The organism is Microvirga sp. GN3 (assembly GCF_055792825.1).
The window spans coordinates 56135-112346 of sequence record NZ_JBVVAK010000007.1; the positions used below are offsets into that span (position 1 = coordinate 56135).

The 56212-nt window shown below is 63.7% G+C and carries 52 protein-coding genes and 1 tRNA gene (2 of these 53 cut by a window edge); 20 read left to right on the forward strand and 33 right to left on the reverse strand.

What is annotated here, in order from left to right; all coding sequences use genetic code 11:
- Positions 1 to 125 carry the final stretch of a gamma-glutamyl-gamma-aminobutyrate hydrolase family protein gene (locus ACS5Q1_RS05705; protein ID WP_473097275.1) on the forward strand. Its footprint begins 577 nt before the window's first position, so the window shows 125 of its 702 coding nt (coding positions 578-702); its start codon lies beyond the left edge, outside the window; its stop codon occupies positions 123 to 125.
- Here ACS5Q1_RS05705 and ACS5Q1_RS05710 read toward each other — a convergent pair whose 3' ends face one another.
- Positions 126 to 1640 carry a response regulator gene (locus ACS5Q1_RS05710; RefSeq protein WP_473097276.1) on the reverse strand — a complete coding sequence of 505 codons (1515 nt, stop codon included), beginning with the start codon at positions 1638 to 1640 and terminating at the stop codon, positions 126 to 128.
- A 133-nt stretch (positions 1641 to 1773) separates the two neighbouring features.
- Here ACS5Q1_RS05710 and ACS5Q1_RS05715 point away from each other — a divergent pair, with 133 nt between their 5' ends.
- From ACS5Q1_RS05715 to ACS5Q1_RS05730, 4 genes are all read left to right on the forward strand, one after another.
- Positions 1774 to 4029, forward strand: a complete 2256-nt coding sequence (locus ACS5Q1_RS05715; RefSeq protein ID WP_473097277.1) for a glycoside hydrolase family 3 N-terminal domain-containing protein — start codon at positions 1774 to 1776, stop codon at positions 4027 to 4029.
- Positions 4030 to 4239: 210 nt separating this feature from the next.
- Positions 4240 to 5031 (forward strand): YoaK family protein, encoded by a 792-nt coding sequence (locus tag ACS5Q1_RS05720; RefSeq protein WP_473097278.1) that lies wholly within the window; start codon positions 4240 to 4242, stop codon positions 5029 to 5031.
- Positions 5032 to 5072: 41 nt separating this feature from the next.
- Complete coding sequence (locus ACS5Q1_RS05725) at positions 5073 to 6170, forward strand: AI-2E family transporter (protein WP_473097279.1); 1098 nt, start codon at positions 5073 to 5075, stop codon at positions 6168 to 6170.
- Positions 6171 to 6233: 63 nt separating this feature from the next.
- Positions 6234 to 7073, forward strand: coding sequence for a DUF1206 domain-containing protein (locus ACS5Q1_RS05730; protein WP_473097280.1), 840 nt, complete (start codon positions 6234 to 6236; stop codon positions 7071 to 7073).
- Between the two features lie 22 nt (positions 7074 to 7095).
- On the opposite strand, the gene ACS5Q1_RS05735 is transcribed toward ACS5Q1_RS05730, so the two are convergent.
- Positions 7096 to 7172 (reverse strand) — tRNA-Arg (locus tag ACS5Q1_RS05735).
- A 153-nt stretch (positions 7173 to 7325) separates the two neighbouring features.
- Here ACS5Q1_RS05735 and ACS5Q1_RS05740 point away from each other — a divergent pair.
- From ACS5Q1_RS05740 to ACS5Q1_RS05755, 4 genes are all read left to right on the forward strand, one after another.
- Positions 7326 to 7538, forward strand: a complete 213-nt coding sequence (locus ACS5Q1_RS05740; RefSeq protein ID WP_473097281.1) for a sugar phosphorylase — start codon at positions 7326 to 7328, stop codon at positions 7536 to 7538.
- A 158-nt stretch (positions 7539 to 7696) separates the two neighbouring features.
- Positions 7697 to 7861, forward strand: coding sequence for a hypothetical protein (locus ACS5Q1_RS05745; RefSeq protein WP_473097282.1), 165 nt, complete (start codon positions 7697 to 7699; stop codon positions 7859 to 7861).
- Positions 7862 to 7917: 56 nt separating this feature from the next.
- Complete coding sequence (locus ACS5Q1_RS05750) at positions 7918 to 8730, forward strand: thermonuclease family protein (RefSeq protein ID WP_473097283.1); 813 nt, start codon at positions 7918 to 7920, stop codon at positions 8728 to 8730.
- Between the two features lie 102 nt (positions 8731 to 8832).
- A complete protein-coding gene (locus tag ACS5Q1_RS05755; protein ID WP_473097284.1) occupies positions 8833 to 10275 on the forward strand; it encodes a M48 family metalloprotease in 1443 nt (480 codons plus the stop codon).
- 87 nt (positions 10276 to 10362) lie between these two features.
- On the opposite strand, the gene ACS5Q1_RS05760 is transcribed toward ACS5Q1_RS05755, so the two are convergent.
- The 6 genes from ACS5Q1_RS05760 to ACS5Q1_RS05785 form a co-directional block, all read right to left on the reverse strand.
- Positions 10363 to 11235 (reverse strand): RNA polymerase factor sigma-32, encoded by an 873-nt coding sequence (locus ACS5Q1_RS05760; RefSeq protein WP_203442112.1) that lies wholly within the window; start codon positions 11233 to 11235, stop codon positions 10363 to 10365.
- A 166-nt stretch (positions 11236 to 11401) separates the two neighbouring features.
- Positions 11402 to 11986 carry a CarD family transcriptional regulator gene (locus tag ACS5Q1_RS05765; RefSeq protein ID WP_203442111.1) on the reverse strand — a complete coding sequence of 195 codons (585 nt, stop codon included), beginning with the start codon at positions 11984 to 11986 and terminating at the stop codon, positions 11402 to 11404.
- A 381-nt stretch (positions 11987 to 12367) separates the two neighbouring features.
- On the reverse strand, positions 12368 to 12706 hold the full coding sequence (fdxA, locus tag ACS5Q1_RS05770) for a ferredoxin FdxA (protein ID WP_203442110.1): 339 nt from the start codon (positions 12704 to 12706) through the stop codon (positions 12368 to 12370).
- A gap of 50 nt (positions 12707 to 12756) precedes the next feature.
- Positions 12757 to 13059, reverse strand: coding sequence for an RNA-binding S4 domain-containing protein (locus ACS5Q1_RS05775; protein ID WP_473097285.1), 303 nt, complete (start codon positions 13057 to 13059; stop codon positions 12757 to 12759).
- A gap of 12 nt (positions 13060 to 13071) precedes the next feature.
- Positions 13072 to 16212: a helicase-related protein gene (locus tag ACS5Q1_RS05780; RefSeq protein ID WP_473097286.1), complete on the reverse strand. Its 3141-nt coding sequence runs from the start codon at positions 16210 to 16212 to the stop codon at positions 13072 to 13074.
- Positions 16213 to 16405: 193 nt separating this feature from the next.
- Positions 16406 to 17281 (reverse strand): DUF3108 domain-containing protein, encoded by an 876-nt coding sequence (locus tag ACS5Q1_RS05785; protein WP_473097287.1) that lies wholly within the window; start codon positions 17279 to 17281, stop codon positions 16406 to 16408.
- A 236-nt stretch (positions 17282 to 17517) separates the two neighbouring features.
- Here ACS5Q1_RS05785 and rpmB point away from each other — a divergent pair, with 236 nt between their 5' ends.
- Together rpmB and ACS5Q1_RS05795 are read left to right on the forward strand one after the other, a co-directional pair.
- On the forward strand, positions 17518 to 17808 hold the full coding sequence (gene rpmB, locus ACS5Q1_RS05790) for a 50S ribosomal protein L28 (protein WP_009493402.1): 291 nt from the start codon (positions 17518 to 17520) through the stop codon (positions 17806 to 17808).
- A gap of 95 nt (positions 17809 to 17903) precedes the next feature.
- Positions 17904 to 18527 carry a queuosine precursor transporter gene (locus ACS5Q1_RS05795; protein WP_473097288.1) on the forward strand — a complete coding sequence of 208 codons (624 nt, stop codon included), beginning with the start codon at positions 17904 to 17906 and terminating at the stop codon, positions 18525 to 18527.
- A gap of 25 nt (positions 18528 to 18552) precedes the next feature.
- Here the strand turns inward: ACS5Q1_RS05795 and ACS5Q1_RS05800 are convergent, their stop codons facing one another.
- The 8 genes from ACS5Q1_RS05800 to ACS5Q1_RS05835 form a co-directional block, all read right to left on the reverse strand.
- Positions 18553 to 19302, reverse strand: coding sequence for a proteasome-type protease (locus tag ACS5Q1_RS05800; protein ID WP_473097289.1), 750 nt, complete (start codon positions 19300 to 19302; stop codon positions 18553 to 18555).
- A 53-nt stretch (positions 19303 to 19355) separates the two neighbouring features.
- Complete coding sequence (locus tag ACS5Q1_RS05805) at positions 19356 to 20174, reverse strand: transglutaminase family protein (RefSeq protein WP_473097290.1); 819 nt, start codon at positions 20172 to 20174, stop codon at positions 19356 to 19358.
- 3 nt (positions 20175 to 20177) lie between these two features.
- Positions 20178 to 21122, reverse strand: coding sequence for an alpha-E domain-containing protein (locus ACS5Q1_RS05810; protein WP_473097291.1), 945 nt, complete (start codon positions 21120 to 21122; stop codon positions 20178 to 20180).
- A 15-nt stretch (positions 21123 to 21137) separates the two neighbouring features.
- Positions 21138 to 22535: a circularly permuted type 2 ATP-grasp protein gene (locus tag ACS5Q1_RS05815; RefSeq protein ID WP_473097333.1), complete on the reverse strand. Its 1398-nt coding sequence runs from the start codon at positions 22533 to 22535 to the stop codon at positions 21138 to 21140.
- A gap of 194 nt (positions 22536 to 22729) precedes the next feature.
- Positions 22730 to 23734, reverse strand: a complete 1005-nt coding sequence (locus ACS5Q1_RS05820) for an esterase-like activity of phytase family protein (RefSeq protein WP_473097292.1) — start codon at positions 23732 to 23734, stop codon at positions 22730 to 22732.
- Positions 23731 to 25629 carry a cobaltochelatase subunit CobT gene (gene cobT / locus ACS5Q1_RS05825; protein WP_473097293.1) on the reverse strand — a complete coding sequence of 633 codons (1899 nt, stop codon included), beginning with the start codon at positions 25627 to 25629 and terminating at the stop codon, positions 23731 to 23733. Before cobT ends, ACS5Q1_RS05820 begins: the two co-directional genes overlap by 4 nt.
- 235 nt (positions 25630 to 25864) lie before the next feature.
- Positions 25865 to 26854 (reverse strand): cobaltochelatase subunit CobS, encoded by a 990-nt coding sequence (gene cobS / locus ACS5Q1_RS05830; RefSeq protein WP_203442100.1) that lies wholly within the window; start codon positions 26852 to 26854, stop codon positions 25865 to 25867.
- Between the two features lie 116 nt (positions 26855 to 26970).
- The gene (locus ACS5Q1_RS05835; protein ID WP_473097294.1) at positions 26971 to 27600 is read right to left on the reverse strand and encodes a J domain-containing protein; all 630 of its coding nucleotides are present in this window, start codon (positions 27598 to 27600) and stop codon (positions 26971 to 26973) included.
- 90 nt (positions 27601 to 27690) lie between these two features.
- Between ACS5Q1_RS05835 and ACS5Q1_RS05840 the strand changes: the two genes are divergently transcribed.
- Positions 27691 to 27957, forward strand: coding sequence for a BolA family protein (locus ACS5Q1_RS05840; RefSeq protein ID WP_473097295.1), 267 nt, complete (start codon positions 27691 to 27693; stop codon positions 27955 to 27957).
- Positions 27958 to 28143: 186 nt separating this feature from the next.
- On the opposite strand, the gene ACS5Q1_RS05845 is transcribed toward ACS5Q1_RS05840, so the two are convergent.
- Complete coding sequence (locus ACS5Q1_RS05845) at positions 28144 to 29310, reverse strand: acetyl-CoA acetyltransferase (protein WP_203442094.1); 1167 nt, start codon at positions 29308 to 29310, stop codon at positions 28144 to 28146.
- 158 nt (positions 29311 to 29468) lie between these two features.
- Here ACS5Q1_RS05845 and ACS5Q1_RS05850 point away from each other — a divergent pair, with 158 nt between their 5' ends.
- Positions 29469 to 30047: an LOG family protein gene (locus tag ACS5Q1_RS05850; protein ID WP_473097296.1), complete on the forward strand. Its 579-nt coding sequence runs from the start codon at positions 29469 to 29471 to the stop codon at positions 30045 to 30047.
- Positions 30023 to 30439, forward strand: coding sequence for an NUDIX hydrolase (locus tag ACS5Q1_RS05855; protein ID WP_473097297.1), 417 nt, complete (start codon positions 30023 to 30025; stop codon positions 30437 to 30439). Before ACS5Q1_RS05850 ends, ACS5Q1_RS05855 begins: the two co-directional genes overlap by 25 nt.
- Before the next feature lie 2 nt (positions 30440 to 30441).
- Here ACS5Q1_RS05855 and ACS5Q1_RS05860 read toward each other — a convergent pair whose 3' ends face one another.
- On the reverse strand, positions 30442 to 31596 hold the full coding sequence (locus ACS5Q1_RS05860) for a 2OG-Fe(II) oxygenase (RefSeq protein ID WP_473097298.1): 1155 nt from the start codon (positions 31594 to 31596) through the stop codon (positions 30442 to 30444).
- A gap of 70 nt (positions 31597 to 31666) precedes the next feature.
- Entirely contained in the window at positions 31667 to 32569 is a 903-nt protein-coding gene (locus tag ACS5Q1_RS05865) for an EamA family transporter (protein ID WP_473097299.1), read from the reverse strand.
- Between the two features lie 192 nt (positions 32570 to 32761).
- Between ACS5Q1_RS05865 and ACS5Q1_RS05870 the strand changes: the two genes are divergently transcribed.
- The 3 genes from ACS5Q1_RS05870 (at position 32762) to ACS5Q1_RS05880 (ending at position 36321) form a co-directional block, all read left to right on the forward strand.
- Positions 32762 to 34153 carry a D-alanyl-D-alanine carboxypeptidase family protein gene (locus tag ACS5Q1_RS05870; protein ID WP_473097300.1) on the forward strand — a complete coding sequence of 464 codons (1392 nt, stop codon included), beginning with the start codon at positions 32762 to 32764 and terminating at the stop codon, positions 34151 to 34153.
- A gap of 115 nt (positions 34154 to 34268) precedes the next feature.
- Positions 34269 to 35177 carry a DMT family transporter gene (locus ACS5Q1_RS05875; RefSeq protein WP_473097301.1) on the forward strand — a complete coding sequence of 303 codons (909 nt, stop codon included), beginning with the start codon at positions 34269 to 34271 and terminating at the stop codon, positions 35175 to 35177.
- Between the two features lie 4 nt (positions 35178 to 35181).
- Positions 35182 to 36321, forward strand: coding sequence for a CobW family GTP-binding protein (locus ACS5Q1_RS05880; RefSeq protein ID WP_473097302.1), 1140 nt, complete (start codon positions 35182 to 35184; stop codon positions 36319 to 36321).
- Here the strand turns inward: ACS5Q1_RS05880 and ACS5Q1_RS05885 are convergent.
- From ACS5Q1_RS05885 to ACS5Q1_RS05895, 3 genes are read right to left on the reverse strand one after another with little or no spacing between them, the layout of a single operon-like run.
- Positions 36318 to 37085 (reverse strand): ABC transporter permease, encoded by a 768-nt coding sequence (locus tag ACS5Q1_RS05885; protein WP_473097303.1) that lies wholly within the window; start codon positions 37083 to 37085, stop codon positions 36318 to 36320. The two genes, ACS5Q1_RS05880 and ACS5Q1_RS05885, sit on opposite strands and share 4 nt — an antisense overlap.
- Before the next feature lie 7 nt (positions 37086 to 37092).
- Complete coding sequence (locus ACS5Q1_RS05890; RefSeq protein WP_473097304.1) at positions 37093 to 37884, reverse strand: ABC transporter ATP-binding protein; 792 nt, start codon at positions 37882 to 37884, stop codon at positions 37093 to 37095.
- A 60-nt stretch (positions 37885 to 37944) separates the two neighbouring features.
- The gene (locus ACS5Q1_RS05895; protein ID WP_473097305.1) at positions 37945 to 38982 is read right to left on the reverse strand and encodes an ABC transporter substrate-binding protein; all 1038 of its coding nucleotides are present in this window, start codon (positions 38980 to 38982) and stop codon (positions 37945 to 37947) included.
- A 301-nt stretch (positions 38983 to 39283) separates the two neighbouring features.
- On the opposite strand from ACS5Q1_RS05895, the gene ACS5Q1_RS05900 reads away from it, so the two are divergent.
- Positions 39284 to 40291: a TerC family protein gene (locus ACS5Q1_RS05900; RefSeq protein WP_203442082.1), complete on the forward strand. Its 1008-nt coding sequence runs from the start codon at positions 39284 to 39286 to the stop codon at positions 40289 to 40291.
- 110 nt (positions 40292 to 40401) lie between these two features.
- Here ACS5Q1_RS05900 and ACS5Q1_RS05905 read toward each other — a convergent pair whose 3' ends face one another.
- Positions 40402 to 40863, reverse strand: a complete 462-nt coding sequence (locus tag ACS5Q1_RS05905; protein ID WP_201839525.1) for an Lrp/AsnC ligand binding domain-containing protein — start codon at positions 40861 to 40863, stop codon at positions 40402 to 40404.
- 114 nt (positions 40864 to 40977) lie between these two features.
- Between ACS5Q1_RS05905 and putA the strand changes: the two genes are divergently transcribed.
- Complete coding sequence (gene putA, locus ACS5Q1_RS05910; RefSeq protein WP_473097306.1) at positions 40978 to 44076, forward strand: bifunctional proline dehydrogenase/L-glutamate gamma-semialdehyde dehydrogenase PutA; 3099 nt, start codon at positions 40978 to 40980, stop codon at positions 44074 to 44076.
- A 128-nt stretch (positions 44077 to 44204) separates the two neighbouring features.
- Here the strand turns inward: putA and ACS5Q1_RS05915 are convergent, their stop codons facing one another.
- The 8 genes from ACS5Q1_RS05915 to ACS5Q1_RS05950 all read right to left on the reverse strand — a co-directional run bounded on the left by ACS5Q1_RS05915 (position 44205) and on the right by ACS5Q1_RS05950 (position 52771).
- The gene (locus ACS5Q1_RS05915; protein WP_203442080.1) at positions 44205 to 44717 is read right to left on the reverse strand and encodes a 2'-5' RNA ligase family protein; all 513 of its coding nucleotides are present in this window, start codon (positions 44715 to 44717) and stop codon (positions 44205 to 44207) included.
- Between the two features lie 38 nt (positions 44718 to 44755).
- Entirely contained in the window at positions 44756 to 45157 is a 402-nt protein-coding gene (locus tag ACS5Q1_RS05920; RefSeq protein WP_203442078.1) for a F0F1 ATP synthase subunit epsilon, read from the reverse strand.
- A 110-nt stretch (positions 45158 to 45267) separates the two neighbouring features.
- Positions 45268 to 46707 (reverse strand): F0F1 ATP synthase subunit beta, encoded by a 1440-nt coding sequence (gene atpD / locus ACS5Q1_RS05925; RefSeq protein ID WP_473097307.1) that lies wholly within the window; start codon positions 46705 to 46707, stop codon positions 45268 to 45270.
- Between the two features lie 21 nt (positions 46708 to 46728).
- Positions 46729 to 47601: a F0F1 ATP synthase subunit gamma gene (locus ACS5Q1_RS05930; RefSeq protein ID WP_473097308.1), complete on the reverse strand. Its 873-nt coding sequence runs from the start codon at positions 47599 to 47601 to the stop codon at positions 46729 to 46731.
- Positions 47602 to 47671: 70 nt separating this feature from the next.
- Positions 47672 to 49201, reverse strand: a complete 1530-nt coding sequence (atpA, locus tag ACS5Q1_RS05935) for a F0F1 ATP synthase subunit alpha (protein ID WP_203442074.1) — start codon at positions 49199 to 49201, stop codon at positions 47672 to 47674.
- Complete coding sequence (locus ACS5Q1_RS05940) at positions 49201 to 49773, reverse strand: F0F1 ATP synthase subunit delta (RefSeq protein ID WP_473097309.1); 573 nt, start codon at positions 49771 to 49773, stop codon at positions 49201 to 49203. The genes atpA and ACS5Q1_RS05940 overlap by 1 nt, the downstream gene beginning before the upstream one ends.
- Before the next feature lie 242 nt (positions 49774 to 50015).
- Positions 50016 to 50576, reverse strand: a complete 561-nt coding sequence (locus ACS5Q1_RS05945; protein WP_473097310.1) for a histidine phosphatase family protein — start codon at positions 50574 to 50576, stop codon at positions 50016 to 50018.
- A 32-nt stretch (positions 50577 to 50608) separates the two neighbouring features.
- Positions 50609 to 52771, reverse strand: coding sequence for a primosomal protein N' (locus tag ACS5Q1_RS05950; RefSeq protein WP_473097311.1), 2163 nt, complete (start codon positions 52769 to 52771; stop codon positions 50609 to 50611).
- A 56-nt stretch (positions 52772 to 52827) separates the two neighbouring features.
- Between ACS5Q1_RS05950 and ACS5Q1_RS05955 the strand changes: the two genes are divergently transcribed.
- Positions 52828 to 53814 carry a tyrosine recombinase XerC gene (locus ACS5Q1_RS05955; RefSeq protein ID WP_473097312.1) on the forward strand — a complete coding sequence of 329 codons (987 nt, stop codon included), beginning with the start codon at positions 52828 to 52830 and terminating at the stop codon, positions 53812 to 53814.
- A gap of 802 nt (positions 53815 to 54616) precedes the next feature.
- Here ACS5Q1_RS05955 and ACS5Q1_RS05960 read toward each other — a convergent pair.
- Together ACS5Q1_RS05960 and lpdA are read right to left on the reverse strand one after the other, a co-directional pair.
- Positions 54617 to 55240, reverse strand: coding sequence for a thymidine kinase (locus ACS5Q1_RS05960; protein ID WP_203442069.1), 624 nt, complete (start codon positions 55238 to 55240; stop codon positions 54617 to 54619).
- 9 nt (positions 55241 to 55249) lie between these two features.
- Positions 55250 to 56212, reverse strand: the 3' portion of a protein-coding gene (gene lpdA, locus ACS5Q1_RS05965; protein ID WP_473097313.1) for a dihydrolipoyl dehydrogenase. 438 nt of this gene lie beyond the right edge of the window; 963 of the gene's 1401 nt are visible here — the last part of the coding sequence; the start codon falls outside the window, past its right edge; it ends in the stop codon at positions 55250 to 55252.

Sequence of the window (56212 nt, forward strand, 5' to 3'; positions counted from 1 at the left end):
TCGGTGTTCAATGGCATCCGGAGCTTCTGGTCTGGAAGAAGCCGCAGCAGCGATTGTTTGCGGCTCTCACCGCTGCGGCGCGAGAGGTTGCAGCCCCTCTCTCCGCAACAGTCCTCACATCGTGATTACCGTGCTCGCCGCGAGGCGCGCGGAAACAATGGGATCACCTTGTTGTCGCTCTGCGCATTGAGGTGGCGCTGGATGGCAACATGCAGGTCGCGGCTGACGATGGGCTTTTGCAGCAGCGGGAACTCGCTGTCCTCGCCGGTGACGACTGGATTGCCCGTAATCAGCAGCACCGGCAGGTTTGGAAGGACCTGCCGCACTTCGCGCGCCAGCATGACACCGTTCATCGTGCCGGGCATGGCGACATCGGCGAGCACGATCGCAGGCCTGCGCGTGTTCAAGGTCTTCACGGCCTGCGCGGCATCGGTGGCGATGCTCGTCACATAACCGAATTCTTCCAGGGTCGATTGTAGCGCGAGCGCGACTTCGAGCTCATCGTCCACCACGAGGACTTCCGTGTGATTCTGCACGCTCTCGTCGGGCGCCTCGTCCTCGCTCAGCGGGCCGGGCGGCAGCAGGGTGGCAGCATCGGCGCGCGGAATGTAGAGAATGATGGAGGTCCCCGTTCCATCCCGGCGCACCTCCGAGGCGCCGCCGAGCCCCTGCAGGAAATGCAGGCTCTGGCGCAGGGACAGCCAGGACGAGAGATCGAGATCCCGCAGGGCGAAGGCCTGTTCCAGTTCGGTCTCCGGTGCCTGGCGTGCCTCCTCGGGACCGGTGCTGCGGATGGTGAGCTGCACGAAATCGCCCTCGCGCGCCAGATCGGGCAGCGAACCCTTTTCGACCTGAACGTTGCGGGCTTCGAGCGTGATGGCGCCTCCTTGAGGCAGGGCATCGCGAACATGGGCACTCAAGGTCACGATGGCTGTCTGGATATCATCGGGATTGGCCTCGATGGACCAGAGATCCTCCGCGAGAGAGAGGCGCAGTTCGACCGTGTCGCGCAGCAGCGAACGGCTCATCAGATCGGCCACCGAACTGACCTGTTCGGCAATGTTCACGTATTGCACCTTCGACTCGCCCTGGCGGGCAAAGGCGGTCGATTGGGCAAGGAGCTTGGCGGCCTGATCGGAGGCCACAAGGGCCGAGAGCAGTTTTCGTTGCAGGATCGGCTGATCCTTCAGCTGGCGCGCCGCCGCATCGATATTGGCGCTGATCACCATGAGCCGGTTGTTGAGGTCGTGGGTGATGCCGTCTCGCAGCCGGTCGACGGCCTGCGCCTTCTGCATGCGGCGCAGCGCATCGTCCTCGTCGGGTGCTGGCATGTCCTCGAAAGCGGAGAAATCAGCGAATGGAGGAAACGACGCGACAGGTGGCTCGAACGGAGCCACGGTCACATCGTCGAACACGGAATACTCGTCGGAGAGATTCTCCTGCTCTCCGGGATCCCACCTGACCTGACGTCCGATCACGAAGGGAAATCCGGCGGCGAGCAGCAGAAAAAGCCCCGCCGACGCAGCAACGAGGGCTGAATTCCTGACATAGGCAGCCGCTGCCAGCGCGAAACCCGACATGATCAGGGCGCAGGACAGGCTTAGCAGAGACAGCTTCAACGACACAGGCAGCAGATGCATAAGGCTTTTCTAAAATATGATTTGACCTGGCAGCCCCCAGACGCCACTTGCACGACTTATCTTATGTAGCACGAGCGGGCGGCAAGCGAGGGAACCTCGCGATAAAGTGTTATTGTTCCAAAAGGAGATAATTGTGCGGCTTTCTGATGTCCCTGGCTTGACGCAACTGACGCTTGCATTGGCTATGATGGTTCCATTCCTCCCGACGGCCAGCGCCCAAGAACCCAAAGAGCAATCCATCGAGCGCCGCGTGAACGAGCTTCTTGGGCAGATGACCCTGGAGGAGAAGGTCGGCCAGCTGAATCTTGTCTCACACGGTCCTCCGCTGCGCTGGGAGGACATCTCCGAGGGCAAGGCCGGCGCCCTCCTGAACTTCAACAGCGCCCAGGATGTGGCACGCGCCCAGGCCCTGGCACGCCAGAGCCGTCTCAAGATCCCGCCGCTCTTCGGCCTCGACGTCCTGCACGGATTCCGCACCCAGTTTCCGCTTCCCTTAGGGGAGGCTGCCGCCTTCAGCCCGCGCATCTCCCGGCTCGCCTCCGAATGGGCCGCGAAGGAGGCATCTTATGTCGGCGTGAACTGGACCTTCGCGCCCATGGCCGACCTGTCGCGCGACAGCCGCTGGGGTCGCATCGTCGAAGGATTTGGCGAGGACCCCACGCTCGGCGCTGCGCTGACCGCCGCTCGCGTCGAAGGCTTTCGCAAGGGCGGCCTTGCCGCAGCCGCCAAGCATTTCGCGGGCTACGGCGCGCCGCAGGGCGGACGCGACTATGACACCACCTATATCCCGCGCGCAGAGATGTACGACACTTACCTGCCGCCGTTCCGGGCGGCTGTGGAGGCGGGCACGGCGAGCTTCATGGCCGCCTTCAATGCCCTGAACGGCGAGCCTTCGACGGCCAACCCATGGCTGCTGACGGATGTGCTGCGCACCCAATGGGGCTTCGACGGCTTCGTCACCTCGGATTGGGTCGGCATCGGCGAACTCATCAACCACGGCATCGCGGCGGATGGCGCTGAGGCGGCCCGCAAGGCGATCCTCGCCGGCGTCGACATGGACATGATGGGCCTGCTCTACATCAAGCACCTGCCCGACGAGGTGCGCGCAGGACGCGTGCCGGAGAGTGTGATCGACGAATCCGTGCGGCGCGTGCTGCGCACCAAGTTCCGCATGGGCCTGTTCGACCGTCCGGATATCGATCCGACCCGTCTGGATTCAGCCTTCCCCTCGCCGGAATCGCGTCAGGTTGCCCGTGAGGTCGCGCGCGAAACCTTCGTACTGCTGCAGAACCGGGACAATGTGCTGCCGGTGCCGCCAAGCGTGCGCTCCATCGCCGTGGTCGGACCGCTCGCCGACGCTCCTCACGACCAGATGGGTCCTCACGCCGCGCGCGGTCACAAGGAGGACAGCGTCACGATTCTCGAAGGCATCCGCCGCCGCGCCCAGACCGCTGGAATATCGGTCAAGCATGCGCCGGCCTGCGACCTGTTCTGCCGTAATACGGACGGAGTACCGGCAGCTCTCGAGGCCGCGAGGCAATCGGATTTCGTGATCGCCGTCTTCGGCGAGCCGCAGGAATTGTCGGGCGAGGCCGCCTCCCGCGCCCATATGGAGCTCAACGGCAAGCAGATCGAAGTACTGGAGGAACTCGCCAAGACCGGCAAGCCGGTCGCTCTCGTCATCATGGGTGGCCGCCCGCAGGTGCTGGGACCGGTGGCGGACCGTATTCCGTCGATCCTGATGGTCTGGTATCCGGGCACGGAGGCGGGTCCCGCCGTGGCCGATGTGCTGTTCGGCGATGTGAGCCCGAGCGGCAAGCTGCCAGTCACGTGGCCACGCGCCACGGGACAGATGCCGCTCTATTACAACCGGCTTCCCACCGGACGCCCCACTCTGCCGAACAACCGTTTCACCCTGCACTACATCGACGAGGCGATCACGCCGCTCTATCCTTTCGGCTGGGGCCTGAGCTACACGCAGTTCGCCTATTCCGGTGCGACGCTACAAAGTAAGCAGCTCGATGAGAGCCAGGTGCTGGAAGTCTCGGTCAACGTGAAGAACACGGGCGCACGAGAAGGCCAGGAGGTCGTGCAGCTTTATACCCGCGACCCGGTGGCAAGCCGCAGCCGTCCCTTGCGCGAACTGAAGGCCTTCGAGAAGATCGCGCTCAAACCCGGTGAGACGAAGCAGGTGACGCTGCGCGTGCCCGTCGAGTCGCTCGGCTTCCACCTCGATGACGGCACCTATCTCGTCGAGGCCGGCACCATCCAGGTCTTTCTCGGCGGTTCTTCGCTGGCGGATCCCGTCGGCGAGGCCGAGATCCTCAGGACCTTCCGCATCCCGCCCATGGATCGGCGCGCCTCGGCTTCAACCACCGTCGCGCAATAAGCAATAAGCAGGAACGCAGAAGCTGCCCGGTCCCGGCGTCCGGGCAGCCTTTCGGTCTATTGGATCTGAGCGTGGATCAGCGCTAGAGCGTCGGGCCCAAAAGTGGACCCACTTTTGGGATCTGATCCGATGCTCCGCTCTTTGAAGAGCGCATCGTTTATTGCGGAAAACCGAATCCACTTTTCCGCACGATGCGCTAGGCTGAAGCTTATGAGCGCTCAGTCGACGAATCCGGAACACCGCGATTTCACGATCCGGTCGGTGAAGACCATCGCCGCTTCCGAACGAACAGGAGTGGCCGATACGCTCCTCGGCATGGCTCTCACCTTCGTCGCAGGCGCCATCAATGCCGGGGGTTTTCTGGCCGTCGGCCAGTATACCTCGCACATGTCGGGCATCATCTCTGCCATGGCCGACAACATGGCCCTTGGCTCTGTCGGCCTCGTGGGGCTCGGCCTTGCGGCTTTCCTGCCCTTCGTCCTCGGCGCGGCCTGTTCGGCCATGCTGATCAACTGGGGGCGACGCCATCACCTGGGCAGTCGCTATGCCATGCCGCTGATGCTCGAAGCCTTCCTTCTTCTGGCGTTCGGACTGTTGGGCTGGCTCGCTCATCCATCTCCTGGCTTTGCCGCAATCGCCGTGCCCCTGCTCTGCTTCATCATGGGCCTTCAGAACGCCACCGTGACGAAGATCTCGGGCGCACGCATGCGCACGACCCATGTGACCGGCATCGTGACGGATATCGGCATCGAACTCGGCAAACTGCTCTACTGGAATCGCAATCCGCATAATCCGGACCGGATCCTCGCGGATCGTGACAAGCTGCGCCTGCTCGTCCTCCTGTTTGCATCCTTTTTCATCGGCGGCGTCATTGGTGCTATCGGGTTCAGCCAGATCGGCTTTCTGTTCTCGCTGCCCCTTGCTCTCCTCCTGCTGCTGCTTGCGGGACCGCCCCTCGCTGAGGATGCTGCGGCCCTGACCCGGCGAATGACGAAGAGCTGACCCGCCATTGGCGGGCATGCCGGGGCTCCTAGATTCCTGGTATGCTAGAGCGAGCACCAGCCTCCTCACAGCGAACCGACTCTGCTCTCGATGCACGCCGGACGGCACGGCTTGTCGGCGCGGCGCTCCTTCTGGTGCTGGCTCTCTGGATGATCCAGTCCTATCTGATCGCGCTCGGCTGGGCCGCGATCATCGCCATCAGCGTCTGGCCGCTCTACCGCCGAATCCAGGCCCGTCTCGGCGGATCGCGCATGGCGGCACCGCTGCTCGTCACGGCAAGTCTCGCTGTGCTTCTCCTGATTCCCGTCGCTCTTGTACTTACTGAAATCGGCCGGGAAGGTCAGTTCGCGATGCGATGGCTGACGGAATTGCAGCAGAACGGCGTGCCCGTGCCGGATTGGGTTCATGGCCTGCCCCTGATCGGTCGGCATCTCGACGCCTGGTGGCAGACCCACTTGGCACGGCCTCACTCCGCCGAGCAGATCCTGAACGACATCGACAGGCAGACCGTGACCGGATGGTCAAGAACGCTCGGCGGCGCGCTGCTGTCGCATCTCTTTCATGCTTGCCTCACCTTCCTGACGCTCTTCATCCTGCTGCGCAGCGGCGACCGGATCGGCGGCCGTGTGCTCGCCATCATCGACCGCTGGTTCGGGGATCCCGGTGAACGTCTGGCGGAGGGCATGGCGGCCGCCGTGAGGGGAACGGTCAACGGAACGATCCTCGTTGCCGTGGGCGAAGGCATCTTGATCGGCATCGGGTACATGATAGCCGGCGTGCCGAACGCCGCGCTGTTCGCGGTTCTCACCACCGCCTTCGCCATGCTGCCCTTCGGGGCATGGTTCGCCTTCAGTGCTGCCGCCATTGTGCTTGTCCTCACAAGTGGCACCATCGTCGCGGCGGCCGCAATCATCGGATGGGGCGCTGTCGTCATGCTGATCGGCGACAACATCATCCAGCCTGCCTTGATCGGCGGCACGGTCCGCCTCCCATTCCTGTGGACCCTGCTCGGCATTCTCGGTGGCCTCGAAACCTTCGGTCTGATCGGCCTTTTTCTCGGCCCCGTTCTGATGGCCGCTCTCCTGACCATCTGGCGCCAGCAGAATGCGCTCATTGCGGACCAGCCGGCCTCATCCTGACGATCATGAGGAACATCCATGAAGGCGAGGCGGTTCACCCCTGACAGAACGGAACCGCCATCCATGCCCACGATCCGCCAGAACCCCGTCGAGACTTTAGCCCGTCTCGGCTATGGCGCGCGGGGCGTGGTGTACGGGCTTGTCGGCGGACTGGCCCTTCTCGCCGCCATTGGATCGGGGCGCGGGACTGGAGGCAGCCGCAGCGCTCTGCAGACTCTCCTCGCTCAGCCTTTCGGCAAAGTCTGGCTTGTTCTCATCGCCCTGGGTCTCTTCGGTTTCTGTGTCTGGCGTATTCTGGAAGCGCTGACCGATGCCGACCATCGCGGCTCGGACATGAAGGGGTGGGGCATCAGGGGCGCCCATCTGGCCAGCGGTATCATCTATGCCGGTCTTGCCATTTCCGCCCTGAATCTCGCCCTCGGCTGGGGCTCCGGCGGCGGTGAGGACCAGGCCGCCCAGGAATGGACGGCCCGGCTGATGAGCCAGCCCTTCGGCCAATGGCTGGTCGGTCTCGTCGGAGCTGCCGTGGCAGGGACAGGCCTCGCCTTCATCTGGAAGGCGTGGCGCGGCGATGTGACGGAACGTCTGTCGCTGCCTGTCGACAAGAGAAATTGGATCGCCGCTCTCGGCCGCATGGGCTTTGGCGCCCGCGGTGTCGTCTTCCTGATGATCGGCGGCTTCCTGATCCTGGCCGCCCTTCACGCTTCGTCTTCGGAAGCCCACGGCCTCGGCGGTGCCCTCCAGGCCCTGCAACAGCAGCCCTATGGCTGGGTGCTGCTGGCCCTCACAGCCCTGGGCCTCTTCGCCTTCGGCCTTTTCGGCCTCGTCCAGGCCCGCTACCGCCACATCGACGCCCCCGATCTCGACGACGCCAAAGCCGCCGTCGCACGGGTGGGACGATAAGGAATGACATTTGCCGAAATATTGGCGATCCCGGGAAGACTCGAACTTCCGACCTTCGGTTTAGGAAACCGCTGCTCTGTCCTGCTGAGCTACGGGACCGCTTGAGACCACGGGATGTAGCATGGTCGGCATGGTCATTCCAGGGGGTTGAAGGCCTGGAAAGCCGCCCCACACGCGACGACGAAGATCCCGCGGAATGTCCGAAGGAACTCCACTTGGCCCGACCGGTTGTGAAGGAACCGGAGGCATATCATGGCGCAGACGCTTCGCGATTTTCTGAAACAGGTCGAAAATCTTCCTCACGACACCCTTCTTTGCGTCGCCGAGGTGGATGAGGCGTTCGCCACCCATGTGGTCGAGATCGAGATCATCGAGGATGCGAAGGCGCAAAATCGTAAAGCAGAAGGCACCGAAGCCGTCGAACTGGGCAATGGCCGCCAGAGGGTCGTTGTGATCCGCTGGTAGGGACCTAAAAAGTCTACACCTCTCCTGCAGAACCCAATCGATCTTGGCCGCAACGTTTGACCCGGTTGGCCATTGATCCCCCGGCAAACGGCGATCCGACCGCATTCTATCGCCGCGCCGTTGCCCGATCGAAACTTTCAACCCGTTAGGACGACACGATGGCCAAGGACATTCCCAGCACCCGGACGAGCCCTGAAGGACCCGCAGGCGGCAAGCAGGGCGGCGCGACCCATCAGGAGAGCCGCGATCACAACAAACACAACAATCCGGGCCAGGGTGGGCACAAGCCGCAGCAGCCCAATCCGGCACAGGAAAAGCATTGATCCGGCGCGACCAAGCGTAGCCGTTTTGTGCGAGACGGGTATGATCCTGTCCCATAATGGGATCGACCCTGCGGATTCTCCTGGGCGCGAGCCTCGGGACCGTTTTGATGGTCTCGCCGGGCTGGGCCCAGCCTGTTTCGCCGCAAGCAAGGACAGTCTGCACCGCCGAGGCACAGCCTGATCGGCTGCAAAGCCTTTCCTCGGAGGGCGATCTCATTCTCGTCTCGGGCGGTCTGGCAAAGCTCGCCGGTCTCCGGCTGTCGGATACGCCGCCCTATCGCGATCAAGCCCTGGCCTGGCTGCGCGCCCGCTTCAATGAACCGGTCCTTGTTCACGCCGTGGCCGGTCCCGACCGCTGGAACCGGAAATCCGTCCGGATCCGATCCCTGGACAGGACCTCGCCGCTCGATTGGAGCCACGGCCTGATCGAAACAGGCTTGGCGATCACCGATGCCGGCCTGGATGAAGTCTTCTGTCAGCCCGAATTGCTCGCCCTCGAGGCCACGGCCCGCGAACGACGCCTTGGTCTTTGGGCCGATGACCGCTATAAGCCGATGGATGTCAATCAACCCGAGCGTCTGCGGGACCGAATCGGCAGCTTCACGCTGGTCGAGGGTCGCGTCAGAAGCATCGGCGAGCGTAGGCAACGCACCTATTTGAACTTCGGGGGGCACTGGGCAGAAGATTTCACGATCATCATCCCGAGGAAAACCTGGAAACAGATGTCGGACCGCGGCATGGGCGCCGAGGCGCTCAAGGGTCAGCGGATCAGGGCCCGAGGCATTTTGCAGTCTTGGCAAGGGACAGCTCTTTCCATTGTTATACCGGAAATGATCGAGCGTCTTGAAGGCGGCCGTCTGCCACGATGAACGAGCATGAGCACAACACGTCAGACAGGTAGCGCATCGTGCGGAAAAGTGGTCCCGGTTTTCCGCTTTAAACGATGCGCTCTTCAAGGGCAGGAGCATCGGATGAATCCCAAAAGTGCGTCCCACTTTTGGGTCCGATGCCCTAGCCTCCGGATCCTCGCCGGTGTCACGCTCGCAGCGCTCCTTGCGGGCTGCACAGGCTTTGGCGGAGACATTTCACTGCCTGCCAATGTGCCGCGGGTGATTGGCCCGGACCGGGACCGGGACCATCTCCGGCTCGTGCGGGCCTTCGGCGGCGAAGGCCGGGCTCCGCAGCTCCAGCAGATGCTCACCGATGTGACGAACCGGCTCGTCATGGCCACCGACAGGCCCGACGAGGCCTTTCAGGTCACGATCCTCAACTCGCCGGTGGTCAACGCCTTCGCCCTGCCCAACGGCCGCCTTTACGTCACGCGCGGGCTCCTGGCGCTCGCCAACGATACCTCCGAGGTGGCGGCCGTACTGTCGCATGAGATCGCCCATGTCACCCTCCGCCACGCTTCCCAGCGCAGCGAGCTGCAGGCCCGTTCGGACCTGATCGAGCGCGTGGCCGAGAATGTGCTGAACGACGCCGAGGAGGCCGCCATGGCGCAGAGCCAGGCCCGCTCGACTCTGGCGAGCTTCTCGCGCACACAGGAACTCGAAGCGGATCAGACCGGGGTCAAGGTTCTGGCCCGGGCCGGCTTCGACCCTTACGGCGCCCCGCGCTTCCTGACCGCTCTGGGACGCTCGGGCACGAGTTCGGACACATCGACGGCAGAGCGAAATGCCTCGCATCCGCGCACCGACGATCGCGTCTCCCGGGCACTCCAGGCCGCGCGGCGTACGGGCATGCAGGGAACCGGCGAAACCGGGCGCCTTGCCTATCTGACGGCCCTCGACAGCCTCGCCTACGGCGACGATCCTGCCGACGGCGTCGTGAAGGGCCGCCGCTTCATCCATTCGAGGCTCGGTGTCGCCTTCGAGGCACCGGACGGCTTCACCCTGGAAAACACCTCTCAGGCCGTACTCGGCTCCTCGGGTGACGGCGAGCGGCGCCTCCTGTTCGACGCGGCCGATACGCCGGAGGGGCAGAGCCTGGAAGATGTGCTGCGCTCGACCTGGACGGATACGGTCGAGCCCGGGACCCTGACGACCGGGATGGTGAACGGCCTGCCCGTGGTGACCGCCCTGTCCAACGGCAAGGAATGGACCTTCCGCCTCTCGGCCATCCGGATCGGCAATACTACCTATCGCCTCATCATGGCGACCCGCGGGAACAGGGGAGACCTGGAAGGGATCTTCCAGCAGACCCTGAACAGCGTCCGTCAGGTGCAGCCCGACGAGGCCCGGCGGATCAGGCCCCTGAAGCTGCAGGTCGTCACCGCTCAGCGGGGCGACACGGCACAGACTTTGGCCGCCCGGATGCCGGTCGACCGGGCGCTTGAGAAATTCCTGCTTCTCAACGGTCTCGATCGGAACGCCGCGCTCAAGGTGGGCGAGCGCTACAAGATCGTCGTGGAATAGCCTTTTCGGCTCCCGAAAAAGATCGGCGAGGCGGATCCCGCCTCGCCCAAAAATTCCGACATCGAGATCCGGGGGAAGCCTGGCGCGCTACACGAAGGCGCCCGAGGCCTGCGGGTACTTTTCCACCAGGGCGCGCTTGAGCTTCTCCAAAGCGCGGTTCTCGATCTGACGCACGCGCTCCTTCGAGATCCCGAGCCTGTCGCCTAGGAACTCCAGGGTCACCTGCTCGTCGGCGAGGCGGCGGGCACGCAGGATCCGCAATTCGCGCTCATTGAGAACTTCCAGCGCCTGCTGCAGCCAGAGCACACGGCGCTCGGTATCGATCACGTCACTGACGCTCTCGTCCGGCAGCGGGCTGTTGTCGACGAGGAACTCGACGCGCTCAGCGGAATTTCCCGGATCGGCGTCCAGGACCGGGGCATTCAGGGACGTATCGGGTGCCGAGAGACGGGCGTCCATCAAGGCCACATCGGCCTTCGATACGCCGATCGCCTCGGCGATCTTCTCATGCACGTCGGAGGAGATGCGCTCCTCTCCGCCACGGGTCAGGCGGGCGCGCAGGCGGCGCAGATTGAAGAAAAGTGCCTTCTGGGCGGAACTCGTTCCACCGCGAACGATTGACCAATTGCGAAGGATGTAATCTTGCACGGAGGCACGGATCCACCAGGTCGCATAGGTTGAGAAGCGGACTTCGCGCTCAGGCTCGAACCGGGCAGCCGCCTCGAGAAGACCGACATGGCCTTCCTGGACGAGGTCGGCCATCGGCAGGCCGTAATGACGGAAGCGGGCTGCCAGCGCGATGACGAGGCGCATATGGGCAGCAGTCAGTTGGTGAAGCGCCGCTTCATCGCCGGCCTCTTTCCAGCGCACGGCAAGAAGATGCTCCTCTTCTCTTTCGAGAAAAGGTGCATTCATGGCTGCGCGGACAAACCGGCGGCGAACCCCTGAGATTTCTCCCATTGTGTGCTCTCCCTTGGCAGAGACACAACGAGCGAGGCCGCAAAAAGTTCACTCCCAACAGCCAAGTTTCGCAAAATAGATTCCTGCCTTTGAAAAACAAGGCTTTGGCCACAAAAAAGCCCGGCATGGTGCCGGGCTTTTTGGGTGATCGAGTTCGACCCTTCGATCAGGCGGCCTCTTCCTGAAGGTCGTCGCCCTCGGCATCAGCCTCCGCCTCGGCACCCTTGGCCCGGCGCGGGGACTTGGCAAGGCTCTGCTCGATGAGCTTCAGAGCTTCCGTATCCGTGATCTTGTTGACGGCCGCAATCTCGCGCACGACGCGATCGAGAGCGGATTCGTAGAGCTGGCGCTCGCTGTAGGACTGCTCGGGCTGAGCCTCGGAGCGATAGAGGTCACGCACGACTTCCGTAACGGCAATCAGATCGCCGGAATTGATCTTGGCCTCGTATTCCTGCGCGCGGCGCGACCACATGGTGCGCTTCACGCGAGCACGACCTGTCAGCACGTCCAGAGCCTTTTGGATCAGAGCCGGTTCGGCAAGCTTGCGCATGCCGACACTGGAGGCTTTACCGGTCGGAACCCGAAGGACCATCTTGTCCTTATCGAAAGAGACCACGTACAGCTCCAGTTTGAACCCCGCGATTTCCTGCTCTTCGATGGCCGTGATGCGGCCGACACCGTGAGCGGGATAAACGATCGCTTCACCGGACTTGAACCCAAGGCGCTGGGCGGACTTCTTGGCGGTTGTCATGCGAGAGAGGCCTCCTTGCATGGTCCTCGCTTGGCAACGAGGAAGCTGTGGTTCCACTGGGCAGAGTCCCAAGGGAACGAGGATAGGATGTGAGCGTCACGGAACTTGACTATTCCGCTCGTCTCCCTGATGTAAGCCAGCGGCTACAAACGCTCATGCCCTTGACCAAGGCAGCAACGCTCCCTTAAGTCAAAGGACGCGAATCTTTGCTTCATTATGTGAACCGCCGGTCTGCAGAGACGGTGCACGGCTTGAGCGCAAGCGACGGCATTTGCGGACCCTATCACAGTCCGGCCGAAAAAGCAAAAATATTTCAAAGCAAAGCGTTAAAGAGAGCCGAGTTTCGCCTAGATTTGGACCTTGGTCTTTCTCGTCCAGACTTTAGTCGCCCTCGCCCGGATTGGCCGTGAAATAGGCCTCGAACTTGCCCGCAACGCCATCGAATTCCTTCGCATCGGCGGGCGGATCCTTCTTGATCGTGATGTTGGGCCAGCTCTTGGCCAAGTCGGCATTGAGTTTCAGCCATTGTTCGAGGCCCGGCTCCGCATCGGGCTTAATGGCTTCCGCGGGGCATTCCGGCTCGCAGACGCCGCAATCGATGCACTCGTCAGGGTGGATGACGAGCATGTTCTCGCCCTCGTAGAAACAGTCGACCGGGCACACCTCCACGCAGTCCATGTATTTGCACTTGATGCAATTTTCAGTGACGACGTAGGTCATGAACGGTCCTTCGAGGGTCTACTCTGGAATACAAGACAATCGTCGCCGCTCTAGCTCTTGTCGCTGTCGCTGACAAGCGCCGCGTTGTCCTGGTTGAGGTCTATGTAGAGCTGCCTTGCTTCCAGTGCAGGACCACGGCGCTCGCCGAGACCTTCGACCCGGACCACAAGAGTGGTCCGAGGCAGTGCGATGGTGACCACGTCACCGATGGCCACCGCCTTGGCGGCATTGTCGGTACGCTGGCCGTTGAGGCGGACGAAGCCGCTGGTGACCAGCTTGGCCGCCAGCGTCCGGGTCTTCGCGAAGCGCGCGAACCACAGCCACTTGTCGAGCCGCTGCCGGTCCTCACGCATGCGCTTAAAACCTCACTTCTTGTTATCCTCGAGCTGGGCCTTGAGAGCCATCAGCTTGGCGAAGGGCGAGTTCGGGTCCGGCTGCTTCTCGCGCCGCTCCTGCCCGCCGTCGCGCCGGTTGTCGGCACGCTTGTCGGGACGCGGTCCCCGACGCTCATCACCGCGGCCGGGACCGCGCGGCGGCCGGTTCTGCGGACGCCCGCCCTCCCCTTGCGCCTCCCGGCGCTCGGGACGCGGACGGCGTTCGCCTCCCTGCTCGCCCTGACCCTCGCCATGGCGCGGGCGACGGTCGCCGCGCTCCTGCCGCTCGCCACGCTCGTGACGGCCGCCGCGCGCATCGCGGCCATGACGGGCTTGGCCGCCCTCGTGGTGACGGCGGCCCTGGCGCCAGACCTCGATCATCTCGGGCTCGGCAGGGATTTCGGCGACAGCGGCCTCGGTGGACGCCTCAGTGGGAGCCAGGAACTGGCCTTCCGGCGAGGCCACGGCCTCGGCAGCGCTGGTCGCGATTTCCTGCTCGGAGACGGCCGCCTCGGGAGCCTCGACGGCGACGGCGCCGATCTCTTCGGTCCCGACAGCCGTCTCGGCGGCCTCGGCCGGAGTTTCCGGCGCCGGAGCGGGGGCTTCTTCCTCTGCGGGAGCGGCCTGGGGCTCGACGGCCTTCGGCGCCTCGACCAACGGCACGGTGATGGCGGGGCCAGGGCGGCGCTCCATCACGTAGCCGAGGGACTTGAGGATCGTGGCAAAGTCCTCGCCGGCACAGCCCACGAGCGAGGTCATGGACACGGTCGGAACGAAGCTCTCGCCATCGGCGGTACCCGCCGGCGGCTCGCCGGGGGTGATTCCAGGGCGGTAGGCGATGGCGGGGCGGATCAGATCGGCCAGACGCTCCAGGATATCGACGCGCACGGCACGGCCGCCCAGCACACGGAAGCCCGCGGCGCGATAAAGCCCATGGGCGATCTCCTGGTCGACCGGGATCGAGGTGCGGCCCGACTGAGCAAGATGGGCGATCTCATCGATGCCCTTCTGCTCGAGGCCACCGTTCTGCAGCGCCCATAGCTGGGTCGCCAGAACACGGGGGGCCGGCTTCAGGAGAGCCGGCAGATAAAGGTGATAGGCGCCGAACCGGACACCGGCCTTGCGCAAGGCGCCGCGGGCATCCTGGTCGAGGCTGCGCACGTCATTGAGAACCTTCGCGCGCTCCAGTACACCAAGGGCCTCACCGATCTGGAAGCCGATGCCACGGGCGAGGCCCGTCAACTCCGTGCTGTCCTCGAGCTGCAGCAGCGGGCCGAGCAGGCGCACGATATAGGCCTTCAGCCAGGCGCGCAGGCGGTTGTCCACCTTGTCCCGGGCCGGGCCCGTGAGATGCTCGTCCGAGAGGATGCGCACCTTGGGATCGAACAGCTTGTCGCCGGCTTCCAGCTTGGCCACCGGGTCGCCCATCCAGCGGATCGTGCCGTCGTTCGACAGCACGAGCATGGCGTCAGGCGTTTCGGCAAACCGGTCCGCCCGCGCCTCGATCTCGCCAGCCAGCGCCTTGCTGGCAGCATTGCGTAGGGTCTTGGCCTCCGTCGTGTCGGCCTGGGGATCGGGCACGAAATGGAAGCCGTGCAGGTGACCGATGTGCTGACCCTCGACAGTGACGTCGCCGGTGGTCGTAATTTCCGCTTCGAGCATCTTGTTCTCTCTCAAGCGCCGCATGAGAACGCTCGTCCGCCGGTCGATGAACCTTTGGGCCAGACGTTCATGGAGCGCATCCGATAGCTTGTCCTCTACCTGACGCGCAACATCCTGCCAATGCTCTGGATCCTTCAACCAATCGGGACGGTTAGCGACGAAGGACCAGGTCCTGACCTGGGCGATGCGGTTGGAGAGGGTGTCGATATCCCCATCGGTCCGGTCCATGGCGGACAGATGGCGGGCAAACCAGTCGGCCGGGATGGCCCCATCCTTCATGAGGAAACGATAGAGCTGGCCGACGAGATCCGCATGGGTCTGCGGAGACACTTTGCGATAATCCGGCACCTGGCAGATCTGCCAGAGCCGTTCCACGGCATATTGGGAGCGGGCCATGGCCTGGATGTCGTCTTCCCGCGCGAGAACCTCGAGGGCCGTCGCGTCCTCGCCCGTGGGCGCCCGCACGAGACCGTGCTCCCTCGGCTGCTGGCCAAGCGAGTCACGCAGACGGGCAAGCGACGAGAAATCGAGATCCGGGCTGCGCCACTGCAGGATACGGACCGGGTCGAAGACATGGTTTTCGAGCGCCTCGACGGTTTCTGCGTCGAAAGGCGGGCACCGGCCCGTGGACCCGAAGGTGCCGTCGCGCATGTAGCGGCCGGCGCGGCCGGCGATCTGGGCGAGCTCCGGGTTGTTCAGCTTGCGGAACTGGAATCCGTCGAATTTCTTGTCGGACGCAAACGCCACATGGTCCACGTCGAGATTGAGGCCCATGCCGATGGCATCGGTGGCGATCAGGTAATCCACGTCCCCGTTCTGGTAGAGCTCGACCTGGGCGTTGCGGGTCCGGGGCGACAGCGCCCCCAGCACCACCGCAGCACCACCGCTCTGACGGCGGATCAGCTCCGCGATGCCGTAGACCTCTTCCGCCGAGAAGGCCACGATGGCCGAGCGGCGGGGCAGGCGCGACACCTTCTTCTCGCCCGCGAAGGACAGTTTCGACAGGCGCGGCCGGGTGACCACGTGAACGCCCGGGATCAGCGCCTCGATCAGCGGGCGCATGGTGGCCGAGCCGATGAGGAGGGTCTCCTCGCGTCCGCGCTGGTTCAGAAGGCGATCGGTGAAGACGTGGCCCCGATCGAGGTCGCTCGAGAGCTGGATCTCGTCTACGGCCACGAAGGCGAGATCGAGATCGCGCGGCATGGCCTCGACGGTGGAGATCCAGTAGCGCGGCCGGTCCGGCTTGATCTTCTCCTCGCCCGTGATGAGAGCGACGTTGTGGTGCCCCGCCTTCTCCACCACGCGGTTATAGACCTCGCGGGCGAGCAGGCGCAGGGGCAGGCCGATCATGCCGCTGTCGTGGCCGAGCATGCGCTCGATGGCGAGGTGGGTCTTGCCGGTATTGGTGGGGCCGAGCACGGCGGTCACGCCGCGCGACCGCGCCTGCGGGGGAAGGGAACGACGGGCCATGCCTGGATGACGGGTAATGCTTAAAAGATCCCGGATTGTGAGCCGAGAGGCTGCAGGACCGGAGACCGGCACGAGCAGACTTCTCTTCCAAGCAGCCTAAAGCCCATCGGGCGGCTGCGGTTAGCCCCTTATATGGTGCCAGAGGCTTCTTTCGCTACCGAAAACGGCATGAATGCCTAAGGATTTTCGGGACTTACTGAACGGCCTCGGCCTTGATGGTCTCATCGGCCCTCTCCGCCTTGCGGGTCGGCGGCGACTTGCCGTCCTCCTCCAGCGACCAGAGGGAGGCCTGCATTTCGCCCATGCCGATCATGGTGCGCACCGAGACCTTGAGCGGGAAGAGCAAACGCGGCCCCTCGACGGGCGCCAGCCACACGGACATGTCCTTGTTCTCCTGCATGAACTTGGTCGCCGGGCGCTCGCTCCGGTGGCCGGAGATCGGCACGTAGCGGGCATTGCAGACGAGGACGGGCCCGGAATAGCCCGGCACCTCGACCTTCTTCGTCTCCGCATAGGAGAGAACCACGTTCATGCGCGAAGCACCGTCGAAGACGGGAATGGTCCGATCGCAATTGGCCGGATCGGTGAGGTTCTTCGAGGCCACAGCCGGCATGAGCAGCGCGCTCATGGGATCGACCACGCCCTTTTTGTCGGCCGCCTTGACTGGAACCCGGTCGGGCTTGGGCTCAAGCGGCGGGTCGATCTCGACCTTGGCCACCCGGCCGCTCTTGAGCCCCATTTGGACGCTGCGCTGATTATCCGATGTCTTAGAAACAACGGCGAACTTGGTCGAGCGCGGCGGCGCTTCTCCGGCCAGGGTGCCGGACGCGCTGGCCTCCCCCTTGCCGCCGGTCAGGATCATGGCGAGCCCGGTCAGCTTCGCATTTCCCTGCATCTCGTATTTCGACCCGTTGAAGGACGACAACAGGTCCGCCTTGCCCAAGGGCAAGCCGGCCAGCGTGAGGTCGTAGCTCACCTTCAGGGTCTGAGGCTTGGCGGGTTGGGCTTGCGCGAGCGAACCCGATCCGGCGAAAGCCAGGGTCACGAGAGCTGAGGCGATGAGGCGCATAAGGCTTTTCCGTTAGTCTATTCCGTTGCATCGCACGAGATTCAGAATAAATCATGACCACGGTGCTTCAAAAAAACGAGATGCGGCGTCGCACTATTCTTGACGTCCTCCCCTTTTTTGGCCTATAGGCTCGCACCTTCCAAGGACTTCTGGTGTCCGGCCGCGTGGGATCTGCGATCAGGCAAACCCGCGAATTCGAGGTCGCGACCCTTTGATAGACGAATAGGATTGAACCCATGTCGCGCCGTTGCGAACTGACCGGCAAGGCCGTGCTGAGTGGCCACCTGGTGAGCCACTCGAACCGCAAGACGAAGCGGAAGTTCCTGCCGAACCTCTGCAACGTCACGCTCCAGTCTGACACCCTGCAGCGCTCCGTGCGCCTGCGCGTTTCCGCCAATGCGCTCCGCTCGGTCGAGCACCGCGGCGGCCTCGACGCCTTCCTGGCCAAGGCCAAGGCTGGCGAGCTCTCCACCACCGCCCTGGCGGTGAAGCGCGAGATCGAGAAGAAGCTCGCCGCTGCGAGCTAACCTCGAATCGCCGAAAAATTGGCTTTGCGGGCGGCCCTGGTGCCGCCCGTTTTGCATTGTGTTAAGGCTTAAGCATTGCTCAGGAAGACCCAGCCATGACCAAGCTCGACCGCCGCGACTTTCTCATCGCCCTGACGACGATGACCCTGGTCGTCCTCTCGTCGAATATCCTGGTCCAGTATCCCTTCCATCACCTGGGCTTAAGCGACTACCTGACCTGGGGCGCCTTCACCTACCCATTCTCGTTCCTGGTCACCGACCTGTCGAACCGGCGCTTCGGCACGCAGGGCGCGCGCCGGGTGGTCTATGTCGGCTTCGTGCTGGCCGTGGCGCTTTCCATCGTGCTGGCGACACCGCGTATCGCCATTGCCTCGGGCTCGGCCTTCCTCGTGGCCCAGCTCCTCGACATCAGCATCTTCGCCCGCCTGCGCAACCGGGCTTGGTGGATGCCGCCCTTCATCTCCTCGGTGATCTCGTCGGGTCTCGATACGGCGATCTTCTTCTCGTTCGCCTTCTATTGCGGCGTCGTGCCGGGCCTCGGCCTCACGATCAGCGAGATGCTGGGACAGGTGGGCATCGCGGACCAGTGCATCGCCCTCCCCTGGGTCAACCTCGCCGTGGCCGATTACATGGTGAAGCTGGCGCTCGCCGCGATCGCCATCGCTCCTTACGGCGCCATCCTGTCGCTCATGCGCCCGAGGCTGCAGCGGACCGCCTGATCGGGCGGACTCTACCCCACTTTCCTCAGAGAGCATCCTCCGCATAAGGAGGATGCGGAATGGCCTGATGCGCCGCGCGCAAGGCGGCCGACCAGCGCTCGCGCAGGTCGCGGAAATAGGGCTCATCCTCCTGGATCCGGTACGTAATCCCAGCCTTCAGGGCGTCGCGCTTGGCCACGACGATGTCGATGGGCAGACCGACTCCCAGATTGGACTTCAGGGTCGAATCCATAGAGATCAGGCCGAGCTTCAGAGCCTCCACGAGGCTGGTGCCATGGGAGATCGCCCTGTCGAGGATCGGCTTTCCGTATTTGGGCTCGCCGATCTGCAGGAAGGGCGTATCGATAGTGGCCTCAATGGCATTGCCAGCCGCATAGATCTGATAGAGGCGCATCTCGCCCTGACCGATCTGCCCGCCGAGCAGCATGGTGACGTCGAAGGTCATCTGACGCTTTTCCATCTCGACCCCGTCCACTTCGTAGACATGGCGGACGGCGCGGCCGACAAGCTGGGCCGCCTTGAACATGCTGGAGACGCTCAGAAGCGTCTCGACCTCTCCGGTCTCGGGGTTCTCGATGCCATCGGACAACAGCGACATGACCGACTGGCTCGCTGAGAGATTGCCGGCCGTGGCGAGGGTGATCACGCGTTCGCCCGGTTTCTCGAACAGGTGCAGCTTACGGAAGGTTGCGATGTTGTCGACACCGGCATTGGTGCGTGTGTCGGCGATCATGACGAGACCATCCCGCACGAGGATGCCGACACAATACGTCATGGGGGTTCCTCCAGGAGCCTTCTGGTCGAGTTGCTCGGTTATCGAGGCCATTCTCACGCCTGTACTTGACGGGCGCCTTCGATCCTCAAACGAACGTCGAGCGCTTCACGGGTGATTCCGTAATAGCTTCCTCGAACCGGGGCTGCATCAAGATAATCGAGCCCGATGGCTAATCTGACATAGTGTTCCGTTGCGGAAACGGCATTGGCAGGGTCGAAACTAACCCAGCCGAGATCGGGGACATAGGCCTCGGCCCAGGCGTGCCCTGCCTCCTGCTCGGCCTCGCCGGGCTTGTGGAGATAGCCCGAGACGTAGCGAGCCGGGATCTTCAGGGATCGCACTGCGCTCAGGAAGACGTGGGTGAAATCCTGGCAGACCCCGTGTCCCGCCGCGAAGGCATCGGCACCCGTGGTCGTGGCGCTCGTAGCCTCCGTGTCGAAGCGCAGACGCTCAGGGATAGCATTCAGGAGAGCATGAGCCTGATCGAGCGGGCTGGTGAATCGGCCCGCCGTCAGGTCCGCAAATTCGCGGATAGCAGCATCCGGCTGGGTCAGGGCTGTCTCGCGCAGATAGAAGATTTCCGGGAAACGCTCGACCCCTCCCCGGATGATTCCGGCGGTGTCCGTCGTCTCGATCTCGCCGGCCACATGCAGAATGATCTGGCTCACGGGACCCTGCACGGACAAGCTGTGGACAATATTGCCGTACCAGTCCTCCCGGCGCATCAGCCGGCCGTCGCCTTCGAGGTCGATATTCCAGGACAGGACCGTCTGACTGTCGCAGCCGCGCGGCGTCAGCCGCAGGAGCTGGATCGCCGACTTGGCGGGCTCGCTGTAGTGATAGACCGTCTCGTGGGTGATGCGGATGCGCATGGGTCAGCCGAGATATTGATTCGTGATGGCGTGCCCGAGCCGGTTGTTCTCGGCGAGGAAGTCCTGCAGAAACTCATGCAGGCCGTGCTGGAAGATATCCTCGATATTCTGATTCTCCAGGCGGGCGTGAGTTGCCCTCGCCTGTCGCTGCGCGGGACCTGACGTGCCGTAGCGTTGCGAAATGTCGTCGAGATGGCGCGACAGGAATGCGTAGCAGGCGGCGAGCGAGCGCGGCATCTCCTCGCGCAGGATCAGGAGATCAGCCACGAGCCAGGGTCTCAGGTTCTGGTGATAGACCCATTGATAGCTCACCAGCGCCGAGACCGAGCGCAGGATGGCGGCCCATTGGTAATAATCGATGCCGCCGCCCACCGCCGCGTCCTGCGGCAGCAGCACGTGATACTTCACGTCGAGCACCCGCGCGGTGTTATCGGCGCGCTCGATATAGACGCCGAGCCGCGAGAACCAATAGGCATCGTTGCGCAGCATGGTCCGCATGGCGGAGCCGTCGTAGCGGAGCGAGGCCTCCTTCACGAGGTTCAGGAAGCGGGGAAGATCCTCGACCTTAATGCTCTTGGCCTTGTAGCGGCGCAAGTCGAGCCAAGCGGAATTGATTGCCTCCCACATCTCCGATGTGAGCGCAGAACGCACGGAGCGGGCATTCTGCCGGGCCGTGTCGAAGCAGCATCGGATGCTGGACGGGTTCGCCTCGGAGAAGGCGAGGAATTCGATCACGTTCTCCGGCGTGGCATCGCCATAGACGGCGCCGAACTGATCGATGCCGCCGGCGGTGATCAGGGCGGATTCCCACTCATTGGTCTCGACGCCGTTATAGGAGATCGGCATCGATGCCATGCGATAGGCGACATCGAGAATGCGCGCCGTGTTCTCGGCCCGCTCCACATAGCGGGAGAGCCAGTAGAGGCTGTCGGCATCACGACTCAGCACGCGAAACGCTCCCGCTCATTCACTCAACACCCAGGTATCCTTGGTCCCACCACCCTGGCTCGAATTGACCACCAGCGAGCCTTCCGTCAGCGCCACACGGGTCAGCCCGCCCGGCACGAGCCTGACACCGTCGCGGCCGGTCAGAACGAAGGGACGCAGATCGACGTGGCGCGGCGCAAGACCTTTCTCCGTGAAGATCGGACTCGTCGACAGGGCCAGCGTCGGCTGCGCGATGTAATTGTCGGGTGACGCCAAAATCCGGCTCTTGAAATGCGCGCGCGCTTCCGTCGTCGCATGCGGTCCCACCAGCATGCCGTAGCCGCCAGAGCCATTGACCTCCTTCACGACGAGTTCGTGCAGATTGTCGAGCACGTAAGAGAGCGCCTCCTGCTCGCGGCAGCGCCAGGTCGGCACGTTCTTCAGGATCGGCTCCTCGCCCATGTAGAAGCGCACGATATCGGGCACGTAAGAGTACATGGCCTTGTCGTCGGCAACACCCGTTCCCGGCGCATTGGCGATGGCGACATTGCCGGCGCGATAGGCAGCGATCAGGCCCGGCACGCCGAGCGCAGAATCAGGCCGGAAGACCAAAGGATCGAGGAAGTCATCGTCGATGCGGCTATAGATCACATCGACGCGCTTCGGCCCCTCGGTCGTGCGCATATAGACCATGTCGTCGCGCACGAAGAGATCGCGCCCTTCGACCAGTTCCACGCCCATGCGGTCGGCGAGGAAGCTGTGTTCGTAATAGGCCGAGTTGAGAGAGCCGGGGGTGAGGAGAACGACGGTCGGATCCCACGGGCTACTCGACGGCGCGACGGATTTGAGCGTGCCCAGGAGTTCATCGACATAGTTCTCGATCGGCCGGATGCGCTGCATGCCCACGAGCTCGGGGAAGAGGCGCATCATCACCTCCCGGTTCTCCAGCATGTAGGAGACACCGGAGGGCGTGCGCAGATTGTCCTCGAGCACGTAGAAATCCTGGTCGTCAACCCGGACAATGTCGATGCCGGCCACCTGCACGTAGATGTCGCTGTTGAGCGACAACCCGTGCATCTGCGGGCGGTAATAGGGATTGAGATAGACGAGTTCCGGCGGAATGATCCCGGCACGCAGGATTTCCCGCTGCCCGTAGATGTCCTTGAGGAACATATTAAGCGCCTTGACGCGCTGTTCGAGGCCACGCGCGAGGCGGGACCATTCCTGGCCGGACAGAATCCGCGGGATGATGTCGAAGGGAATCAGCCGTTCTTCGGCTTCCGCATTGCCATAGACGGCAAAGGTAATGCCGACCCGGCGGAAGAAGAGTTCCGCCTCCTCGCGGCGGTGTTCCAGCAATTGCGGCGGTGCCGATTTCAGCCAGTCCTGGAGGACGCGGTACGCATCTCTGCTATGGCCGTCATGGCCGCTCATTTCATCGAAGATCGCCTGTGCCGCCACCGGGTCTCCTCAAGCCTCTCGAAACGGACACCCGGCGCAAAGATTGGCATCGGGCCCACATGAAGAGAGCTTAGTTGCCTAAAACATAGGGCTTCAAGCAGGACGAAGGGATAGAGGCGGGCAAAGAATGATGAGAAAGAGGGCGGATGCCCATCCGGGAGGCAGGCTCAGCCCGGAAGCGAGAATTCGAGCAACAAGGTTCTCTGCAGGGAGCTGAAATTGTTGTCGGAGATCAGGGAGAGGACGATATCGCCGCCTTCCCGATGGACCGCGAGGCCTTCCATATTGTCGACCTGATGCGAGGCTTCGCTCTCGTAGAGGATCTCCCCGTCGATGCGGGCTCCCGACCTGATTGCGCTCGCCTCGACCCGCCGAAGACGGCAGCCGAAGCCGCCAAAGAGCGAAAAGCGGCGCTCCAGGATGACGACATCCCCATTAGGCAGGAAGGCGAGATCGGTGACGTCGAAGCCGCCCGAGAGAACAATCTGGAAGGCACCCTGCCGCGGGCCGGTCAGGATGAAGCCGCTGCCGCCTTCCGCGATGCCGACGAGTGCTCCGTTCAGGGGCGAGCGCTGAGGCGCTATGCCGAGGGCTTCCAGGCCGCCGTTGTTCGGCAGATCCCTCAGCTCCTTTGGCACAGGAATGGGAACGCCGCGAATGATGCTTCCCGTCCCAGTGCGCTCGAACCGGATCACCGCATGATTTCGCTCGACGCCGACGAAGGCGGTGTTGCCTGCAAGCGCAAAGCTCTCCGTGTCGTAATAGCGCGAGCGCCGCATGGGGACGCCGTTGGCCAGAATGAGCGGAGACAAAACCGAACTGCCGAGACCGGAGAGCCGCCCGTCCGATGTTTCGACCCGCGCTTTCAACAATTGCGCGTTATCGGCGAGCGCGATGATCTCCTGGCCATTGGCCGAGCGCCACAGACCGGAGAAGCCGCCGAAGGCCGAGACCCGCGACCGCAAGTCCACGCCGGAGCGGAACATCACGGCGCCGAAGCGCGAGCGGTCAGGATCGGTGGTGGAGAGCCGGCTGATCGGCTGCACCTCCACATCGATGGAGGTCGCGCCGCGGAAGGCCTGCGGGCGCTGCGCCAGGGCGACGCCGGCACAGGCCATGGATGCGGCGGCAGCACCGCCGCCGATGAGAAAGTTGCGCCGGCTGAGCCTCAAGCGACGGCTCTGCGGCGGGGCACACCGCGGGAGGGCGGCACTGCGTTCTCCTCGAACAGCTCCGCGAGCTTTTCGGTCATGACACCGCCAAGCTCCTCCGCATCGACGATGGTCACGGCGCGGCGGTAATAGCGCGTCACGTCGTGGCCGATGCCGATGGCGATGAGTTCCACGGGAGAGCGGGTCTCGATCTCCTCGATGATGAAGCGCAGATGCCGCTCGAGATAATTGCCGGGATTGACCGAGAGCGTCGAGTCGTCCACCGGCGCGCCGTCCGAGATCACCATCAGGATGCGGCGCTGCTCGGGCCGGCCGAGCAGACGCTTATGCGCCCAGTCGAGCGCCTCGCCGTCGATGTTTTCCTTCAGCAGGCCCTCGCGCATCATCAGGCCTAAGTTCTTGCGCGCACGCCGCCAAGGCGCGTCCGCCGACTTGTAGATGATGTGGCGCAGGTCGTTGAGGCGGCCGGGATTGGCCGGCTTGCCGTTCTGCAGCCATGTCTCGCGCGCCTGCCCGCCCTTCCAGGCGCGGGTGGTGAAGCCGAGGATTTCCACCTTCACGCCGCAGCGCTCCAGCGTCCGGGCGAGAATGTCGGCGCAGGTGGCGGCGACCGTGATCGGGCGCCCGCGCATGGAGCCGGAATTGTCGAGGAGCAGCGTCACCACCGTGTCGCGGAAATTCGTGTCCTGCTCCTGCTTGAAGCTGAGAGGCTGGAACGGATCCATGACGATACGCGGCAGGCGCGCAGGATCGAGCGTTCCCTCTTCGAGATCGAATTCCCAGGACCGGTTCTGCTGCGCCATCAGGCGGCGCTGCAGACGGTTCGCGAGGCGGCCGACCACGCCCTGCAGATGGGCGAGCTGCTTGTCGAGATAAGCGCGAAGCCGCGTGAGCTCATCCGCATCGCAGAGGTCTTCCGCATGAATGATCTCGTCGAATTTCTGGGTATAGGCCTTGTAGTCGGGGCCCCGCGCCTCGTTGGAACGCGACGGCGGACGCCAGGATTCGCCGGCATCCTCGGAATCCGCTTCCTCAGATTCCTCGGGCAGCTCGCCGGAAGGACCGTCGGCCTCTTCCGTGGCGCCGTCCTCCATCTCGTCGCTGGAATCCTCGCTGATTTCCACCTCAGCCCGGTCGCCTTGGGCTTCCTGCTCGGATTCGCCCTCGCCCTGCTGCTCCTGCTCCTCGGATTCGTTCTCGTCCTCGTTCTCCTCATCCTCGGAATCCATGGCCGCCTCGTCGGCCATGTCGAGCGAGGAGAGAAGATCGCGGATGGAGCGGGCGAAGCTGCGCTGGTTCTCGATGTTCTTGAGCAGGCCATCAAGATCGCGCCCGGCGCGGTCCTCGATGAAATCGCGCCAGAGATCGACGATCTTGGCCGCCGACACGGGCGGCTTCGCGCCGGTCAGGCGCTCGCGCACCATAAGGGCGAGCGCATCCTCGAGCGGTGCATCGGCGCGGTCCGTGATCTCTTCGTATTTGCCGCCGCGATGATAGCGGTCCTCCAGCATCGCCGAGATGTTGGAGGAGATGCCGGCCATGCGCCGCGAGCCGATGGATTCCACGCGCGCCTGCTCGACCGCATCGAACACGGCGCGGGCAGCCTGGCCCTCGGGGGCGAGTTTCCGGTGAAGGGCGGTGTCGTGGCATGCCAAGCGCAAGGCCATGGCATCGGCATTGCCGCGCAGTACTGCCACGTCCTGCGCAGTCAGCCGACGGGGCGGCTCCGGCAGGCGCGCCTTGTCCTGGCCCATGAGAACCGGACGGTCGGACGCGAAGGCAACCTCGAGATCGGGCTTGCGGGCGATCGCCTTCATGGTGCCGGCAATGGAGCGCTTCAGCGGCTCCGCCGGTGCTTCCTTCTTGTCACCTGGCTTGCGGTTCGAGATGGACATGAAATTCCTTCATCCGTCATCCCGGCCGGAGCTTAAAGCATCGGACCCAGAAGTGGAGGCCACTTTTGGGATCGATCCGATGCTTCCTCCCTTGGCTGGCGCATCGTTGGATGCGGAAAACCGGGACCACTTTTCCGCACGATGCGCTAGCGAAGAGCCGGGATCGCCAAAACCAGCGAAACTCCCAAACGATCCCGGATCGCGCCCATGGCGCGTCCGGGATGACGTCTTATGACTATGATAGCACCATGTTCACGGCGCTCTCCGGCAGTTCCTTGCCGAAGGAGCGCTGGTAGAACTCGGCCACGAGGGCACGTTCCAACTCGTCGCACTTGTTGAGGAAGGTGACGCGGAAGGCGAAGCCCGTATCGCCGAAGATCTCGGCGTTCTCGGCCCAGGTAATCACCGTGCGCGGACTCATGACGGTCGAGAGATCGCCGTTCATGAAGGCCGAGCGGGTGAGATCGGCGACGCGCACCATCTTGTTGACGATGTCGCGGCCATCCGAGTTCTCCTGATAGTGCTTCGCCTTGGAGAGGACGATGTCCACCTCCTTGTCGTGCGGCAGGTAGTTCAGCGTCGTGACGATGGACCAGCGGTCCATCTGGCCCTGGTTGATCTGCTGCGTGCCGTGATAGAGCCCCGAGGTGTCGCCGAGGCCGACCGTGTTGGCGGTGGCAAAGAGGCGAAAAGCCGGGTGAGGCCGGATCACGCGCTTCTGGTCGAGCAGCGTGAGCTTGCCCGATTGCTCCAGCACGCGCTGGATCACGAACATCACATCCGGGCGGCCGGCATCGTATTCGTCGAACACGAGGGCCACGTTGTTCTGCAGCGCCCAGGGCAGGATGCCGTCCTGGAAGGCGGTAACCTGCTTGCCCTCCTGCAGCACGATGGCGTCCTTGCCGACGAGGTCGATACGGGAGACGTGGCTGTCCAGATTCACGCGCACACAGGGCCAATTCAGGCGAGCCGCCACCTGCTCGATATGGGTCGACTTGCCGGTGCCGTGATAGCCCGTGATCATGACGCGGCGGTTGCGCGCGAAGCCGGCGAGGATCGCAAGCGTCGTGTCCCGGTCGAAGAGATAATCGGGGTCGAGATCGGGCACATGCCCCTCCGCCTGCGAGAAGGCGGGAACTTCCAGATCCGAGTCGATGCCGAAGACCTGTCGCACGGACACCTTCATATCGGGCAGAAGGGTCGCTGTCTCGGTTTGTGCCGTCATAGGGGCCTCTCGGTCTCTTTCGTGTGTCGTGAAGATGTCATGGGCTTCTTAACCCCCATGATGGAATGGCGCAATTTCCTAATGAGCTGGTCAGCCTTGCCTGAAAGGATATGATTTCAGCACAGGCCGGCGCTTTTCAGGGCATCATGCGCCTTGATGATGTCGCGCAGGCGCTCCTCGAAGGAGCGGTCGCCCCCATTGGCATCGGGATGGAACCGCTTCACCAGGGCCTTGTACTGGGCCTTGATCGCGGGGCCGTCGGCGGTCTCGTCGAGGCCGAGGATGTCCAGCGCCCGGCGCACCGCACCCGCATAGCGCGGACGCTTCGGCTCGGGCCGGGCCCGGCTGGTCCGAGCCTGAGTGAAGTCCTCGCCCTTGAGGACCCCGAGGGGATCGAAATAGCCCCAGTCCCGCGGTTCGGCCTTGGCGCTCTGTTCCTGGTCATGGCCCGAGGCGTTCATGCCCATGGTCCAGGTCGGGCGATGGCCGATGATGGAATCCTTCTGGAAGGCCGCGACGGCGGAATCCGACATGCCGGCGAAGTAATTGTACGAGGCGTTGTACTCGCGCACATGCTGGAGGCAGAAACGCCAGTACTGGCCCTCCCGGTCCCGCCCCTTGGGCGCACGAAATTCCCCCGCCGCCTTGCAGGCGGGGTGCTCGCACACGGGTCCCTTGGCCTCCTGCGGCTCCTCGCAGGAAGGCTTGATCCGGATGCGGTCGAAAAGAGGCGAGTTGAGATCCATGATTCAGTGATTATGAGTGGCTTGGGGCCTTGAGCCAAGGCCTGAACGCTTTTCGCCGCAGACCCGTTCAAAAAGGTTTTACAAAACAGCATGACCCTTCAGCACTGGATCACACAAACTTTGCAGGAGAGCCTGCAGCCGACCGAACTGACCGTCATCGACGAATCAGAAAAGCATCACGGCCATGCCGGATGGCGGGAAGGCGGAGAAACTCATTTCCAGGTTTATATCGTATCGGAAGCCTTCTCCGGCAAGAGCCGGGTCGAGCGTCACCGCCTCGTCAACGACACCCTGAAAGGCGCTTTCGACAGGGGCCTGCACGCCCTGGCCATCCAGGCCAAGGCGCCGGGGGAATAGGCGCTCCGCTTTTCCCCTCCCCCTTTGCGGGGAGGGGCAAGGGTGGGGCTGGTGCGACTGGATGAGGGATCAATTCAGTCAGGTGCTGTAGCGACCGTAGACCCATCCGAATGAAGCGCATCGCTCCGACTTTTTCGCCCCCACCCTCAATCCCTCCCCGCAAAGGGGAGGGAAGACGGGCGGCGACTATTTAATCCGCTCGAGCACGCTCACGTAATTCGCCACCGCAGCGCCACCCATGTTGAAGATGCCGCCGAGAACCGGATTCTTCACCTGGATGCCTCCGGCCTCCTCGCAGAGCTGCATCGCGCTGAGCGCATGCATAGAGACGCCGGTGGCGCCGATGGGGTGGCCCTTCGCCTTGAGGCCGCCAGAGGGGTTCACCGGAAGCTTGCCGTCGCGATTCGTCCAGCCTTCCTTGATCGCGGTCGCGCCCTGCCCGCGTGGGGTCAGGCCCATCGCTTCGTATTCGATGAGTTCGGCAATGGTGAAGCAGTCGTGGGTCTCGATGAAGGAAAGATCCGTCAGCTGGATTCCGGCCTGGGAGAGTGCGCGCCGCCAAGCTTCCGCGCAGCCTTCGAACTGGATGATGTCGCGCTTCGACATGGGCAGGAAATCCTGCGCATGGGCTGTGGCCCGGAAGGCGACCGCGCGCTTCATGCGCAACGCCGTCTCGGTGTCGGCCAGGACCAGGGCGGCCGCGCCATCGGAGACGAGCGAGCAATCGGTGCGCTTCAAGGGTCCTGCGACGTAAGGATTCTTCTCGCTTTCGGCGCGGCAGAACTCGAATCCTAAGTCCTTGCGCATCTGCGCATAGGGATTGTCGACGCCGTTCTTGTGGTTCTTGGCGGCGATCAAGGCAAGCGCATCGGATTGGTCGCCATAGCGCTGGAAGTAGGTGCCGGCGATCTTGCCGAACACGCCCGCGAACCCGCCCGGGGTGTCGCCATCCTCCGGCAGATAGGACGCCTTGAGCAGGATGTTGCCGATCTCGGGCCCCGGCGTCTTCGTCATCTGCTCCACGCCGACCACCAGCACCGTCTTGGCGCGCTTGGCCTCGATGGTCTTGATCGCCTGATGCACGGCGGCCGATCCTGTCGCGCAGGCATTCTCGACCCGGGTCGCCGGCTTGAAGCGGAACTTGTCGCTCGCCTGGAAGACGAGGGAGGCGGTGAAATCCTGGGCCGAAAAACCGCCGTTGAAATGGCCGAGCACCACCTCGTCCACGTCCTCGACGGCAAGGCCCGCATGTTCCAGCGCCTCGTTGGCGACGCGGACGATCAGGCTCTCGACACTCTCGGTATCGAGCTTGCCGAAGGGAGTATGGGCCCAGCCGACGATGCAGGCAGTCATGGATGTCTCCTCAAGGATGTGTTGTTGAGAGACAAGGTGGCCCTCTTTGGGGCTTTCAGCAAGCCGCACGATCACATGTCAGGTGCGCTTGAGAGGCTTGAGCTTGGCTTCATCCTGTCGTTCATCGATGCATGACACGAATCACGAAGGAATGTCCCATGCGCCTGTGTGTCTTCTGCGGCTCCAGCAGCGGCCAGGATCCTGTTTATCTCGAGACTGCGCGGGCGCTCGGTAAGACCATGGCCGCCCAGGGGATCGATCTGGTCTATGGCGGCGCCTCTGTCGGGCTCATGGGCGCGGTCGCCGATGCGGTTCTCGCCAAGGGTGGCCAGGTGATCGGCGTCATGCCGCAGGCGCTGGTCGACAAGGAGATCGCCCATCGCGGATTGAGCGACCTTCGGGTCGTAGGCTCCATGCACGAGCGCAAGGCGCTCATGGCCGAGCTCGCGGACGGCTTCATCGCCCTGCCCGGGGGCTTGGGCACCTTTGAGGAGTTGTTCGAGGTCTGGACCTGGGCGCAGCTCGGCTATCACCGCAAACCCTGCGCGCTTCTGAATGCCGACGGCTTCTACGACAAGCTGACGGATTTCCTGGACGACGTGGTCGAGCGCGGCTTCGTGAAGCCGATCCATCGCGCGATGCTGATCGTCGAGAATGAGCCTACCGCCCTGATCAAGGCCATCCGCGCCTATGAGCCGCCGAAGGTCGACAAATGGATCAAGGCAGGCGAGCGGTGATCGAGATCGTCACCGCCCTCGTCCGCAACGAGCGCGGCCATGTCCTGCTCGTGCGCAAGCGCGGCACAGCGCATTTCCTCCAGCCCGGCGGCAAACGCGAGCCGGGCGAGAGCGATCTGGATGCCCTTGCACGGGAACTCCATGAGGAAATTGGCTGCCGCATCGTTCCGGGATCCGCAAGGCGCCTCGGTGTTTTCGAAGCGTCGGCAGCGAACGAGCCTGGAAAGACGGTGCGGGCCGTCGTCTATGCAGTCAGCCTTGCTGGAGAGATCTTCTGTCAGGCCGAGATCGACGAATTCATCTGGATCGATCCGCGTGCGCCGGTCAAAACGCAGCTCGCCCCATTGACGCGAGACACCATTCTGCCTCTTGCACTGTCGCTAAGCGACTGAGATCAGGCCTTGTAGGCGCCCACGCCTTCGCCGAGATTAGCGTTGTTCGCCTCGCGGATCTTGGCGGCTTCCTTGTCATAGAGGAAAGGCAGGAAGGCAAATCGGCGGCCCTCTGTCACGCGAGACACCGCATGAAGAAGCGGGCATGAGAACACCACCGCGCCTCCGGCCGGAGCCTTGTAGCTCCGCGAACCGAATTCCGGGAAACTGACCTCGCCGCCTTCGAAATCGCTGTTGAGATTGATCGAGACAGCGAAGCGTCGATGGGCCGTGCCGTTCGTCGTGTTGTCTCGGTGCGCACGGAAATGACCGCCGTCCTCCGCCGCATAGCAGGAGACGATGTAGCGCTCCATGCGCGAGGGCTTGAAGAAGTGCACCCGTTCGATCTCGGGATTGATGCGGCGGATGATGCGGTGCTGCACCTGGCGGATCAGATTTTGATCCGTGATCGTGTAATCCTTGCGCCGCTTGTGGTTCGGATCATGGGTGGCAACGGTCTTGCCGTTGACCTCGCGCATGAAGCCCGATTCCTCACCACCATGCTGCTCGTAGAGACCGATCAGGTACCGGCAGAATTCAGGCTCGAACACGTCCGGGATCACGAGTACGGGAGCGGGAATCTCGAAACCGGCGAACCGATTCACCGGAGGCAGATCACGTACATAGGCCATCACCTTCTCACGGTCGCTGCCATCGGCCTCGAAGGGAAAGATGGCACGCACGCGCAAGGTTGGGTTAAGCACCATCCAGAAGCGTCGGATCGGAATCTGCGACTGGCCCGGCAGTGCGTTGCGCGGCAGAGCACCATCGAGGCGACCGACAGTGCCATCGAAATCCCAGAAATGACGGATCCCCGGAACGATCTGCTCCGCCCGCATCTCCGACTCGTCCGACGGATCGACGCTCACGCCGAAGATCGCGACCTTGTCGTCGTCGAACAGATCGCGGTGTGTCTCCTGGAACGAGGCCAGGGTCGCACGCCCGACATTGTCCGAACCCATGCCGTAGAAGCACAGGACGACATAGCGTCCAGCCACCGTGTCGAAGCTGAATTGTGGGTTGCTGGTCGAGTTCTGCTTGAACCAGGGAGCTGGGTCCCCAACCTGGAGAACACGGTAGGCAGGTTGAACATTCTCGGGGGCAGCGGCATCGGTCATGAAATGGGTCCGAACACGTTCATTGGATATGCAACGTTGTTCGTTAACATGTGGCTGCCGCAGCGACAAGCTAACGTTGCGCCAGGAGCAGCAGGCCGACGCCGGCGAGGATCAGGAGCATGCCGGCCAGTTCCCGTCGGGTTGTCGTCTGCGTCAGGAAGCGATGAGAGACCGCCTGCGCCATCAGCACCTCGACGAGAGCCAGCGTACGGACATTCGCAGCTGTCGTCAGCGCGAAGCCGATGAACCAGAACTGGGATGCGAGCGCCCCGAGAAAGCCCGCTCCCAGGGAGGGACGCCATGCTTTGAAGCTCGCCATCAGCGCCTTGCGGTCGAAGAGCCCAAGCCAGATCAGAAGGATAGCCGTCTGCAGACCCAGGCCCCAGACAAGGGTCGTGGAAGCCCTGATCAGGGGAGATCCCCCGTCGAGCGACAGGATGGCGCCGCGAAAGCCGATGGCTGCCAGAGCGAAGAAGGCTCCCGAGGCGAGGCCGAAGAGAATGGGCTTCAGGCCTGATGAAGTCAGACTCGTACCCGGCTTCACAGACATGAGCAGGACGCCCGCGGTCGCCACTGCAATGGCGAGCCCCATGGCTGGCGTCAGATGGTCCCCCAAGAGCACCAGCCCGAACAGGGCCACCTGGACCGGTTCGGTCTTGGTATAGGCGGTCACCACCGAGAAGGCGCGCTCGCGCATGGCCGCAAGCATCAGGGCCGTGGCGAGGATCTGGGTGACGGCGCCGGTGAGGGCGTAGGCCAGAAAGGTCGGGTTGGATCCTGGAACAACCTCTCCGGTCACAAGGTTCATCACGACCAGCGCCAGAAGAGCGAAGGGAAATCCATAGAGGAAGCGGACCTGGGTCGCTCCCACGGTTCCAATGGTTTCGGTCAGGCGGCGCTGGGTGGCATTGCGGCCGGTCTGCGCAGCGGCCGCTGCCAGCGTCACTGGAATCCAGAGAAGGGATGTATTCATATCGATCTTCAAACCGAGCCGCTCTTGCCACTCTCTTGCCACGGATTTCGTTAAGAACGGTGATACAAACAAGCAATAAGCCGCCAAAACCTAGCCAAGGCCAAGGTTTGGCACTAAAAATAGCCCAGCTGACAGGCGGGGCTTGATCGAGATCCTCTCCTATCGTTGAACGAAGCCAAGGAGTCGTTCCGCATGAACGTTAGCCGAGCCCTCCGCGTGACAGCCTTTGCTTTGACTGCTCTGATGAGCGGTTCGGCTCTGGCCGCCGGCGGCCCCGCTCTTGTGGTTGAAGTGGAGTCCGGCCGCGTCCTGCACGCGGAGCGCGCGACTGACCCGTGGTTTCCCGCCTCGATTACCAAGCTGATGACGGCCTATGTGGCCCTCGACAAGGTCCGCTCCGGCCAGTTGAGCATGGAAACGCTCCTGACCGTCTCCGATAGCGCGGCCGCCCTGCCTCCGTCCAAGATGGGCTTCAAGCCCGGCACGGAGATCCGTCTCGACAACGCCTTGAAGATCATGATGGTCAAGTCAGCGAACGATGTCGCTGCAACCATTGCCGAGAATATCGGCGGCTCGATCGACGGCTTCTCGGAACTGATGAACGAGCATGCCCAGCACCTCGGCATGGTCAGCAGCCACTTCGTCAATCCGCACGGCCTGCCCGATGAGCGCAACCAGACTTCGGCCCGCGACATGGCCGTGCTCGCCCGCGCGCTGCTGCGCGAGTTTCCCGCTCACGCAGACCTGTTCGATATCGGCGCAGTCCAGTTCGGTCGGCGCATCATGCGCAACACCAACGGGCTGATCGGCCGCTATCCCGGCGCCGACGGCATGAAGACCGGCTTCATCTGCTCGGCCGGATTCAACGTGGTGGCGAGCGCGACCCGCAATGGCCGCCATCTCATCACCGTCGTGCTCGGCGCTCCCTCCGCCAACGAGCGCACGATCAAGGCGGCTGAATTGTTCGATCGCGGCTTCAGCAGCAAGGTGAACTTCACCAATCCCGAGCTTGCTGCTTTGCCCGCCTCGGCCAATACCACGCCGCCCGACATGCGCCCCGTCATCTGCGACCGGCGCGGACCGATGCCGCAGGAAGAGGATACTCCGGCCGTCGCCGAGACCGACAGCAACATCCCGAACCTGTTCTCCTCCGAGGTCATGGCCTTTGCCGGGGATTCCTCTGAGAACCCGGTGCGCACCGTGCTCGGCCCCCGTGCCACGGTTCAGCCTGAGCGCGTCTGGATCGGCATGAATCCTCCCTCCGAGGCCGAGCTGGCCGCCCAAGCGGCAGCGGAAGAGGCCGCCGAGCAGGCCCGCAAGGCGAAGACCAAGAAGGCCACCGCTTCCAAGAAGACGCCGGCCAAACAGGCCGACGCCAAGGCATCGGATGACAAGAAGGCCGACGCGAAGGAGCCCGTGAAGGCTACCGCCAAGGGCAAGGAGCAGTCACGCGCCAGCGTCGCCGTCAAACCGGTGACCGGCAGCGCCAAACCTGCCGCAAAGTCGAAGCCCTCGACGGATACCAAGGCCAAGGCCCCGCAAAAGGCCGACGCCACAGCAAAGCCGAAATCCGTCGCGAACTGATCCGACAGATATCTGCTTCTCTGAAACGCCCGGCCATCGACCGGGCGTTTTGTTTTGGGCCTTGCATTCCCGTCCCTTTCGGGCGAACGGTTCCGCCTCATAGCCGAACCTTGCAATGAATCGCACCTCCTCCCCCGCCGACGGTCTGCTCTTCGCCCTCGTCTCAGCCAGCCTCTACGGTTTCAATATCGTCTATGCCCGCATGGCTTCCTTTGCGGGAGCCAATGGCTCGGCCATCGTGGTCTACCGTGTCTTCTTGATGCTGGTGCTGGTCGGCATCGTCGCCGCCGTCACGAGAAGTTCCCTGAGGGCGGCCCGGGTGGAGCGGGGCACGCTGCTTCTCCTCGGGATCTCCACCGCCTTCGTGGGCATCTGTTATCTCTCGTCGGTGGCTTTCATTCCAGTCACGGTGGCGGCGGTGGTGTTCTACACCTTTCCTAGTCTCATCGTGCTCGCGAGCCCCTTCGTGGAGGGAACGAGACTCACGCCAGCTCTGCTTGGTGTGGTGGCAACGGCAACACTCGGCGTTGCCCTCGTCGTCGGACCGGTTTTCGGCGATCTCGACTGGCGTGGCCTGGCCCTCGCCTTCGGCGCGAGCATCGCCACCGCGATCCAGTTCTTTGCTGCCGCGCGGTGCCGCAAGACCGGCGTCATGGCCAAGACCTTCTGGATCCACCTGATCGTGCTGCCGACCGCCGCGCTCATCAGCCTGGCCGCGGGCCAGCTCGCACCACCCTCCGCGCTCGCCATCGCGCCCTTCGCGGTCGCCATGACGATCGGCGGCTACGTATTCGGTTTCGTGCTGCAGCTCCTGGCGCTCGGACGCATCACCGCAGTTGCGGCCGGTATCATCTACTGCACAGAGCCCGTGGTGGCTGCCGTTGCATCAGCCGTCATCCTGAACGAAACGCTCGTCCCACTGCAAATCGCGGGCGGGGCTCTTGTGCTGGCGGCTATCATTGCCAACGTTCTGTTGGAACAGCGCCGCCTGAAGGATGCGCCCCTGGTGCCGATTGCGGATTGACCCGATGACAACCATGACTCCCCCTGCCCCGATCCCGCTCACCATCCTCACCGGCTTCCTGGGGTCGGGCAAAACCACCCTGCTCAACCGGCTCCTGAAGGATCCAGCGCTGCAGGACACAGTGGTCATCATGAACGAGTTCGGCGAGATCGGCCTCGATCACCTGCTGGTGGAGACCATTGACGAGGGCATGGTGCTGCTCTCCGCCGGCTGTCTCTGCTGCACCGTGCGCGGAGACCTCATCGCGACGCTCGAGGATTTGCTGCGCAAGCGCGATAACGACCGCATCCTGCCGTTCAAGCGCGTGATCATCGAGACCACGGGCCTCGCCGATCCGGCACCGATCCTCCACGCCGTACTCTACCATCCCTATCTGTCGATGCGTTACGCGGTCGAAGGCGTGGTGACGGTGGTCGATGCGGTGAATGGCACGGCCACCCTGGATGCGCATCGCGAAGCCGTGAAGCAGGCGGCCGTGGCCGAGCGGATCGTCATCACCAAGACCGATCTCGTTCAGGATTGGGACAGCCTCACCCTGCTGCGCGAGCGATTGCACCAGCTCAATCCCGGCGCGGCTCTTCTGGAGACGGATGCACCGGCCGAGGCGGTCATCTCGGGCGGTCTCTTCGGTCTCGACGGCAAGATCGCCGACGTCGCCGCATGGCTGAAAACGGAGGCTGTCGAGGAGGCGGAGCGCGAGAGCCATGCTCATCAGCATGGGCACCATCATCACCATCACGGCCACGATCATCACCATCATCACGATGTGAACCGGCACGACGAGAAGATCCGTGCCTTCTGTCTCACCAGCGACGAGCCGATCCGCCAGGGAACGCTCGACATGTTCCTCGACCTTCTGCGCTCTTCTCAAGGAGCGAAACTTTTGCGCGTGAAAGGACTCGTGGCTCTGGCCGAAGACCCAGAGCATCCGGTCGTGATCCACGGCGTGCAGCATGTGATCCACGTTCCCGCAGTGCTGCCGCGCTGGCCGAGCGAGGATCGCCGCAGCCGCATCGTGTTCATCGTCGATGATCTCGAACGCGAGACAGTGGAAAAGCTCTGGAACGCCTTCCTCGGACGCCCCGCTGTCGATCAGCCCGATGCGGCAGCGCTCTCCGATAATCCGCTGTCGTTGAGGCGTTAAGCCGCCATCTGCGAGCGCTGCGCCCAGCCGGTCATGGAGCGCTCCACATAGGCCGTGATCACGTACATGATGACGCCGAGCACCGCGAGCACCAGGAGGGCCGCCCAGACAAGAGGTACTTCGAAGGCCGCGGAGGCGCGGGTGAGCAGGTTACCGATGCCCACGTTGGACGCATTCTGTTCGCCGATCACGGAACCCACATAAGCCAGCGTGATCGCGACTTTGAGCGAGCCGAAGAAATACGGCATCGCGCGCGGCACACCGACCTTGAACACGATGTCGCGCTTCGAGGCGCCGAGCGCCCGCAGCACGTCCTCCATTTCCGGTTCCACCGTGGAGATGCCGGTGGCGACGTTCACCACGATGGGGAAGAACGAGATCAGGAAGGCCGTCATCACCGGCGGCACCCAGCCGACGCCGAACCAGAACACGAGAATCGGAACCACGGCCACTTTCGGGATCGAGTTGAAGCCCACGAGCAGCGGATAGGTGCCGGCATTGATGAGCCGCGAGGAACCGAGCAGCATCCCGAGCAGCAGCCCGAACCCGACCGCAAGGCCGAAGCCGGCCAGCGTCATCCAGAGGGTGTGCATGGCGTGGTAGGCAAGCTGATTCCGGTACTCCCACACGGCGAACAGGATTGTGGAAGGCGCCGGCAGGATGAAGCTCGAGATCCTCAGAACATGGCAGAGGATTTCCCACAGGACGAAAAAGCCGATGGTGAAGACCCATGGAGCAAGAGCGAGCTGGTTCTTGGTTTTCATGGGTTTCTCATGCCGCTTGGCGCGCCTGCGCGATGTGACCGCGCAATTCGTGGACGAGAGCGGAGAATTCCGGCGTGTAGGTGATCTCGAGATCGCGCGGCCGCGGGAATTCGACTTCCCGCTCGGCAACGATGCGGCCCGGACGCGCGCTCATGCAGAAGATTCGATCCGACAGGAACGCGGCCTCGCGCAGATCGTGGGTGACCAGAATGATCGTGACCTTCTGCGCCGCATGCAGATCGCGCATTACGCACCACAACTCCTCGCGGGTGAAGCTGTCGAGCGCGCCGAAGGGCTCGTCGAGCATCAGGAGTTTCGGCTCATGGATCAATGCACGGCAGAGCGAGGCGCGTTGCTGCATGCCGCCCGAGAGTTGCCAGGGAAACTTGTGCCCCTGCCCCTTCAGGCCGACCTGCTCCAGCAGGCTCTCCGCCTTGGCCACATATTCCGCCTTGTGACGACGCAGGCGTGAGCGGTGCGGCTCCACGATTTCGAGCGGCAGGAGGATGTTGTCGAGTGTCGTGCGCCAGGGCAGCATGGTCGGGTTCTGGAAAGCCATGCCGGCAAGTTTCACCGGTGCCCCAACTTGCTTGCCGTCGACGATAACGGTGCCTTCACGGGGAAACTGCAAACCGGTGGCAAGCTTCATCAAAGTGGATTTTCCGCAGCCCGAGGGGCCGACGATGGCGGCGAACTCGCCCTCGTTCACCTTGAGGTTCAGGTTTCTGACGGCAGGCAAGCCATCCTCGGCCCGCGCATAGACATGGGTGACGTCGTGAATGTCGACAAAGGGTTTCATGAAACAATGCCGTCGGGTCAAAAGAAAAGCCCGGCTGCTGTCACAGCCGGGCTCGAACGATCAGTTCACCTTGCGCTGGTCGGCGGCGGGGAGGAACTGCTCCGTGAACACGGCGTCTACCTCCGGCTTTGTCTTGTAGGTGAAGGTGAGGCCGATCTGGTCGAGGGCTTTGGCGAAGCGAACCTTGTCGATGCCGCCAAAACCGTTCTCCTTCACCCACGGGGTGATCATGTTCTGCTCCAGCACCATCTTGAGGCGCTCGAGTTCCACGTCCTTCTTGGCGACGTCGTTGCGCTTGATCACCGAATCCACTGCGCTCGACGGATCCTTCACCGTATCCTGCACGCCCTTCATGATGGCGCGCAGAAGCCCCTTCACGGCCTCCGGCTTCTCCTGGGCGAACTTCTGCGAGACGATGATGGTGTTGCCGTAGAGATCGACGCCGTAATCGCTCATGAGCATCACGACGATATCGTCCGCCGGCACGCCGCGGGACTTCAGGTTGATGTAGGAAGACATCGAGAAGCCGAACACCGCATCGACTTCTCCCTGAGCCAGCATGGGCTCGCGGACCGGGAAGCCCACGTTCTCGAACTTCATGGTGGAATCGTCGATCTTGTTGACGGCCTTGAAGATCGGCCATTGCGCATAGGCGCCGTCGGCGGCAGGCGCGCCGAACTTCCTGCCCTGGAGACTCGACACCTCCTTGGTGATGCCGCGGCTCTTGCGCCCAATGATGGCGAAGGGCGGACGGTCATAGATGACCATCACGGCCTTGATGTCGGTACCGGGATTCTCGTCACGGAAGCGCACGAGGGAGTTCACGTCGCCGAAGCCCACGTCATAGGTGCCCGAGGCGACGCGGGAAATCGGCTCGCGGGAGCCTGCGGCCGGATCGATCGTGACGTCCAATCCCTCTGCCTTGAAGTAGCCCTTGTCGATGGCAACGGCGAAGGGGGCCGCCGGGCCTTCCCAGCGCCAGTCCAGGGAGAACCGCACGGGTGTTTGAGCCTGAGCCGCAGCGGACCCGAGAAGCACGGCCGCTCCGGCCAGCATCCCCTTGACCCACTTCGCCTTCGTCGAACGATCCGCAAACATCACCGTCACCTCTGTTTTTATGGTCTGTGGCCTCGTGGCGCTCTTTTTCACCATCTGTCCTGTTCTTGACCATGCAATCAGATCGGCTCTCCGGGTCAAGTCTCTTGCCCGGGCAACCCCGCCTCCAGAACCGGCACATGACGTAAAATTGAGCAGAAATTCTTAAGTTCCGGACCCTTGACGGGCACGAGAGAGCTTCCCACGTTGAGACCCATCGGCAACCGGGCCCCTCTGGCAGGATGCAGTATGCGGCTGTGATGTCGGCGCCGATGCTTGAACAGAAGCAATCATAGGTCCGGTTATGCCAGAATTCCTGCTCATGGAATGGCTGGGAAAGCCCGTCTGGATGTGGACGGCTTTCCTGAGCCTTGTCGTTTTTCTCCTCGCTTTCGATCTCGGTGTCCTGAACAGAAAGGACAAAGAACTCGGCGTGAAGGAGAGTCTCCTGCTATCTGCTTTCTACATCGGCATCGCAGCCGCCTTCGGTGCCTATATCTGGTGGTCCTTCGAGACCGGCCTGCTGGTGACCGAAGACGGCACGCACGCGGGCATCTCGTATTTCACAGGCTTCTTCATCGAGAAGTCCCTGTCGATCGACAATGTCTTCGTGATCTCGCTGATCTTCAGCTACTTCGCGATTCCTCGGAAATACCAGTACCGCGCCCTCGTGTGGGGTATCATCGGCGTCATCGTTCTGCGCGGCATCATGATCGCATTGGGCGCCGCGCTGGTACAGGAATACGCGTGGATGCTCTATGTCTTCGGCGCCTTCCTCATCGCGACGGGCATCAAGATGCTGGTCGTGCCCGAGAGCGATCCCGACATCGAGAAGAACCCGCTCGTCCGCTTCCTGCGCAACCACATGCGGGTGACGAACCGCCTGCACGATCAGCACTTCTTCGTGCGGGAGCCCGATCCGAAAACGGGCAGGATCGTCACCTGGGCGACGCCGCTCTTCCTGGCCCTTGTGGTGATCAATGTCGCGGACCTGATCTTCGCGGTGGATTCGGTGCCGGCGATCTTCGCCATCACCACGGACACCTTCGTGGTCTACACCGCCAACATCATGGCGATCCTGGGCCTGCGGGCGCTCTACTTCGCGCTGGCCGCCATGGTGCATCGGTTCCACTACCTGAAATACGCCCTGGCTCTGGTGCTCGTCTTCATCGGCGGCAAGATCTTCTGGAACCAGCTCGTGGGCAAGCTCGATCCCACCATCTCGCTCGGGGTGACTCTCGCCCTGATCGCAGGCGGTGTCGTCTACTCGCTCTGGAAGACGAAGAACGAGGAAGAGACCGTTACCGGTTAAATCACCTCATTCGTCATCACCGGCCTTGTGCCGGTGATCTCGTTTGGAAAGGTGCGCGCCCTTCTTATCGAGATGGCCGGGACAAGCCCGGCCATGACGTCATGCGGCAGTCACACCGGCAGCATGCCGTCGCTTTTCACTTCTTCCATCACCGCATAGGTGCGCGTCTCCTTCACGCCCGGAAGCGCGAGAAGGATCTCCCCAAGAAAATGCCGATAGGCGGCCATGTCGGCCACGCGGGTCTTGACCAGATAATCGAACCCGCCCGCCACCATGTGGCATTCGAGAACCTCTGGAGCGCGCTTTACGGCAGCGGCAAATTTCTCGAAGACGTCCGCCGTCGTCTTGTCGAGGGAGACCTCCACGAAGACCAGAAGCCCAAGCCCGAGCCGGTGCGGATCGAGCCTCGCGCCGTAGCCGGCAATCACCCCCTCCCGCTGCAGGCGCTTGACCCGCTCGCCGGTGGAGGTCGGCGACAATCCTACCTTTTCTGCAAGCTCGACCGTGGCGATGCGGCCATCGGCCTGGAGAGCTTTGAGAATCTTGCGATCGATCCGGTCCAAATCCGTCATTATCACGGCTCTTTTACACTTTCTCCGCTGTTTCTACGGCAGCATCGCCGATTTTGCCATCGAAACACGCCCGCCGGCCTCATATATTTCCGGAAACATCCAGAGGATTTTCCGATGAGCTCTGCTGCCAGCACCGCCCTGCCCTTCAACCCGCCCTATGCCGAAGACGACAAGGCCCTTGCGGCCCGGCTCCTTGCCGGCGCGCGGCTCTCGTCTGAGCGGGAGAAACGCGTCGACGAGCAGGCCGCCCGCCTGATCGAGGCGATCCGCGCCAAGGGCGGCGGCCTCGGCGGTGTCGAGGAGATGCTGCGGGAATATGCGCTCTCCACCAAGGAGGGACTTGCCCTGATGGTTCTCGCCGAGGCCCTGCTGCGGGTGCCCGATGCCGCCACCGCCGACCGGCTGATCGAGGACAAGCTGGGTCAGGCCGATTTCGCCGGTCACGAGGCGAAGTCCGATGCCTTCCTCGTCTCGGCCTCGGCGTGGGCGCTTGGCATCACTGCCCGCATCATCCAGCCCGGCGAGACGCCGGAAAGCATCCTGGGCCAGCTCACCAAGCGCCTCGGCCTGCCCGCAGTACGGACAGCAACCCGCCAAGCCATGCGGGTGATGGGCAACCATTTCGTGCTCGGCCAGACCATCGAGGAGGCGCTCAAGCGCGCCAGCTCATCGAAAGGCCGCGTCTACCGCTATTCCTTCGACATGTTGGGAGAAGGCGCCCGCACCGCCGAGGACGCCCGCCGCTATTTCGAATCTTATGCCTCCGCCATCGATGCCATCGGCCGTTCCGCCGGCAACGAGCCGCTGCCGAATCGTCCCGGCATCTCAGTGAAGCTCTCGGCTCTCCATCCGCGCTATGAGGCCACGAGCCGCGAGCGTGTCATGCGCGAGCTGGTGCCGCTCACGATCGAGCTAGCGCAAAAGGCGAAGTCCTACGATCTCAACTTCACCATCGACGCGGAAGAAGCAGACCGGCTCGAACTCTCGCTCGAGGTGATCGAGGCCGTGCTCGCCGATCCGTCGCTCGCCGACTGGAAGGGCTTTGGACTTGCCATCCAGGCTTACCAGAAGCGTGCCGGTTCGGTGATCGATGCGATCGCCGCCATGGCCGAGCGCTATGACCGCCAGCTCATGGTGCGCCTGGTGAAGGGCGCCTACTGGGACACGGAGGTGAAGCGCGCCCAGGAGCGCGGGCTCGACGATTACCCGGTCTTCACCCGCAAGGCGATGACGGACCTGCATTACATGGCCTGCGCCGAGAAGATGCTGTCCTTACGCCCGCGCATCTACCCGCAATTCGCCACGCACAATGCGCTCACCGTCGCGTCCATCATCGAGCGCGCCGGCGGAACGGAGGGCTACGAGTTCCAGCGCCTGCACGGCATGGGCGAAGCGCTCTATGCGCGGCTCCTGGAGGATAACCCGGGCCTCGCCTGCCGCGCCTATGCGCCGGTGGGCGGTCATCGCGATCTCCTGGCCTATCTCGTGCGACGCCTGCTGGAAAACGGCGCCAATTCCTCCTTCGTCTCAGTCGCGGCCGACACCGACGTTCCAATCCAGTCGCTGTTGAAGCGTCCAGCCGACATCATCGTGTCCGCCGACCGGGCACGTCATTCCAAGCTGCCCCTGCCGCGTGACCTCTACGGCCCGGAGCGCGCCAATTCGAAGGGCGTGGAGTTCGGCCATCAGGCCTCGCTCGATGCGCTGTTGGCGGAGATCAAGAAGGGTGGGCAGCAGAGCTTCAAGGCCGAGCCGCTGATCGACGGCAAGGCGGCCTCCGGCGCATCGCGCCCGCTCGTCAGCCCCATCGACGGCAGTACCGTCGCGGGTCAGGTGACGGAAACCTCGCCCGATGTGGCCGACCGCGCGATGATTGCGGCGCAGGCCGGCTTCGCAAAATGGAGCCGCGAGGATGCAAAGACCCGCGCTAAGGCTCTGCAGCGCGCAGCCAATCTATTGGAAGAGCGGCGCGGCGCGCTGCTTCACCTTTTGCAGGTCGAAGCTGGAAAGACCCTCGACGACGCACTCTCCGAGGTGCGCGAGGCGGTCGATTTCCTGCGCTACTACGCCGTCCAGGGTCGCACTCTCTTCGGAGCGGGCGAGGCGATGCCGGGGCCGACGGGCGAGAGCAATGTGCTGCGCCTGCGCGGCCGCGGCGTGTTCGTTGCGATCTCGCCCTGGAACTTCCCGCTCGCGATCTTTCTCGGCCAGGTCAGCGCTGCGCTGATGGTGGGCAACGCCGTCGTCGCCAAGCCCGCCGAGCAGACGCCGCTGATCGCCGATTTTGCCGTGCGCATCCTGCATGAAGCCGGTGTGCCGAAGACGGCGCTCCATCTCGTGCCGGGCGACGGACGCGTCGGCGCGCGTCTCGTCGAGCACAAGGACGTCGCGGGCGTGGTCTTCACCGGCTCGACGGAAGTGGCCCGTATCATCAACCGCACGCTCGCGAACAAGGATGCCGCCATCGTGCCGCTGATCGCAGAGACCGGCGGCATCAACGCCATGATCGTCGACGCCACCGCTCTTCCTGAGCAAGTGGCCGACGACGTGGTGATGTCCGCCTTCCGCTCCGCCGGCCAGCGCTGCTCCGCGCTTCGCCTGCTCTGTGTCCAGGACGATGTGGCCGACCGCATGATCGAGATGATCGCGGGCAATGCGCAGGAACTGAGGATCGCCGATCCGCGCGAGATCTCGACCCATGTGGGGCCGGTGATCGACCGCGAGGCGAAGAACAAGCTCGACGCGCATATCGAGGCGATGAAGCGCTCCGCCAAGGTGCATTATGCGGGCACCGCGCCAGCGAATGGCACCTATGTCGCGCCACAGATCTTCGAACTCAGCAAGCCGCACGATCTCGCGCAGGAGGTGTTCGGCCCGGTGCTGCATGTGGTGCGCTACAAGGCGGGTCGTCTTGGAGAGGTGATTCAAGCCATCGAAGGTACTGGCTATGGTCTCACGCTCGGTGTCCACTCGCGCATCGACGCCACCGTCGAACGCGTCGTGCAGGCTCTGTCAGTGGGCAACGTCTATGTGAACCGCAACATGATTGGCGCGGTTGTCGGGGTGCAGCCCTTCGGCGGTCACGGTCTGTCGGGCACTGGCCCGAAAGCCGGCGGCCCACACTACCTCCTGCGCTTTGCGACGGAACAGACAGTGACGATCAACACGGCGGCCGCTGGCGGCAATGCGAACCTGATTGCGATGGGGGAGTAGATCCTCTCACCGCATCCTTGGTTTTCTCTCGTCATTCCCGGACTTGTTCCGGGGATCCACGTCTTTAGACGCACCTAGAAAAGACGTGGATGGCCGTGACAAGCACGGCCATGACGTTGCGGGTGACTTCACGAACCAAAGTGAAAACGCCTCACTTTCTCCCACGGCCCACCGCGATACCACCACAACTCGAGCCCAACGGCCTTAACCTGAAACGACTTGAACCTGTCGCTCAGTTCTTCCAGGAGAGCCCTGGCCTGAGTCGGATCGACCTTGTTCTGCACCGTCACATGCGGATCATGGTTCTGCCGGTCCTGCGGCTTGAGCCAGTCAATCCATTGCAGGGCAAGATGTCGGCGCAGCTGTGCCAATTCCGCCGATTCAAGCATATATGCAACGCCGCGCCCGAGAGAGCGCAGACCTGTCACATCAAGAATGAAGGGTTTCTGGCCTGGAACCCACGTCTCGATGTCATGCTGAATGATTGGAAGATGCTCACCCGGCAGAGCATGGAACAGCGTGAGATGCGCGGGGATGAAATTGGACTTGGAAGGAAAGTAGCGCCGTCTTCTCTCTTCGAAGAAGGCGAAGGCTCGCTCGTCGAATGTCAGTGTGAGGATGAGCGGCGCGGTCTGGTCCATGAAATGAAAAACCCGGCTCGGGGCCGGGTTGTTTCAGCTTAGAAGTTCAGCGCCGCCTTGGCTTCGCGCAGCTGTGCGATGGCCGATTCAGCTGCATGCTTGGCTGCCGGTTCGTTGGTGGCGTCGTAGTGCATTTCCGCTGTCAGGATCTCCTGGTCGAGGATATCCTGAGTCAGCTCCTCTTCCGGAAGAGCGCGCTCGGCGAGGACCGTAAGGCCGTTCTGGTTCACGTCGGCGAAGCCACCGCGTACGAGGACGCGGCGCCCATTGCCGGGCGTGCTGGTGACCACGAGGAACCCGGTCTTGAGGGTGGTCATCACCGGCGAATGGCCGGCCAGAACCGTCATGTCGCCCTCGGTCGCCGGCAGCACGACGGCGTCGACCTCGCCGGAGAACAGCACCCGCTCGGGAGAGACGAGTTCGAAGTTGAAGGTAGCCATCTGAGCTCCTCGTCATCCCGACCGATGATCGGGAATCGTTTGGGAGATACGCTTGGACAAGAGCATCCCGGAGCGTGCAGGCACGGCTCCGGGATGCTGCTTAATTTAACTTAAGCCGCTTCGGCTGCGAGGCGCTGGGCCTTCTCGACGGCTTCCTCGATGCTGCCGACCATGTAGAAGGCAGCTTCGGGAAGGTGATCGTACTTGCCTTCCACGAGACCCTTGAAGCCCTTGATGGTGTCTTCGAGAGCGACGAGCTTGCCCGGCGAACCGGTGAAGACTTCGGCCACGAAGAAGGGCTGCGACAGGAAGCGCTCGATCTTGCGGGCGCGGGCCACGGTGAGCTTGTCCTCTTCGGAGAGCTCGTCCATGCCCAGGATCGCGATGATGTCCTGAAGCGACTTGTAGCGCTGCAGAATCTGCTGCACCGAACGCGCGACATTGTAGTGCTCCTCGCCGAGGATCGCGGCGGAGAGCATGCGCGAGGTCGAGTCGAGCGGGTCCACGGCCGGGTAGATGCCCTTCTCGGCGATCGAACGCGACAGCACGGTCGTGGCGTCGAGGTGGGCGAAGGAGGTGGCCGGAGCCGGATCGGTCAGGTCGTCGGCGGGCACGTAGATCGCCTGCACCGAGGTGATCGAGCCCTTGTTGGTGGTGGTGATGCGCTCCTGCAGCATGCCCATGTCGGTCGCAAGCGTCGGCTGATAGCCCACTGCGGAAGGGATACGGCCGAGAAGCGCCGACACTTCGGAGCCGGCCTGCGTGAAGCGGAAGATGTTGTCCACGAAGAACAGCACGTCCTGACCCTGGTCGCGGAAGTTCTCGGCGACGGTGAGGCCGGTCAGCGCGACGCGGGCGCGGGCACCCGGAGGCTCGTTCATCTGGCCGTAGACGAGCGCGCACTTGGAGCCTTCGCCACCGCCGTGCTTGTTCACGCCCGACTCGATCATCTCGTGATAGAGGTCGTTGCCCTCGCGGGTGCGCTCGCCGACGCCGGCGAACACGGAGTAGCCGCCGTGCGCCTTCGCGACGTTGTTGATGAGCTCCATGATGAGCACGGTCTTGCCGACGCCGGCGCCGCCGAAGAGGCCGATCTTACCGCCCTTGGCGTAGGGAGCGAGCAGGTCGACGACCTTGATGCCGGTGACGAGGATCTGGGCTTCGGTGGCCTGCTCGGCGTAAGACGGAGCAGGCTGGTGGATAGCGCGGACGCCTTGCGCCGGGATCGGGCCGGCTTCATCGACCGGCTCGCCGATGACGTTCATGATGCGGCCGAGCGTTCCGTCGCCGACCGGCACCGAGATCGGTGCGCCGGTATCGGTGACGGGCTGGCCGCGGACGAGGCCTTCGGAGGTGTCCATGGCGATGCAGCGCACGGTGCTTTCGCCGAGCTGCTGGGCTACTTCGAGCACGAGGCGGTTGCCGCCGTTCGTGGTCTCGAGAGCATTGAGGATCTCGGGCAGGTGGCCGTCGAACCGCACGTCGACGACGGCGCCGATGACCTGGGTGATGTGACCGACCTTGCCGGCGGGAGTAGCGGTGTTAGCCATGTGAGGCTCCTCTCGGATTCGTCAGAGCGCCTCGGCGCCCGAAATGATTTCGATCAGTTCCTTGGTGATCATCGCCTGACGCGACCGGTTATAGGTCATCGTCTGCTTCTTGATCATCTCGCCCGCGTTGCGGGTCGCATTGTCCATGGCGCTCATGCGGGCGCCCTGTTCGGAGGCTGCATTCTCGAGCAGCGCCCGGAAGATCTGCACGGTGAGGTTCCGCGGCAGGAGCGTCGCGAGGATCTCGCCTTCCTCGGGCTCGTACTCATAGACCGCGTCGGGGGCGCCGGCGCTGGCCTCGATCTGGGCCGGGATGACCTGCTGCGCCGTCGGGATCTGGGCAATCACCGAGCGGAAGCGCGAGTAGAACAACGTCGCCACGTCGAACTCGCCCGCCTCGAATCGAGCGAGGATCTTCTGAGCGATCATGTCGCCCTGCTCGAATCCGAGCTGACGCACGGAGCGCAGGTCGATGAGCTCGATGATCTGCTCGGCGAACTGGCGGCGCAGGATGTCGTAGCCCTTCTTGCCGACGCAGATGATCTTGATGGTCTTGCCCTCGGCCAGGAGCCGGGTGGCATGTTCGCGGGCAAGACGCGCGATCGACGAGTTGAACGCCCCGCACAGGCCGCGCTCCGCGGTGCAGACGACCAGCAGGTGAACGCGGTCGGAACCGGTGCCGGCCAGAAGGCGCGGCGTGTCGGGCCCGACGGTGATGCCGGACGCGAGGTTGCCGAGCACCACGGCCATGCGCTCCGCGTAAGGGCGCGCGGCTTCCGCCGCGGACTGCGCGCGGCGCAGCTTCGCGGCGGCCACCATCTGCATGGCCTTGGTGATCTTCTGCGTCGCCTTAACCGAGGCGATGCGGTTACGAAGGTCTTTTAAGCTCGGCATCGAGCGTCCCTACCCTCTCCGGAAAACCGGCTGGATCTTACGAAAACGCAAGTCTTTACGAGAAAGACCTTTACGAGAAAGACTTGGCGTAGTTCTGGACGACGTCCTTGAGCTTCGCTTCCGAGTCGCTCGACAGGTCCTTCGAAGCGCGGATGGCATCGAGGAGATCGGCGTGCTTGCCGCGCAGGACCGACAGCAGACCGTCCTCGAAGGCGCGCACCCGGTTGAGGGCCAGACTGTCGAGGTAGCCGTTCACGCCGGCATAGATCACGGCGACCTGCTCTTCCATCTTCAGCGGCGAGAATTGCGGCTGCTTCAGGAGCTCGGTCAGGCGCGAGCCACGGTTCAGCAGGCGCTGCGTCGTGGCATCGAGGTCGGAGCCGAACTGAGCGAAGGCCGCCATCTCGCGGTACTGCGCCAGCTCGCCCTTGATCTTGCCTGCGACCTTCTTCATCGCCTTCGTCTGGGCCGAGGAGCCCACACGCGACACCGAGAGGCCGACGTTCACCGCCGGGCGGATGCCCTGGTAGAAGAGGTCCGTCTCGAGGAAGATCTGGCCGTCGGTGATCGAGATCACGTTGGTCGGGATGTAGGCCGACACGTCGTTGGCCTGCGTCTCGATGACCGGCAGAGCGGTGAGCGAACCCGAACCGTTCTCCTCGTTGAGCTTCGCAGCGCGCTCGAGCAGGCGGGAGTGCAGGTAGAACACGTCGCCCGGATAAGCCTCGCGGCCCGGCGGGCGGCGGAGCAGGAGCGACATCTGACGGTAGGCGACGGCCTGCTTGGACAGATCGTCATAGGTGATCACGGCATGCATGCCGTTGTCGCGGAAGTACTCGCCCATGGCGCAGCCGGCGAAGGGTGCCAGGAACTGCATCGGGGCCGGATCGGACGCGGTGGCCGCGACGATGATGGAATATTCCAGCGCGCCGTTCTCTTCGAGAACCTTCACGAACTGAGCCACCGTGGAGCGCTTCTGGCCGATGGCGACATAGACGCAATAGAGCTTCTGGCTCTCGTCGTCGCCCTGGTTCAGCGGCTTCTGGTTGAGGATCGTGTCGAGAGCGATCGCGGTCTTGCCGGTCTGGCGGTCACCGATGATCAGCTCGCGCTGGCCGCGGCCGACCGGGATCAGGGCGTCGATCGACTTGAGGCCCGTCGCCATCGGCTCGTGCACCGACTTGCGCGGAATGATGCCGGGGGCCTTCACGTCGACGCGGCGGCGCTCGGTGGCCTGGATCGGACCCTTGCCGTCGATGGGGTTGCCGAGCGCGTCGACGACGCGGCCGAGCAGGCCCTTGCCGACCGGCACGTCCACGATGGCGCCGGTGCGCTTCACGGTCTGGCCTTCGGCGATCTCGCGGTCGGAGCCGAACACCACGACGCCGACATTGTCGGTCTCGAGGTTGAGGGCCATGCCACGCACGCCGCTCTCGAATTCGACCATCTCACCGGCCTGAACCTTGTCGAGGCCGTAGCAACGGGCGATACCGTCACCGACGGACAGAACCTGCCCGACTTCGGTGACTTCAGCTTCGGTACCGAAGTTCTTGATCTGCTCTTTGAGGATCGCGGAGATCTCAGCGGCTCGAATGTCCATCAGCGGACCTCTTTCATCGCTAGACGAATGGAATTGAGTTTGGTGCGCACCGAGGCATCCACCATGCGGGACCCCATCTTCACGATGAGACCGCCGATGAGGCTCGGGTCGATTTTGACGTCGACGGAGACGTCAGCCTTGGCGACGTCGCGCAGCGCCGCCTTGATTTCATTGAGAACGGTGTCGGACGGCGCTTCCGCCAGAGTGACCTGCGCCTGGACGATGCCCTTGGCTTCGGAGACGAGGTTCCGGTAGGCGCGGATCATGTCGGGCAGCGCAAAGAGGCGGCGCTTGGACGCGACGAGACGGATGAAGTTGCCGGCAAGGCCGGAAATGCCCGCCTTGTCGAGGATGGCTCCAATCGCGCCCGCCTGCTCTTCAGCCGTGAAAACGGGGTTCTGGATCAGGCGCTGCAGGTCTTCGCTGCCGCGGATCAGCTGATCGAAGCGGCCGAGGTCGCTTTCAACGGCATCCACCGAATTCGCTTCCCGGGCGAGTTCGAACAGCGCCGAAGCATAGCGCAGTGCTACGCCCGACAGGAGGGGTCCTTCTTGCGAACCGCTTTGCGCCACGTAACCGTCTCTCTCGTGTCTTAACGGGCCTCGGACCGGGAATGCCTCTCGAACGAGGCCCTCGGGAAACCCGTCAGGTGTGGAAATGAGCCCGGGGCGGGAGCCTTCTCCCCCGTCAGGCGTGGGTGCACTAGCATGGGTTTTTCTGAGGCGCAAGGCGAGCTGGGCCCTGTCTGGCCGGGAAAAAACCGAGCACCCGGTTAAGGTAAAGCTCCTGAGGAGCCCCTTCGTCGAAAAACGCCCTAAAGCTCCAGGGCGGCAACTTCGCAGTTGCTCAGGAACCGCCCGACAAGCTTGCTGAAGAAGGTGCCATGCCCGACGACGGCAATCATCGTCTCCGGCCGCTCGGCGAGCCAGCCCCGAAACCGCTCGACCCTTTCCTCGAACACGTGGGCAGGCTCGTAGATGAAGCCCCGTTCGTTCACCTCGCCGTCGTTATGCCACCAGACTTCCTCCAGATGTCCGAAGTGCAGATGCGGAAAGTCCTGTGACAGCTGGGAAACGGCGCGCCCCACATCGCAGCTGCTCTCCAGATGTTCCCGGTGGAGGCATTCGACGAGGATCGGCGGCGAGGACGGATGCGTTCCGAACAGCCCCATGGTGGTCTGGATCGCCCGGGTCAGCGGGGATGTCACAATGAGCTCATAGGCGTGCTGGCGCAGCTCCGGCGCCCGCTCGGCCACCTGTCGCTGACCGAGGTCGGTCAGAGGCGCATCGAAATGCAGCGGGTCCTCGCCGTGCTCTGCGAAATGGGCGTTGAAGGTCGATTGGCCGTGGCGGATGCAATGGACGATCTTGGTCATGATGCCTGTCTTGATGCGAGGATCTTGCTTAATCACAAGAAGCTCTGCGGGTCCACGTCGATGGAGACGCGGGTGTTGCCGCGGATTTTCGGGCAGCGGGCCATCCAGGTCCTCAAGTAGGCCTGAAGGTCCACCTCGCGCTCGGTCTTGGCCAGGAGCCGGAAGCGATAGCGGCCCCGGATCAGGGCGAGCGGCGCCTCGGCGGGGCCGAGCACCGTCACGCCGGGCGGCGGTTCCGCCACGAGCGCCATGGCGCGGGCATGGGCCTCCGCCACCTCCCGCTCCTCCGCCGAAATGATAAGCGACGCGAGCCGTCCAAACGGCGGCAGCCCTGCCATCTCGCGGACGCGGGTCTCCTCCTCGTAGAACCGCTCCGCATCGCCGGAGATGAGAGCCGCGATGACCGGATGGTCCGGCTGCCAGGTCTGGACCAGAGCTCGGCCCGGCTTCTCGCCGCGCCCGGCGCGGCCCGTCACCTGCTGCAGCATCTGGAAGGTGCGCTCGGCGGCACGCGGATCGCCCGAGGTCAGGCCGATATCGGCATCGAGCACGCCCACCAGCGTCATGAGTGGGAAGTTGTGCCCCTTGGCCACGAGCTGGGTGCCGATGACGATGTCGAACTCGCCCGCCGCGATGGCAGCCAGCTCCGCCCGCAGCCGCTCCGTGCCGCCGGGAAAATCGCTGGAGAGCACGATGCAGCGCTTGTCCGGAAACAGCTCAGCAGCTTCTTCTGCGATCCGCTCGACGCCGGGGCCGCACGGCACGAGCGAATCGACGCTGCCGCACTCGATGCAGGCGTGAGGCGTGCGCTCCACATGGCCGCAATGGTGGCAGACGAGGGAGCGCCGGAACCGGTGCTCCACGAGCCAGGAGGAGCAATTCGGGCATTCGTAACGATGGGCGCAGGCCCGGCAGAGGGTTAAGGGCGCATAGCCGCGCCGGTTGAGGAAGAGCAGCGCCTGCTCGCCTCGTCCGACGGTCTGCTCTACGGCCGTCACCAGGGTCGGCGAGAGCCAGCGCCCCTTGGGGATCTGCTCCTTGCGCAGGTCCACGGCCCCGATCTGCGGCATCGAGCGCCCGCCGAATCGTTCGGGGAGCTTCACATGGCGGTAGCGCCCGCGCTCCACATTGACCCGGCTCTCGATGGAGGGCGTCGCGGAGGCCAGCACCACTGGGGCATTCTCGATCTTGCCCCGCACCACCGCCATGTCGCGGGCGTGGTAATGAACCCCGTCATCCTGCTTGTAGGCGGTCTCGTGTTCCTCATCGACGACGATGAGGCCGAGATCGGCGTAAGGCAGGAACAGGGCCGAGCGGGCGCCCGCCACCACCTTCACCTCGTTCGCCGCGATGGCCGTGTAGAGCCGCTCGCGCTTGCGTCCCGTGACGCCGGAATGCCAAGTGGCCGGCTTGACGCCGAAGCGGGCGGCGAACCGGTCGAGAAATTGGGCCGTCAGCGCAATCTCTGGCATGAGGATCAGGGCCTGCCGGCCTGTCCGCACGGCCTCGGCCACCGCCTCGAAATAGACCTCGGTCTTGCCGGAGCCCGTCACGCCTTCGAGCAGGATGACCGGGGGATGCTCCTCGCTCATGGCGGCGACGAGCTTTTCTGCCGCATCACCCTGGCCGTCGGAGAGCGCCGTGTGGTTAAAGGCCGGATCGGGCATCTCGGCGACGGGCTCGGCCAGAAGCGCCACCGTCTCGAGGGTGCCCTCGTCGATCAGGCCGTCGACCACGCCGGCGCTGACCCCCGCCGCATGCGCCAGCTCGCTCTTCAGCCGCACGATTCCGTCCTGCGCGATCTCGATCACCTTTTCCCGCGCGGGCGTCATGCGCTTCGGCAAGGCACCTGCCAGCTTCACGCCGACCCGCGCGACCTCCTGCCGGTCCGGATCCGGGATCTTCAAGCCCATGGCGAGGGCCGAACCCTTGGGCGCCAGGGTGTACCAGGCGATCCAGTCCAGGAACTTGCGCATGTTGGGCGAGAGGTTCGGCGCCTCGATGACGCCCGTCACCTTCTTCAGATTGCCGCCCTGCCCTTCGCGCAATGACCAGACGACGCCGGCCACCTCGCGATTGGCGAGCGGCACCTGCACGACATCGCCCTCCTCAAGGGCAAGGCCATCCGGCACGGCATAGGAATAGGCCGTGTCCAGCGCCAGCGGGATGAGGACATCGGCGATGCGGCTTGTCATTTGATAAGGAGTTAACCTGTGACTGTTATGGTTCTGCCCTTGCATAAATGGGACTCATGTCAAGCAGCGCCACGCAAAATGCCCTCGATCTCGTCCTTCCCGGCGCGGATGACACCCGCCGCGAGGCGATGGCGTGGCTCGCCTCCCTCGCCAAGGAGCGACGGCTCTCGGCGAAGACCGTCGAGGCCTATGCCCGGGACCTGCGCCAGTTCCTGACCTTTCTGACGAACCATCTCGGCGAGCCGCCCGGCGTGAAGGGAATCCTCGGCCTGAAGCCGATGGACATTCGCGCCTTCCTGGCAGCCCGGCGCATGGATTCGGTGGGAAGCCGTTCCCTCATGCGTCAGCTCGCGGCCCTGCGCTCCTTCGCCCGTCATCTGGAGCGTGAGGGATTTGGTACGGCCTCGGCCTTTGCGGCGATTCGCACGCCGAAGGTCGACAAAAACCTGCCGCGCCCCCTTTCCGCCTCCTCGGCCGTCGCCGTGACGGATGCGGAAACGCGGGCGGGAGAGAGCCGCAAGCCCTGGATCCTGGCCCGGGACGCCGCCGTGCTGTCGCTCCTCTACGGCGCCGGCCTGCGCATTTCCGAGGCGCTCGGCTTAGCACGGCGCGATGCGCCCGTGAACGGGATCGACACGATCACCGTGACGGGCAAGGGCGGCAAGATGCGCAGCGTGCCGGTAATCCCGCCGATCCAGCGCGCGGTGGAGGAGTATCTGCAGCTCTGCCCCTATGCGATGCCACCGGAAGGCCCGCTCTTCGTCGGCGCCCGCGGCGGCCAGCTCTCGCCCCGCATCATCCAGCTTGCCGTCGAGGAATTGCGCGGCGCCCTGGGGCTTCCCGGCAGCGCCACGCCTCACGCACTGCGCCATTCCTTCGCCACGCATCTGCTGGCCAAGGGCGGCGATCTGCGCGGCATCCAGGAATTGCTGGGCCACGCCTCGCTCTCGACCACGCAGCTCTACACGAAGGTGGATGCGGCAAGGCTGATGGATGCGTTCAACGCGGCGCACCCGCGGGCGAGGGTGAAATCGGAAGCCTGAAGGCGTCATTCTGGACGGCGTAGACGATCCGGGATCGCTTAGAGAATGCGGCGCCTGAACCTCAACACTGTCATCCCCGCGAAGGCGGGGATCCATAACCACTGACGATGCCGAACTGGTCATAGGTCGTGGTTATGGATCCCGGGCTCTGCTGCGCAGCCCCGGGATGACGGATGTGCTTGCATGTCAAAGAGCCAGCACTGTGTGGCCCAGGGCTTGGGAGCCCTGAGTTGAATGGTAATCGAGGGTGGCGCGACAGGCAGCCCGGCTCGATGTCTGTGATGAATGAGAAGAGCCGAACTGTCTCTTCGCGTCCGGTTTGTTTCGGCGGACAGGAGAGGCAGGCTCAGTCAACCGCCTCAGGCGTGATCCGTCTGCGCGACGGGGGCCTGCGACCGATCCCGACTACCCGCCCAGCATCCTGGGCCACTCGCCTGATCCGCTTGCGAGGCGGACCAGCGAGACCGGGTCGTCTTCCACACTGCGACGCCTCGCGAGCGCGCCCCTCGAAGAAGAGACCCTGATGATATAGCCGGGCTTAGGAGAATTGTCAAGAACAAAAACAGAACATATCTTCGGTCCCCACCTCATCGCGTCATGGCCGAGACAAGCCCGGGGATGACGTGGAGGGTGTCGTTTCCGGAGGGACGCGTCGGCAGCGAGGAAGGGAACATATCCTCCGCACCTGATCGTGGATCCCCTTCCCGGCCTGCGGCCGCCGGGGATGACAGCGGCAGCGTCAAGTCCGGGGATGGCCATGATTGAGATGTCGGGCAGGAGCGCCGGCGGATGGAGACAGAGCCTACTCAGCCGCCACCGGCTGAGCCAGCAATTGCCGCGCCGCCGGCCCGATATCGCCCGCCGTCCAATGGGGCCGGCAGACGGAGACGTAGCGGCCCTCGCCGCCGATCTCGACCACCTCGCCGGAACGCACGGCTTCGCCGTTGCGGTCGTATTTCAGGATCATTGTCGCCTTGCGACCGCAATGGCAGAGCTGCTTGATCTCCTGAAAATCCTGGGCCAGCGCCATCATGGCGATGATGGCATCGCTGAACAGCGTGCCATAGACGTTGTTCTTCAGCCCATAGGCCATGACCGGGACGTTCAGCTCGTCGACGATCCAGGCGAGCTGGCGGACCTGGTCCGCCGTCATGAACTGGACTTCGTCGATCAGAACCACCGTGACCGGCTTTTTCGCGTGCTCGGCGGAGACGAGGGCGCCGATGTCGTCGCTCTTCCTCAACGGGATCGCATCGGCCTCGAGGCCGATGCGGGATTTCACCTTGCCGACGCCGAAGCGGTCGTCGATCAGGCTCGTGAACAGCAGCACGTTGCCGCCGTTCTCGATGTAATTGTAGCGAACCTGCAGGAGATGGGTCGTCTTGCCTGCATTCATCACCGAATAGATGAAGTGAAGCTTTGCCATGAATCCATATTACATATGGATGGCACGCTTCTCTACCGCGAGCGCTGCTTCCTTCACAGCTTCCGCAAGCGTCGGATGCGCGTGGCAGGTGCGGGCCATGTCCTCGGAGGATCCGCCGAACTCCATGGTGATCGCCGCCTCGTGAATGAGGTTTCCGGCTTCCGGGCCGATGATGTGGACGCCGAGCACCTTGTCGGTGGTGGCATCGGCCAGGATCTTTACGAAGCCGTCCGTGGTGCGGTTGACCTTGGCGCGGCCGTTGGCCGTGAAGGGGAACTTGCCGACATTGTAGGCGATGCCCGCATCCTTCAATTCCTCCTCGGTTTTGCCGATGGAGGCGACCTCGGGGAACGTGTAGACCACGCTCGGGATCACGTCGTAGTTCACGTGGCCTGCCTTGCCGGCGATGATTTCCGCCACAGCAACACCTTCGTCCTCGGCCTTGTGGGCGAGCATGGGGCCGGCGATCACGTCGCCGATGGCGTAGATGCCGGTGACGTTGGTGGAGAAATGCGCATCCGTCTGAATGCGGCCGCGATTGTCGAGCTGGACGCCCGCATGGTCGAGGCCAAGGCCCTGCGTGTAGGGAACACGGCCGATGGCGACGAGCACCACATCGGCCTCGATGGTCTCAGGCGTGCCGCCGGCGGCGGGCTCGAAGGTGAGCGTCGCGCCGTTGGCCGTCTTCTCGACCTTGGTGACCTTGGAGCCGAGCTTGAACTGGAAGCCCTGCTTCGAGAGGATGCGCTGGAAGTTCTTGGCGACCTCGCCATCCATGCCGGGCAGGATGCGGTCGAGATATTCCACCACCGTCACTTCGGATCCGAGGCGGCGCCACACGGAGCCGAGCTCCAGGCCGATCACGCCGGCACCGATAACCACGAGGCGCTTCGGCACGCTCTCGAGTTCGAGCGCGCCGGTCGAGGAGACGACGACCTTCTCGTCGATCTCGACACCCGGCAGGCGCGTCAC

Bases quoted from the DNA above. Each gene is read 5' to 3' on its own strand.
- ACS5Q1_RS05745 (WP_473097282.1), top strand. From the start codon at position 7,697: ATGGCCAAGGACATTCCCAGCACCCGGACGAGCCCTGAAGGACCCGCA.
- ACS5Q1_RS05950 (WP_473097311.1), bottom strand. From the start codon at position 52,771: ATGACAAGCCGCATCGCCGATGTCCTCATCCCGCTGGCGCTGGACACG.
- ACS5Q1_RS05750 (WP_473097283.1), top strand. From the start codon at position 7,918: ATGGGATCGACCCTGCGGATTCTCCTGGGCGCGAGCCTCGGGACCGTT.
- atpA (WP_203442074.1), bottom strand. From the start codon at position 49,201: ATGGACATTCGAGCCGCTGAGATCTCCGCGATCCTCAAAGAGCAGATC.
- ACS5Q1_RS05885 (WP_473097303.1), bottom strand. From the start codon at position 37,085: ATGAAAACCAAGAACCAGCTCGCTCTTGCTCCATGGGTCTTCACCATC.
- ACS5Q1_RS05785 (WP_473097287.1), bottom strand. From the start codon at position 17,281: ATGCGCCTCATCGCCTCAGCTCTCGTGACCCTGGCTTTCGCCGGATCG.
- ACS5Q1_RS05845 (WP_203442094.1), bottom strand. From the start codon at position 29,310: ATGACTGCCTGCATCGTCGGCTGGGCCCATACTCCCTTCGGCAAGCTC.
- ACS5Q1_RS05855 (WP_473097297.1), top strand. From the start codon at position 30,023: ATGGATCAAGGCAGGCGAGCGGTGATCGAGATCGTCACCGCCCTCGTC.
- ACS5Q1_RS05945 (WP_473097310.1), bottom strand. From the start codon at position 50,576: ATGACCAAGATCGTCCATTGCATCCGCCACGGCCAATCGACCTTCAAC.
- ACS5Q1_RS05780 (WP_473097286.1), bottom strand. From the start codon at position 16,212: ATGGCCCGTCGTTCCCTTCCCCCGCAGGCGCGGTCGCGCGGCGTGACC.
- ACS5Q1_RS05710 (WP_473097276.1), bottom strand. From the start codon at position 1,640: ATGCATCTGCTGCCTGTGTCGTTGAAGCTGTCTCTGCTAAGCCTGTCC.
- ACS5Q1_RS05765 (WP_203442111.1), bottom strand. From the start codon at position 11,986: ATGACAACCGCCAAGAAGTCCGCCCAGCGCCTTGGGTTCAAGTCCGGT.
- ACS5Q1_RS05850 (WP_473097296.1), top strand. From the start codon at position 29,469: ATGCGCCTGTGTGTCTTCTGCGGCTCCAGCAGCGGCCAGGATCCTGTT.
- ACS5Q1_RS05930 (WP_473097308.1), bottom strand. From the start codon at position 47,601: ATGCCGAGCTTAAAAGACCTTCGTAACCGCATCGCCTCGGTTAAGGCG.
- ACS5Q1_RS05895 (WP_473097305.1), bottom strand. From the start codon at position 38,982: ATGTTTGCGGATCGTTCGACGAAGGCGAAGTGGGTCAAGGGGATGCTG.
- ACS5Q1_RS05840 (WP_473097295.1), top strand. From the start codon at position 27,691: ATGACCCTTCAGCACTGGATCACACAAACTTTGCAGGAGAGCCTGCAG.
- putA (WP_473097306.1), top strand. From the start codon at position 40,978: ATGAGCTCTGCTGCCAGCACCGCCCTGCCCTTCAACCCGCCCTATGCC.
- cobS (WP_203442100.1), bottom strand. From the start codon at position 26,854: ATGACGGCACAAACCGAGACAGCGACCCTTCTGCCCGATATGAAGGTG.
- ACS5Q1_RS05740 (WP_473097281.1), top strand. From the start codon at position 7,326: ATGGCGCAGACGCTTCGCGATTTTCTGAAACAGGTCGAAAATCTTCCT.
- ACS5Q1_RS05725 (WP_473097279.1), top strand. From the start codon at position 5,073: ATGCTAGAGCGAGCACCAGCCTCCTCACAGCGAACCGACTCTGCTCTC.
- ACS5Q1_RS05775 (WP_473097285.1), bottom strand. From the start codon at position 13,059: ATGCGTGAGGACCGGCAGCGGCTCGACAAGTGGCTGTGGTTCGCGCGC.
- ACS5Q1_RS05805 (WP_473097290.1), bottom strand. From the start codon at position 20,174: ATGCGCATCCGCATCACCCACGAGACGGTCTATCACTACAGCGAGCCC.
- ACS5Q1_RS05915 (WP_203442080.1), bottom strand. From the start codon at position 44,717: ATGGACCAGACCGCGCCGCTCATCCTCACACTGACATTCGACGAGCGA.
- ACS5Q1_RS05870 (WP_473097300.1), top strand. From the start codon at position 32,762: ATGAACGTTAGCCGAGCCCTCCGCGTGACAGCCTTTGCTTTGACTGCT.
- ACS5Q1_RS05955 (WP_473097312.1), top strand. From the start codon at position 52,828: ATGTCAAGCAGCGCCACGCAAAATGCCCTCGATCTCGTCCTTCCCGGC.
- ACS5Q1_RS05755 (WP_473097284.1), top strand. From the start codon at position 8,833: ATGAATCCCAAAAGTGCGTCCCACTTTTGGGTCCGATGCCCTAGCCTC.
- ACS5Q1_RS05730 (WP_473097280.1), top strand. From the start codon at position 6,234: ATGCCCACGATCCGCCAGAACCCCGTCGAGACTTTAGCCCGTCTCGGC.
- ACS5Q1_RS05865 (WP_473097299.1), bottom strand. From the start codon at position 32,569: ATGAATACATCCCTTCTCTGGATTCCAGTGACGCTGGCAGCGGCCGCT.
- ACS5Q1_RS05880 (WP_473097302.1), top strand. From the start codon at position 35,182: ATGACAACCATGACTCCCCCTGCCCCGATCCCGCTCACCATCCTCACC.
- ACS5Q1_RS05795 (WP_473097288.1), top strand. From the start codon at position 17,904: ATGACCAAGCTCGACCGCCGCGACTTTCTCATCGCCCTGACGACGATG.
- atpD (WP_473097307.1), bottom strand. From the start codon at position 46,707: ATGGCTAACACCGCTACTCCCGCCGGCAAGGTCGGTCACATCACCCAG.
- ACS5Q1_RS05720 (WP_473097278.1), top strand. From the start codon at position 4,240: ATGAGCGCTCAGTCGACGAATCCGGAACACCGCGATTTCACGATCCGG.
- ACS5Q1_RS05875 (WP_473097301.1), top strand. From the start codon at position 34,269: ATGAATCGCACCTCCTCCCCCGCCGACGGTCTGCTCTTCGCCCTCGTC.
- ACS5Q1_RS05760 (WP_203442112.1), bottom strand. From the start codon at position 11,235: ATGGGAGAAATCTCAGGGGTTCGCCGCCGGTTTGTCCGCGCAGCCATG.
- ACS5Q1_RS05815 (WP_473097333.1), bottom strand. From the start codon at position 22,535: ATGAGCGGCCATGACGGCCATAGCAGAGATGCGTACCGCGTCCTCCAG.
- ACS5Q1_RS05835 (WP_473097294.1), bottom strand. From the start codon at position 27,600: ATGGATCTCAACTCGCCTCTTTTCGACCGCATCCGGATCAAGCCTTCC.
- fdxA (WP_203442110.1), bottom strand. From the start codon at position 12,706: ATGACCTACGTCGTCACTGAAAATTGCATCAAGTGCAAATACATGGAC.
- ACS5Q1_RS05960 (WP_203442069.1), bottom strand. From the start codon at position 55,240: ATGGCAAAGCTTCACTTCATCTATTCGGTGATGAATGCAGGCAAGACG.
- cobT (WP_473097293.1), bottom strand. From the start codon at position 25,629: ATGTCCATCTCGAACCGCAAGCCAGGTGACAAGAAGGAAGCACCGGCG.
- ACS5Q1_RS05900 (WP_203442082.1), top strand. From the start codon at position 39,284: ATGCCAGAATTCCTGCTCATGGAATGGCTGGGAAAGCCCGTCTGGATG.
- ACS5Q1_RS05905 (WP_201839525.1), bottom strand. From the start codon at position 40,863: ATGACGGATTTGGACCGGATCGATCGCAAGATTCTCAAAGCTCTCCAG.
- ACS5Q1_RS05800 (WP_473097289.1), bottom strand. From the start codon at position 19,302: ATGACGTATTGTGTCGGCATCCTCGTGCGGGATGGTCTCGTCATGATC.
- ACS5Q1_RS05920 (WP_203442078.1), bottom strand. From the start codon at position 45,157: ATGGCTACCTTCAACTTCGAACTCGTCTCTCCCGAGCGGGTGCTGTTC.
- ACS5Q1_RS05890 (WP_473097304.1), bottom strand. From the start codon at position 37,884: ATGAAACCCTTTGTCGACATTCACGACGTCACCCATGTCTATGCGCGG.
- ACS5Q1_RS05860 (WP_473097298.1), bottom strand. From the start codon at position 31,596: ATGACCGATGCCGCTGCCCCCGAGAATGTTCAACCTGCCTACCGTGTT.
- rpmB (WP_009493402.1), top strand. From the start codon at position 17,518: ATGTCGCGCCGTTGCGAACTGACCGGCAAGGCCGTGCTGAGTGGCCAC.